We start from the raw sequence: 41229 nt of genomic DNA on the forward strand, positions 1-41229 counted from the left end.
GGGCTGTTTCAGGTAAAACGCGAGGAATATTCTCCCAAAAGCCGCCACCAGTAATGTGCGAAAGAGCATGAACATCAACTTTCTTAAGTAGTGCTAAAACAGACTTAACATAAATTTTAGTTGGTTCAAGTAAATGCTCGCTAATGGCTTTGCCATTGAGTAATTCGCTCGTATTGGTATTGTTAACTTCTAATACTTTACGAATTAATGAAAAACCATTTGAATGCGGGCCTGAAGCGCCTAGCGCAATTAATTGGTCGCCAGCAGCAACTTTAGTGCCGTCAATTAAGCGTGATTTTTCAGCTACACCAACACAAAAACCTGCAATATCGTAATCACCTTTGTGGTACATGCCAGGCATTTCAGCAGTTTCACCACCAACTAAAGCACAGCCTGCTTGAATACAGCCTTCAGCAATGCCTTCAACCACAGCGGAAGCTACGTTAACATCAAGCTTTGCTGTTGCATAATAATCAAGGAAAAACAGAGGCTCTGCACCTTGTACTATTAGGTCATTAACGCACATAGCAACAAGGTCAATACCCACAGTGTCATGCTTTGCTAGGTCAATCGCTAAACGTAATTTGGTTCCCACGCCATCTGTACCAGCAACTAATACCGGCTCTTTATAGCCCGTAGGTAATTGACAAACGCTACCAAAACCACCTAAACCACCCATAACTTCAGGGCGATTAGTACGTTTTACTGCACCTTTAATATTTTCAACAAGGGCATTACCAGCATCTATATCAACACCAGCATCTTTATAACTTAAAGACTGTTTTTGTTCGCTCACGGGAAACCTCAAAAATTAGCGATAATGTAATACCTTAATAAGCTTAATATTAGCTTAGTTAAGGTTTAAAAAGATGCACATTCTACCAGTGCAAACCCATATACTCAAAATCTTTATTTTAAATTAATAAAAATTTTTATTTGGCAGTAAAAATTACTTTGATTATGATAGAATCTCGCTTATAAAATCGCTTACATTTTCTCTTATGTTTAAAAAAAGTACCTTTTTACTGTTTGTTATGCTTCATCTTTTATTTTCTGCAGTGCTTGAAGCTGTTGAAGTAAAAGATCTATATCAAGCCAGCATTGCTATTAATTCCCAAAACAGTCGTGATAGAGCCGTTGCCTTAAAAGAAGCATTGGCTGCGGTTATGTTGAAAGTTGGCGGGGAAAAAAGCGTTTTAGACAATGAAATAATTAAAAAGTCGTTAAATAATTATGATTTATATTTAAACCAGTATCGATACCAGCAAAAGACTCTTACTATTACTGATAAGCAGAGCAGTAAAAAACAACTATTTATACGTGCCAGTTTTAATGAGCAAAAAGTTAATCAATTATTTCAACAAGCCAATTTGCCTTTATGGGGAAGCTTGCGCCCAAATGTTTTGGTTTGGTTAATTGAAGAGCAAGGATTAAATCGGACGGTAGTATCTAACTCGTCTTCATCTGCCTTAGCCACAACGATAAGTGACTTTTCAACCCAACGGGGGTTACCTATGATGCTACCCTTAATGGACTTGACAGATACTAATGAGATAAACGTTAGTGATATATGGGGCCGATTTCAACAACCAATAAAAGAAGCTTCTAGTCGTTATTTTGCAGAAGCGATCGCGGTAATGAGAATGTCTAACTCGAGTTTAGTTGTTGAGAATAACAATGCGTCTGCTACTGGTAGCTGCGGCTTATTGTGTGACGAGTCAACTATAATAACGCATAACTATGTTCTTGACTGGAGTTTACTTGATTGGAGCTTAGTGGCTGGACAACAACAATTCAGTCAGCAATATCAAGGGGATGATCCCCAGGTACTTTTACAACAAGGTTTGTCTGATATAACCGAATTAATTTACCAACGTTATGCCTTGTCAACGAATAAGCAGCATGATTTTAGTATTGATGTTGCAAATGTTGATAGCTTAGCCACTTATGTAGAGGTTTTTACTTTTTTAACTAATTTATCCTCAGTAAAATCAGTCGCGTTAATCAGCGCTAAAGGGAGTGTACGGCGCTTTAATCTGCAACTGTTAGGCTCTAAAGAAGCGTTACTTGCCTCATTAAAACTGAATAACCAACTCACTCAAGTCATAGATCCATTAGCTCAAGCCAATGACTTCATGCTTATCGACAGCAATGAGCCCGTGACACCTGTTTTCAATTGGGGCAAGTAATGAAGCATACAGCACAACTTGCTTTGTCGGTACAGTTACCCGACGATGAAGTCTTTGATAGTTACTTAAGTGAATCAAATAAATCAGTGGTAAGTCAGTTATCACTATTTGTTGAAAACATGCAACAACCTGACACCAAACAACCCAATAGTTTTTATTTATTTGGTTTAACAGGGGTAGGAAAATCACACTTATTACATGCCGCTAGTGCTTACGCGTCGCAATTAGGTAAAACCTCGGTCTGTTTATCTTGTGCTGAATTATTGCAATTGCCGGTAGCAGTACTAGAAGGGTTAGAGACAATAGACTTTATTTGTTTAGATGATATTCAATTAATTGCCGGTAATCAATTATGGCAGCAAGCCATTTTTGATCTGTATAATAGAGTGTTAGAGCAAAATAATAGCGTATTAATTAGTGGCGACCAAAGTGTTGTGCAGCTAGGTTTAACCTTACCTGACTTGGTTTCTCGGTTGAGTTGGGGGTTAACAGAACAGCTAAAACCTTTAAGTGATATTGAAAAAATAGCCGTTTTACAGTTCAGAGCATTAAAGCGTGGCTTAATACTGAGTGATGATTCAGCTAACTTTTTAGTTAACCGTTTATCCCGTGCTATGACCAACTTAATAGATTCACTTGACGTACTTGATAAGGCCTCAATAAGAGAGCAACGCAAAATTACTATTCCTTTTATTAAAGATGTTTTAAATGTTGCTTAATTGCTCACACTATCAACCCATGCCGCCAATAGGATTTAAATGAAAGTAATCAATTTTAATAAAACCCAAATAGCGCCTTCAAAAATTATTTGTATTGGCCGTAATTATGTTGACCACATTGCAGAATTGGGTAATGAGATTCCCGATGAAATGGTGGTTTTTTTAAAACCAAATTCCGCTATTTCATCTGAGTTAAAGGCTTTCCACCAAGAAACCTTACATTATGAAGCCGAATTATGTTTTTTATACCAAAAAGAGCAAAACCAACAACAAGGTAAGTTTACTGCTGTTGCTGTGGGGTTAGATTTAACGAAACGTGGTTTACAGTCGCAATTAAAAGCTAAAGGCTTACCTTGGGAACGGGCAAAAGCTTTTGATGGTGCTGCTATTTTTAGTGATTTTGTCGCCATTGACACTATAGATACAAACCTTTCTTTAGCACTAACAATTGATAACAAGCTCACACAGGCTGGTGGTGTTGAACTTATGATGTACAAGCCAGACTTAATTCTAGCGCAACTTAGCACTTTCATGACACTTGAAGATGGAGATATTGTCATGACTGGTACGCCAAAAGGCGTAGGGGAAGTTGTGGCTGGCAGCGAGTTTATCGGTGAAGTTAAACTGGGTAATACAACATTGGTTTGTGCAAAATGGTTAGCGCGTTAAAAGGTTAGCATGAACAGCCAGTAGCGCTGGCAGAAGTAAACCTGAAAGTAATAATAAAGGTATTATGACGGTAATCGAATATTAGGCTCATCATAACAAGAAATATCCCTTTATCAAGCCGTAGCGCGGCCAATTAACGGTTAGTGACAGGCGGAAAGTTTGCCAATAATTGCTCAACTGTTTTATCAATGGCAAGCGCTTTGTCTTGGAAAGGTATATTTTCTTTGCTCTCAAAGGTATTGGAACCATGCCAAATAGCAGTTGTATTATGGCTGATATCAATAGTGATCTTTGTCGTGACGGTTGCTACGCCCTCAATAGGGATATTGGTACTAACACCAACGCCAGCACCAAAGCCACGTCCCATGTTGGCGCTGCTTAGCCCAATACTTAATGTTGAATTGCTGGCTTGTTTCTCTTGCGTAAAATAAAAGCTGATCTGTAAATCAGCGGCGCTTGTTTTATGGGTAAAAAGCTGACGAGTTAAACTACTTTCAATTGCACTTTTAATGTGGTTTGTCATTACCGGGTTCGCATCAGCCGTGGTTTGATTTGTTTCAACGAATTGAAAGCTTTTAAATACTGAAAAGTTAGTTGCTTCATTATAATCAAATTTTGTCGAAGCGGTGCTGCTACATGCAGTTAACGTTAAGATAAAAAAAGCAGTGATAACACGTTTCATTAGGGTACTTACACCTTAAACTGTTCAACAATCTCGGCTAAACGCCGCTCTAATTGAATTAGCTCCCTTGCTGTGTGGGCAAGTTCTACTGAACTCTGAGAAGAGCTTTCGGCGATATCAGCAATTTGTTGCACGTTTCTGCTGATTTCATCGGCAACGGTCGTTTGCTCTTCTGCTGCAGTCGCTATTTGTGTGTTCATGTCGGTAATCGTGCTTACCGAGCAAGTAATTGTTTTTAAAGACTCACTAGCACTAGCGGCTTTAATTACAGTACCTTCTCCTTGTTTACGGCTATGTTCCATCACATTTACCGCTTTGCTAGCGCCTTGTTGCAAACGCTCTATCATTTGTTGAATCTCTTCAGTGCTTTGCTGGGTGCGGCTTGCTAATGCACGTACTTCATCGGCAACAACGGCAAAACCACGCCCTTGCTCACCTGCACGGGCGGCTTCTATGGCGGCATTCAGTGCCAGCAAGTTGGTTTGGTCGGCAATTGCTTTAATAACACTTAACACATTCCCTATTTCATCTGCATCGCTACTAAGTTGATTAATAACTTTTCCAGCCCCCGTAATGTTGTCAGAAAGCATAGATATAGCGGTAATCGTTTCCTCAACAATATGCTGACCCGTCATTGCTTCTTTATCTGCCTCTTGAGCCGAGGTTGCGGCATTAGCAGCATTGGTTGCTATTTCTTGTGTAGCAGCAGCCATTTCGTGAACAGCAGTTGCTGCTTGTGTTGTTTCTTGCCTTTGGCTATCAATATTTAAGTTGCTGTTGGTGACGACAGTGTCCATTTGTTTGGACGAGCGGCTAAGGTCAACGATACCACTTTTTATTTCTAAAACAGATTGTTGTATTTTTTCGACAAAAAGGTTGAACCCTTTTGATACCTGGCCAACTTCATCTTCGGCATAGATTGTTAGCCGACGGGTTAAGTCACCTTCACCTTGGTTTATGTTCTCCAAGGCAAGCGCTGTATCACGCAAAGGTCTTGTTATTTTTGCTGAAATATACAGACTAATAAACACCATCAAAGCAATTAAAAAACCGCCTACGCTTGCTATCAGCAGCATAGCTTTGTAAACCCCAGCATCAATCTTTGCTCTAATTTTTACTATTTCATCTTCAATATCATCAATATAAAAGCCTGTCCCTACCATCCATTGAAACTTATCAATAGCTTTAGCATAACCCAGTTTAGTTACTTCGAGCCCTTTAGAGGGTTTTTCCCACATATATTCAATATAACCACCTCCAGCTTTTGCTTGGTCTATTAATGACTTAATAACAAGTACGCCGTTAGAGTCTTTTAAGCCGTAGAGGTTTTGCCCTTCTAACCTTGGGTTTGCTTGATGAGCGACACTAGTGCCATCGTATTCATATACAAAAATATAGCCATCATTTGATTCTTCAAAGGTAATATTGCGTAAAAAGTTCGCTACTTCACTTTTTTTGGATTCATCATTAATGCTAGCAGCTTGTTCAACTAAGTGATGTACCGCGGATAAAGAAATATCAACATAGTTTTTAAGGGCAGCACGCTTCTCTAACATCATGGAACTACGCGTATGGCTAACTTGCTCATCACCTAGCGTTTGAAACTGGTTGTTGACCAAATACATAATTATCAACACAGTCAAAGTCAAAGGAGTTATTGAAAGTAACAATATCCTCTGTTTAATGCTTAATGTATTCATAGGAACCCGTTATGTTTTTTTTTGTTAGTTAAGACATTAAGTGTAGTTCAATTAATGCTTAGGTAAAGCCTTGTGATAATATTGATAGGGCATAATGTGTTGCACTTTTGGGCTCACTGAAGGTTTTGCTTTTACCTGCTTGTTTGCGGAAGTAGGGCTGATAGTTAGGTTTTCTATCCAATCATTACCCGGCGTCATTTGAATAGGTGCAGGCGTGTTGTTCAGCGCAGTGACACTGTCAAACTCAGGTAATATGCGGCTAGCGCTAAATAACACCCTCGGCTTTATCTTGGGTTCACCAATTCTCCCGCGCTGCCCCCAGGCTACTATATAGTCATTGGCGTAAATATTATTACCAGTAGGTTGGTTTGTTATGGCGACATCTCTGTAAATACCAAAACGTTGTTGCATCATTAGCTCTTCAAATAACATGGCGTAATCTTCACGAAAACTACTATAGGCGTAGAAATCACTAGCAACATCTGGGCTAAAAAAGGTTTCTATGTCTGAAGGTAAATAAGATTTTTGTATGTCATTCGCTGTGTTGCCACCAAAGCTAACCCTGGCTAAGCCCTGCATTTCTTGACTGGTTAGTGGGGAAGAGTTAGATAAGTTATCTGATTCGGTGCTAGCCACTAAAGCAGCCTCTAGAACACGTAGTGAAGATGAATACTGTCCCCAGCGACTACTAGGGAAAAAATCATTCGCGTGTGCTAGCTCATGATACATTAATGAGATTAACCGATATAAACCAACGCTTTCTGAGCGGTCAATACGAACAGAGGCGGGAGTCGTAAAAGAAGCATAATCATTGTCTTTTACATAACGCCACGGCATAACAAATTGTAAATCGTTGCCAAAATCAGCTCTATAGTCAGGGGCTTCATTGATGGTGTCACGCTCTTGCGCACTGAGCCAAAAGTTATTGGCGTCAAGGTAAATTGCACCGGTAGCAGCCCAGTAAAAAGAAGGGCGTACATCATAACTGATGACAATCGCGGTTGTTGCTCTGAGTAAGCGCTTTATATCATCATGAACATCATGGTTGAGTAAAAAATCTTTAAATCTGTCTCCCATCCATTGGTGTGAAACCACTACTCTGTCCATAATGGTGTTGAGGTCTGGTACTTGACTTGTGCTCGCTATCTCGCTGGCTATCAATGGCAACTGACTTAAACGGCATGAATTTATCAGTGCATTTGAATAAACACATTCAGTTAAACTGTCTTTATAAGGGCTATTAACGTTATAGGGGAATACTTTGGCAACACGGGTGTCAAAATAGGCGTCACGGCTGATGGTGTCTGCGGCTTCAATAAGTAGGGTTACTTTATCAGCATGATTAATACCATCAATAGTTATGCTTGCTGTAAAGCTAAGATAAGTATCTTGATTTACCTCTGGGGCATTGAAAAAAATTGCTGATTGGCCGCGAGGATCACTGTTGGTTAATGTGACTGTGGGTCCAGCAACTTGTTGCCAGTTAAGTAAACTAGGATCATGGTCTGCATTAAGGTGTGCTCTTAATGACACCTTGTTACCACTGCGCACTTCATGCGCGAGCCTTGTTGTTATTAAGCTGGTTTGCTCTAACACAGTGATAGATTTTGACAATGTTTGCCTAGCACCACCATTTTTAGTAAAGCTAACCGAAAAGCTATATTCACCTGCACTTGTTGGCGTAAAACCTAGCGCCTTGCTGGTTGAGGCAAGAAGAATGACACTTTCCCCTGAGGTTTGTTGCCACTGAATATTGGTTAATTGGTCATGAGGGAAGTATAAAATTAAATCCACTCCTTGGTTTATTAACAAAGACTCTTCTAGCTGTAAAATACTCCCTTGAACACTGTTATCGTTGTTATTGTTGTCAGCGATCGTTTTCTTTTCACCACAAGCTGATAAAAAAAATAGCGACGATAATACAAGCGTTAATACTGTTTTTGTTAATTTCATCTCTTATATCCATTAAGTTTTAGGTGCACCAAATCAAGCGAGACCCAGTCAAAGCTAAAGCAATAAAGCTAAGTTAACAAATTACCCCCATCTACAACATGATTCTATGTTTCTTTTTTAGGTTTTCGAATACTTAAGCCAAGCTCTTGTCCTTTATATTTTGCATAATAACTACAACCTAAAAACATAGTTGAGGCAAAGAGTAGTGCCAGCAAAGCCCAAGGTAAATCACTGGGTAATACCCATAAGGTTGTAAGAGAATGTAAAAAATAAATTAATACAATAAAATTAGCCCAAGCATAGGTAAAAGGGTTCCCTTTAAGTAACCCTTTTAAAGGGAACAGTAAGGGTAAAACAAAAAGTACTAGTGTTGTTGGGGTGCTTAAACTCTCACTAGGTGACAGAACAAGTAACCATAGCGGCATAAAAAAAAGCAAACCAAAATAGCCAAATAACGCTATTTTTTTTAAATTGGGAGTTGAAATTACTTGAGATCTCATTTGTTACCTGTACATGTTTATTGCTAGTGTGGCATGTTAATGCTATTCAATTTAATAAGAAAGAGTTTAAGCCAGCGTTTGTGTTTACATCAAAACTAGCAAAGTGCTAGGGCATTCTCGGGTGGTCTACCAATAACCGCTTTTTTACCGTCAGTAACAATAGGGCGCTCAATAAGTTTTGGTGTTGCCACCATGGCGGCAATCAGAGTTTGATCGTCACTTCCTTTAAGATTTTGTTCTTTAAATTCCGCTTCTTTTACTCGCATCATGTCAATGGGGGCACAGTCAAGTAAGGTTAAAAGCTTTTCAATTTCTCCGTGAGTAAGTGGCGCTTTGAGGTACTCAATAATGTTGATTTCCTCAGTTGAGTTTTCTTTAAGTAAGTCAAGTGTTTGTCGGCTTTTTGAACAACGAGGGTTATGATAAATAGTTAACATAGTGTTTTCTTCATAATTAGGTTAATAATAAGTAAAGGTTTATTATAAGCGCTTTAGCTTATCTTCTTGCTCTTGAAATTGTAATATTCTAGCTTTAATACGTTTTTGCAATAGCGGTTGGTCTTCAATAAAACTATAGCTTGTTTGCAGTTCATCTATTGCTTTTTTATAGGCACCGAGTAAAGCAAAAACTTCAGCTTGCGTGATATGCATTAAACCTTTGTTTTCTTGTTTTCTATAAACAGTGGTTAATATATCATAAGCAATAAAGTTTGTAGAATTCACAAGTAAAAAGTCTTGAAGTACTGTTTCTGCTTGCTTGTAATCCCCTGACCCTAGTAACGCGTTACCGTAATTCAAGCTAATCACTTGGTTGTTAGGCATCAGTAAACTCAATTCAGAGAGCATAGCAATTGCGGCGCTATACTGTTTTAAAGCTAAATATACATCAGTTAATGCATCAATATAAAACAGGTTGTTTTTATCTTTTTTGAGCAATGTTTTTAAAATAGCTTTAGCTTCGATGTAGTGCTTATCTTCAAAATATGACAAAGCTAAACCATATTGTGCACCCGCTTCTAAACTGTAGGTTTGGGTGTGTAATTGTCGTTTAAAATTAGCGATATTGTCTTTAGCGTTGCCCTGATAACGCGCTTGAATTCTTGCTTTAGCGAGCTCAAAGTTCAGGCTGGGTGCTAAGCGTTTAATTGGGTATTTATGGGCTCTTTGTCTAGCGTCTGCTATTCTCGATTCTGGTAAAGGGTGGGTGAGTAACATTGCAGGGGGCTTACTCGCGTAGCGATATTTTTCAGACATTTTACTAAAGAAACTAGGCGCGCCTTGGGGGTCAAAATTACTATTTGCTAATAAAGCTATACCTACTCTATCGGCTTCTTTTTCATTGCTACGTGTATAGTTTATACTGGCTTGTTGCGTTGCTGCCATTGAAGCACTCAAAGCGGCCATGCCCACAGTTGGGTTAACTAAAGCCAATAATATGCCTGAAACCATGCCCGCCATACTTAATGTTTGCGCATTACTTTGCGACTCTAAACGCCGTGCAAGGTGGCGTTGAGTTACATGTGATATTTCGTGGGCAATAACGGATGCAAGTTCACTTTCATTGTCTGCAGTGGTTAGTAAACCGCTGTGAATACCGACATGCCCCCCAAAAAAAGCGAAGGCATTGAGTTCATTGTTGTTAATTAAAAAAAACTTAAAAGGGTAGTTTACATCTTGCGCATTCTTAACTAATTGATTGCCTAAATGATTAATATATTCACTTAATACGGGGTCATGGATAACAGGTTGGCTAGCACGGAGGTGGCGCATCATAGCATTGCCAATTTGACGTTCTTTGTCTAAAGAAAGCACGCTAAAGCCCGAAATACCTATTTCAGGTAATTTATTTCTATTATTTTGGCCACGAGCCTGAGCATCAAAAACTAACGTACTGGCTATAACTGTTGTGATAGCAATACTTACCAACAAAGGTTTTATGTTAAACAATGTGTAATCCTGTAACTTGTATAATGAGAGTGTTGTGAATAGCGCTGCTGTGTAGTAATTGTAATTTCTAGACTAGCTTTTTCTTCATCACATTTAGACACTCGTTGTACAAAAAAATTCAGTTCAAACTTAAATAAATTAAATAAGTGATAGTGTCCCTTATTTAGCTATTTATATAACAAAAGTTAAGATAAGATAACAAGATGATTGTCTCAGATTACCCTATTAATAAAAAGTACTAATTGGTATAAACCATGATCTTTCAATATGATGCTAGCCAAGAAAAATGTCCTTTACCCTTGGTTAACCTACGCTTAATCTTGAAAAAAATGAGTCAACAAGATACTTGTATAATAAAAATAGCCGATGCAGGATCAAAAACGAACATTCCCAAACTGTTAACTAAATTAGGCTATTGTTATAACCTAACTATGATTGATAATAACCTAGTTGAAATTACCTTATCTAAAGAGAATTAACTCTTTTGAGACAAAGTTAAGCCTAATAGAATACACATGACATTAACATACATTTAAGGAAGTATATGTTTAAGCTTTTTAGTGACTGGTACACTCGTAAATTTTCAGATCCTCACGCGGTAACGCTTGCGGTTATTTTACTTTGTTTATTTTTAGTTTTATTTTTGTTTAGCCATTTATTAATGCCAGTATTAGTTGCCTTAGCAATTGCTTTTTTATTAGATCTACCTGTGAATAAAATGGTGGCGTTAAAACTCCCCAGAACCGGCTCTACTATTTTTGTTGTTAGTACATTTGTTGGCATAGCATTAATCGCTATTCTCGGGCTAATGCCCATTATATGGCAACAAAGTAGCAATTTATTGCAAGAAGTCCCACATATGGTAACAGAAGGGCAAGAATACTTATTAACCTTACCAGAAAAATACCCTGAGATTATTCAGGCCTCGCAAATTGAGTTGTTCATTAACACCATTAAAGAGAAATCTCTTGAATGGGGGCAAGTTGCCCTTAAAGCCTCACTAAACTCAATTTCTGATATTGTTGCGTTAATGGTTTATCTTATTCTTGTACCTTTAATGGTGTTCTTTTTTCTTAAAGATAAACACGAATTACTACTCTCTTTTAGCCAGTATTTACCTAAAGAGCGCCGAATGGCGTCACAAGTAGGTAAAGAAATGAACCAACAAATATTAAATTATATTCGTGGTAAAGTAATTGAAATTCTTATTGTGGGTGTTTCTACTACAATAGCGTTTGTTTTTCTTGATTTGCGCTACTCAGTATTATTGGGGGTTTTGGTCGGTTTGTCTGTGTTAGTCCCGTATGTTGGAGCAACAACAGTGACTATTCCTGTATTTTTAGTCGCCTTATTTCAATTTGGTTTCAGCCAAGAGTTAGGCTATGTAATGCTAGCTTACGGTATTATTCAGGCGATTGATGGCAATGTTATTGTGCCATTACTCTTTTCTGAAGCGGTAAACCTACACCCGGTCACTATTATTATCGCGGTAATTTTGTTTGGTGGTTTATGGGGTTTTTGGGGGATATTCTTTGCCATACCATTGGCCACTTTAGTAAAAGCAGTAATGAATGCTTGGACTTCAACACAGGAAGAGCTTGAAGCAAACACCTAAAAAAAATGGCAAGTACTATTATACTTGCCATGTAGCGTGTTTACTTAGGTTAATTGCACATTTCACTTTACCATTATCTAGGATAAATCCTTGTGTATCCTAGGTATTAGTGTCGGCTACTTTGCTAATTCACCAAGAGTGTCTAACACAACTTGGTGATGATCTTTAGTTTTAAATTTATTGAAAACGTGAGCTATTTTACCATCTAAACCGATTAAAAAACTTAAACGATGAATGCCATCGTACTCTTTACCCATAAACTTTTTTAAACCCCACACACCAAAGTCGTCTGCTACCTTGTGATCAACATCTGAAAGCAAGGTGAAGTTGAGTTCATCACGAGCACAAAACTTTGCTAAACGCTTCGGTTCATCGGGTGAAATACCAAAGACAACAGTGTTTAAATCGTTTAATTGGCGTTGACTATCGCGCAGACCTTGTGCTTGAACAGTGCAGCCGGGAGTCATGGCTTTTGGATAAAAATAAACCAGCACCTGTTTTTTGCCAATATAATCTGCAAGGGCAACGTCTTGGTCGTTTTCATCTTTTAAGGTAAATAATGGGGCGATATCGCCAACGGTTAAAGTGTTCATATAAATCCTTTGTGAGAAAGTTATTTGAGTGTAGTGTGACTATAATTTATATGTGTAAACGAGGTTGTAACATATATTTATTAAACAAGGCCATGTGTTGTTTCTTTAATACAACCTTGCACACCAAATTGCTCACAAAGCTGTAAAAAATCATTCTCAATGCCCTCTATACTTACTTTTTGCGTTAAAGCAATGGAAATACTCGCGCTAATAATATTGTTTGTTGGGTTAATTTCAGATTTTAAAGACGAAATATCTATTTTTCGTGTGGCAAAAAAAGCAGTCATCGCTTTAAGTAAGCCTGGTTGATCTGTCCCTGTGTAGTCGGCTTGATAATGCTCAACTAAATCATAAGATTTATGACCAGAAGTGCGTTTCATCATAGTGATCAGATCAAGGCTATGCGCAACCATAGGCAGACGAGTTTCAATTTTATTAATGGCGCTAGTGTCACCATTTAGTAACATAATAAAGGTGAACTCTTGTCCAAAAATGGCCATTCTACTATCTAAAATATTACAACCGCACTCACTAGCTAATTTAGTTAGCTCACTAACACAACCCGTTCTATCAGAGCCCATAGCAGTTAAAACTAAATATTGAGACATTCATTCACCCAGTTAATAAAAAAAATGATTATAGCGTATCTTTAGCAACAAAATAACCTTAATAGATCATAATATTGCACTTGTGTTTGTAAAAACAGGCAAGTACCATGGAGCGCTAATTATTTTATGCTGTTTTGGGATTGTTATTTTTTTAGTAATCTAATTGAACCAAAGAGTGTTTTTGTTATCAAATCAATACTATTTTATAGACTCATAAACAAGTGAGTTTTCTCCGGAGTGTTAATGAACCGACAATTGTTTTACTTCTCTATTATTAGCTTAACCTTATCAGCCTGCAGTAGCGTTGATAATAAACGCGCGCAGGGAAGTTTTGATTATGCAAACAAACAAGTTCCACCAGAATTTGTGGTCCCTGAGAACTTGGATAAACCGGCAGTAAAAGAAGCATACTTTGTGTCCGATAAAATCAACCATCAAGGTCCTGTTGGAAAAAATATGGATATCAGAGCGCCGTCGTTGGTATTACCTTTGGCTGCCTCTTCTCGTACAGTGGCTGAATCGAATGATGCGGTTGTTTGGTTTGACAAAGTACTTGAAGATAAAGACTTACTGACCTTTGTTAAGCAATCACTTATTAGCCAATTAACATCCGATGATGTCGGTTATCAATTAATCAATGACAGCGATCTAACAAACAGTAAGGTAGACGGTACCTCTGTCGTGCTTGAGTCTCAGTGGTACCACAACGAAGTTGAAACAGGTTGGTTGTTTACCGAAATAGCCCAATCGATAAGTATGCGTTTTCGGTACGAGTTTTACCTTAAGCCACATGGCCGTAGTTTATCGTTGCAAGTTTCTTTAATCGACTACATGAAAACAGACAATGATGGCGGTAGTAAAACTATTGACCCTATAGATAAACAGCGCGCTGAAATGGCAATGTTAAACGAAGTTATTGGGCAAGTTGATTTTGACTATCGTATACAACAGCGAGACAACCGCTTAAAACGTGCGAATCAAAAACTGGTTACACTAAGTGAAAACAAAGCAGCTGAAAACACTTATGCTGTTGAAATGAGATTAGACAATTTATGGGATAATATGCCTATGTTTTTTGAAAAACATGGCTTCACCATTAGCGATTTAAATGAAACAAATAAAATTTACTACGTTGATTTTGTAAAACCTAGCTTAAGCCTTTGGGCAAGTATGTGGGGTGACAAACAGCCGATAATTGAATTAGAAGATGGTAAATACCAGTTTGTGCTAGCACCATTAGATGATAAAAGCCTAAAAACATCTGTCACCATCTACAAGGAAAATGGTGAGCCATTACCGTTGGATGTATTAGAAAAAATATTCCCTGAAATTGAAGCAGGCTTATCATTTAGAAACCTGTATTAAAAATAAGGTTTATACAGTAAGGCGGCATTAATGTCGCCTTACTTCATTTCTTGCCCACATTTAATCTAGAACGATGTAAACCCTACTATTTAGTCGTCACTGTGCTCTTGTCCTCTTAAGAAGTATCGACATTATCATCTCACACCTAAAAGCTATTGTTCTATTGAATCGCAATTTTGTTAACTTTTTCCCCGGGCAATTCGTTAATACACCTGATGAAAGTGTTCTTTAATTCTCACTGAAACATTATTTTTATTGGCCAAATAATTGAATATTTAAACAGAAAACCTCCTCTATTAGTCCTTTTTATTTATCTAATGTGAATAAAGAAAAAATATTTGCAGAAAACGTTTGATTTTAATAGGAAAAATAAAAATAAAAATAAAAATAATGCTCGCTTTAGGGTAAGTTTCTTCATAGTATCTATACTATGCTTATGATCGATAATGACGGTTAACTCATTGTCGACAAGTAGCCAGAAAAATTATTTTATTTATTACAAGCGTTCGTTTTAACTTCTGAATAAACATAGGAAAGGAAAATAGCATGGCGTTAGTGAATGGTTCACCATCAGTGATACTAAAAAATGTAGCACAATTAATAAAGAAAAAAGTGCCAGCAGAATCAGCAGATTTAGTCGCCCAATTTGCAACTTTACTTTATAGCAATATCTCCTCGTTTGATCTATCACAAAGAAATGATAGCGATATGTACGGGGCAACGTTAAGTTTATGGAGTTCTCTTAATGAATACTCTGGTAAAGAGCCCGTTATTCATGTGTTTAATCCATCGGTCAATAAAAATGGTTGGAAATCAAGTTATACCATTATAGAAGTGATCGTTAAGGATATGCCATTTCTGGTCGATTCGATCCGAATTGCACTAAAACGTTTAGGTCTATCTTCACGCATGATGCTTAACTCTCCTTTAAAAGTTGTGCGAGATAAAAAGCAAACCATTCAAGAAATAGCGCCTAGTATTGATGAAACAATTAAAGCAACATCGCAAGAAACGATTTTCTTTATTGAAATAGACCGCCAGTCAGGCCAAGCAGCCTTAGACAATATAAAAAATGAATTACTAAGTGTAGTCGAAGATATTACCTTAACCGTTGAAGACTGGCAGCCCATGCTAAGTAAGTTAAAAGGTATTATCACCGAAGTATCTAAAAACAAACTCCCTGGTAGCAAACAAGATAAAGACGACACCATAGAGTTTTTAACCTGGGTTGCTAACAATAATTTTACATTAATGGGCTATCGCTCTTATGAAGTGAAAGCAGTAAAAGGTGATATTAAACTTGAAGGTGATTTTGACTCTAGCCTAGGTTTAATGAAAAACTCACTTATTACCAAAAACAGGTTGATCTCAAGCTTAAGTGCGTCAGGCCGTGAAATTGCATTAGGCAGTAACCACCTTATTTTAACCAAAACCAACTCCCGCTCTCGAGTTCATAGGCCAGTACAGCTTGACTATATTGGCATTAAACGTTTTGACGCCCAAGGTAATGTGATAGGGGAAGATCGCTTTATTGGCTTATTTGGTTCAACTTACTACACAAACAGTGCCTTAGATTTACCACTCATTAAATCAAAAGTGCAACAAGTGTGTGATTCTTCTGGCTTTGCTGAGGGTACGCATGCTTATAAAACGTTAATAAATATTTTAGAAACCTTCCCACGTGATGAAATATTACAAAGTAATAGTAGCGAGCTTTTAAGGCATGTTAAAGGCATTTTGCAAATGCAAGAGCGTGATTACTGTGGCTTATTTGTTAGACGCGATGCTTTTGACCGTTTTTATTCTTGTATGGTTTATGTGCCACGTGAACGTTACACCACTAAATTACGTATTGAAACACAAGCATTACTACAAGAAGCCTTTGGTAGTGAGGAAGAGGTTCAGTTTAATACTTATTTTTCAGAGTCAGTGCAAGCAAGAACCCACTATATTGTACGAGTGAAATCAACCAAAGCAGATATAAACGTGAAAGAGATCGAAATGAATTTAAATGAAGCCGCTAGAAATTGGGATGATAAATTGGTCTCTGCCTTAACAGAAAACAAAGGCGAAGTAGTGGCAAAAGCGTTATCGAGTAAATATACTCAGTTCCCGCAAGCATACAAAGACGAAGTACTGCCCGGCTCAGCCATTGTCGATATTGAAAAATTAGAAGGAGTAAACCTCGCTGATGACATAGAAATGCTATTTTATCAGCCATTAGAAGAGAAACTAGATAGCCGTTTTGTCAAACTTAAGTTATTTCACAAAGGTGATCCCATTCACCTTTCAGATGTATTGCCTATTTTAGAAAATTTTGGTTTACGTGTTATTGGCGAAAGCCCATATGCTATTAAAACCGCCACCGGAGAAACTTTCTGGATACTCGACTTTTCTATGATACTTAACGGTGATAGTCCATTTGACATTTACACCGTTAGCACACTTTTCCAAGAAGCTTTTGCCAAAGTATGGCAAGGAGACTTAGAAGACGATGGCTTTAACCGCTTAATATTAGGAGCTGGCCTAGAAGGGCGTAGTGTCTCTATTTTACGAGCTTTTGCTAAATATGAGTTCCAAATAGGCGGACGTTTTAGTCAAAGTTATATTGAAGACGCTTTTGCACGTTATCCCGACATAGCACAGTTGTTAATAAATTTATTTATTCAACGTTTTGATCCAAAAAATAACGCCAGTAGTAGCGCTAAAGAAAAAGCACAAACGAAATTACTAGCAGCGATAGAAGCCTCATTAGACAATGTTGCCAACTTAGATGATGATCGCATTATTAGACGTTTTGTTGAAATGATCCTTGCGACCATAAGAACAAACTATTTTCAAAAAAATGAGCTTGAGCTAGATAAACCTTATATATCATTTAAAATAACACCAGAAAAAATCACTGAAATGCCACAACCAGTGCCTAAATTTGAGATTTTTGTTTACTCCCCTCAGGTTGAAGGCGTACATTTACGTGGTGGTAAAGTAGCTCGCGGCGGTTTACGTTGGTCAGATAGACGTGAAGATTTCCGCACCGAAGTGTTAGGTTTAGTAAAAGCCCAGCAAGTCAAAAATAGTGTTATTGTGCCTGTTGGAGCTAAAGGGGGCTTTGTTTGTAAGCAACTCCCCAAAGGCTCTAGACAAGAAGTGTTAGCAGCAGGTAAAGCCTGTTATAGAACCTTTATTCGTGCCTTATTAGACATCACAGACAATATTGTTGAAGGGGCAATCGTTCCCCCCGTTGATGTCGTTCGACATGACGACGACGACGCCTATTTAGTAGTTGCTGCAGATAAAGGCACAGCTACTTTTTCAGATATTGCTAATGGTATTTCTGATGAATATAACTTCTGGTTAGGGGATGCATTTGCCTCTGGTGGCAGTGTTGGTTATGATCACAAAGCCATGGGCATTACCGCTAGGGGTGCTTGGGAGTCAGTTAAACGCCACTTTAGGGAAATAGATATTGACTGTCAAACTACAGACTTTACCTGTATTGGTATTGGCGACATGGCTGGTGATGTATTTGGTAATGGTATGCTGCGTTCTAAACACACGCGTTTACAAGCCGCATTTAACCACATCCATATCTTTGTTGACCCGAACCCAGACGCCGCGAAAACTTATCCTGAGCGTGAACGGTTATTTAATTTACCAGGTTGTACTTGGGAAGACTTTAACAAAGACTTAATTTCAGAAGGTGGTGGTGTCTTTAGCCGTAACGTTAAGTCAATTACCTTAACACCACAAATCAAAAAAATGCTAGGCACCCAAAAGCAAAGCATGTCGCCCACTGATTTAATCCAAGCTATCTTAACAATGGAGGTTGATTTACTTTGGAACGGTGGGATTGGCACATACGTTAAAGGTGAAAAAGAAACTCACCTCGCAGTAGGTGACAGAGCCAACGATGGTTTACGTGTCAACGGTGGTGAATTAAAAGCAAAAATTGTTGGTGAAGGTGGAAACCTAGGCTTTACACAACTCGGCCGAATAGACTTTGCTGCGCAAGGTGGTCGTATCAATACTGATGCGGTTGACAACGCAGGTGGTGTTGACTGTAGTGATAACGAAGTTAACATAAAAATATTATTAAACGGTTTGGTTAAATCGGGAGAGTTAACCACGAAACAACGTAACAAACTGCTGCACGACATGACAGACGATGTGGGCGATTTAGTGATTGAAGATTGTTATCGCCAAACCCACTCTTTGTCGGTTACTGCCATGAGAGGGACAAACCAATTAAAAGAGCAAATCCGCTTTATTCAGGAATTAGAGCGCACAGGTAAACTTGACCGAGCATTAGAGTTTATTCCTGATGATGAAGAAATAGCTGACAGATTAGCAAAAAACAAAGGCCTAACCCGTCCTGAATTAGCGGTATTACTTGCGTACAGTAAAATGGTCTTAAAAGATGATCTATTGCACCCTGATATTACGGACAACCCTTATCACAATCAGTTATTAATCAAGGCGTTTCCACAGCAGCTACAGGATAAGTATCAAGAACAAATGCAGTTACATCCGCTGCGTGCTGAAATTATTGCCACAAAATTGGCTAATAAAATTGGTAACTACATGGGCTTTAATTTTGTGCATCGTATGCGTGAAGAAACAGGAGCAACAGTTGCAGAAATCGCAAATAGCTACACTATTTCTTGTGCGATTTTTGAACTAGAAGACTTCTGGGAAAAAATTGAAGTGTTAAACAACAAAATACCCACGTCGATACAAACAGAAATGTTATTCCAGTACCGTCGTACTGTTAGACGTGCAACTCGTTGGTTTTTACGCCACCGCGATAAATTACTGTCTATTGAGCAATCTATTGCATTGTTTAAACCAACGTTTGAAGCTATGTCTAAAAAGCTACCTAGTTTCTTAATTGAAAGCGAAGCAGCAGAACTAAAACGCGTTGAAAATGATTTAGTGTCTGCAGGGGTACCTAAAGAAGTTGCGGCACGTATTTCGCAATTAAGTACTATTTTCTCAGCACTAGACATTGCGGAAATTTGCGAAGAAGATGGTAGAGATATTGCGCTAGTTGCTAACCTCTATTTTAAGTTGGGTGTTCGATTAGAGTTACACTGGTTCTTAGATCAAATAACACGTCAACCAGTAGGTAACCATTGGCAAGCATTAGCTAGAGCGTCATTTAGAGAAGAGCTAGACTGGCAACAACGATCATTAACTTCGGTTATATTACAATGCGATTGTGATGCACAAGCTAAAGATTTGGATCAAATGCTTGATGCCTGGATCGATACAAATGCTCAGCCTTTAGACAGATGGAAGCATATTTTAGCTGACTTTAAAGTAGGGCAGTCACATGAGTTTGCTAAGTTCTCAGTGGCTTTACGTGAGCTGATGTTATTAAGCTTAAATTGCCAGCGTTTACTTAAGTAATACTGGTTTAACTTTAGTTAAGCGCGATAAACAGAGTCGCTTTAGCCAAATTTAACGAAAGAAAGTTACTTTTACCGCTAAAAGCAATGTATAAAACTGCGTAAGCTGATAAAATCCCCGCCTAACTTATTTAAGTCAAGCGGGGATTTTTAATTCAGCTCCTGCGCGTAACTAATTAGAGGTTTTATGTTTTATCCTGCTCTTCGTAAAGTGTTATTCCAATTTGACGCTGAAACTATTCATGAAATGACAATTAAAGGCTTGAAAAATACCGGCTCAACGCCTTTGAATGTCTTTTACAAGCAACACGTCACTAAAAGCCCTGTTAAAATTATGGGGATAAAATTCCCGAACCCAGTAGGCTTAGCAGCTGGTTTAGACAAAAATGGTGAATGTATTGACGCGTTCGCCGCTATGGGATTTGGTTTTGTTGAAGTTGGCACAGTAACACCACGACCACAACCAGGAAATGACAAACCTCGCATTTTTAGGTTGCCTCAAGCAAACGCTATTATTAACCGTATGGGCTTCAATAATAAGGGAGTCGACTATTTAGTATCACAAGTACGTGCTGCCAAATTTAAGGGTGTATTGGGTATTAATATTGGTAAGAATAAAGATACCCCTGAAGAAAATGCCAAAGACGACTATATTCATTGCATGCGAAAAGTATATGACTTCGCCACTTATATTACGGTGAATATCTCTTCACCCAATACGCCGGGTTTACGGGCATTACAATATGGGGATGCATTAAATGCGCTTTTGTCGTCACTAAAAGCAGAGCAAGCAGTTTTAGCTGCGCAGTACGGAAAATATGTTCCTATTACCGTGAAAATAGCACCAGACTTAACCGAAGAAGAAGTTCATTCAATTGCAAAAAGCCTTATCGATAATAACATTGATGGCGTTATTGCAACCAATACTACCTTGTCGCGTGAAGGTGTTGAGCAACTAGAACACGGCAATGAGCAGGGCGGTTTAAGTGGAACACCAGTAAAAGATAAAAGTACTGCGCTTATACGCACTTTAGCAAAAGCACTCGGGAACAAACTTCCTATTATTGGGGTGGGGGGCATTGCGTCAAGTGAGGATGCCAATGAAAAGCTTGCCGCAGGCGCAAGTTTAGTACAGGTGTATACTGGCTTTATCTATCAAGGACCACCGCTGATCAAAAGCATTATCAATGGCCTGAAGTAAGCAGAAATAAATGGTACAGCTGTTTTATTCGCTAGCGAGGTTGATTATTTTGGCCGTTATGGGGGCGAAGAATGGTTATTTGTGTTTAATACAACGAGTGAGTCTGATATTAAAGACATATTCACTCGTTTACAAAATAATTTCTCTCACTACTGTATTGATATTAAACTAGACAACCCAGCTATCACTTGGGCTATAACTTTTAGTATGGGAGCATCAATAAGTCATTCAACTCATCATAATAAACTAGATTTACAGATAAGTAATGCAGACAAATTACTTTATCTTGCCAAAGAAAATGGTCGAAATCAGGTTGTGATTGGCTAAATTAGCTAATAAAAATCAGCGCTTAGCTGCAGAGAAAGAGATAAATAGTCAACCTGACTAAGTAGACTAACCAGATCGATAAATTTGATCAGTCTTACTCAGTTACGCTAAGCGATAGCTAAGCTAGGTTGAACTTGTTTTAGTAAGCGTTTATAACTTAAGTATTAATAACTTTCGTTATGAACACTTAACACTGCGCGGCCTGATGGATCAGCGTTACTGCTAAAACTTTCATCCCAAGCTAACGCTTCTTGTGTACTACAGGCAACAGATTTACCACCAATCACACAATCTGCTGCGCTAGTAAGTGGGAACTTCTCTTCAAAAATAGTACGGTAGTAATAACCTTCTTTGTTATCAGGAGTATTGACTGGAAATCTAATGTGAGCATTCTCAAGTTGTTGATCTGTTACTAGTGTTTCAACATGGGCTTTTAAGCCGTCAATCCACGAATAACCTACACCATCAGAAAACTGTTCTTTTTGACGCCAGAGAATTTCTTTTGGTAAATAGCCTTCAAAAGCTTCACGTAACACAGCTTTTTCCATTTTACCGTTACCACACATTTTATCTTCAGGATTAATGCGCATAGCAACATCCATAAAGTTTTTATCTAAAAACGGCACGCGTGCTTCAATACCCCAAGCAGACATTGATTTGTTAGCACGTAAACAGTCAAATTTATGTAATCTATCAAGCTTACGTAGTAACTCTTCATGGAACTCTTTCGCGTTTGGCGCCTTATGGAAGTATAAGTAACCACCAAAAATTTCATCAGCACCCTCACCAGAAAGTACCATTTTAATACCCATGGCTTTAATTTTACGCGCCATTAAGTACATCGGCGTTGAAGCTCTGATAGTGGTAACGTCATAGGTTTCTAGGTGATAAATAACTTCTTTAAGTGCGTCAATACCTTCTTGCTCAGTAAAAATAACACTGTGGTGTGTGGTGCCAATACTGTCAGCAACTGTTTGCGCAGCGACTAAATCAGGAGAGCCTTCTAAACCACAAGCAAAAGAATGAACCTTTGGCCACCAAGCTTCTGCTAAATCGTTATCTTCTATTCTTCGAGCAGCAAATTTTTGCGTAATGGCAGAAATTAATGAAGAGTCTAAACCGCCCGATAATAATACACCGTAGGGTACATCAGTCATTAGATGGCTTTTAACAGACTCTTCTAATGCTTCACGAATTTTAATGCGGCTTGTCGTGTTATCTTTAATTGCAGCGTAATCTTGCCAGTTACGTTTGTAGTAGCGCTGTAACTCACCAACACGGCTATCTAAAATATGCCCTGGAGGAAATTCTGCTACGGTTTTACAAATAGGCATTAATGCTTTCATTTCTGAAGCAACATAAAAATTGCCTTCAGCATCATACCCTGTATATAAAGGAATAATACCAATATGGTCACGTGCAATTAAATAGCTGTTGTCTTTTGAATTATATAAACAAAAAGCGAACATACCTTGTAATTTGTCAACAAAGTTAGTACCAAATTCTTCATATAAGGGTAAAATCACTTCACAGTCAGAGGCTGTTTGAAATTCGTAATTAACAGTTAAGTTATCAGCAAGCGCTTTATGGTTATATATTTCACCATTAACGGCTAAAACATTGGTTTTATCGTTGTTATACAAAGGTTGAGCGCCATGCTCAGTGTCTACAATGGATAAGCGTTCGTGTACTAATATTGCATGGTCATTACTGTAAATACCTGACCAATCTGGTCCGCGGTGACGTAATAGGCGAGAACATTCTAAAGCTTGAGGACGAAGTGCATCAGCACCTGTTTTTATATCTAATATACCAAAGATCGAACACATTGAAGCGCTACTCCTTTAATTATTGTTAAGTCGAATTGTGAGTAATTAGTGCAGTTACACTAATTAGCAGGTGACACTTTGCCAGTTTGACAGCAAAAAGCAACAAAAACAGGTAAAAAAACGCAATTTTAATTAATGTGCGTGTATTTATTGTCAGTACAAGTTGCTGCTGTTAAAGTTATGTTAATATTTAGCTGCAAATCCGTGGCAATAAATAGGATAAATAACCAAGAAAATAAAGTGAGGTTATGCTTTAATAAGTCTTTGATAAGTTGCTTTAAAGTAGGTGTTTTTTGAACATGCCATTACAATATAAAAAATTAGTCAAGCTTGCTGTTTTACTCCCTTGTCTATTATTGATTATTCAGTTTGCTGTAACAAAACATGCAGTGGCGCAAAGCGATACACAGGTGACAGCCACCAGCCAAGTTATGTTAGAGCAAGCGTTACTTGCCCATAAGGGGAAGGTTGTTTATCTCGATTTTTGGGCGTCATGGTGTGTCCCTTGTCGTAAGTCATTTCCTTGGATGAATGCGATACAAAGTAAATATCAAGCGCAAGGTTTTAGTGTTATTAGTATTAATTTAGATGCAAATAAAGCCTTAGCAGAAAAGTTTTTACTAGAAATACCAGCCACTTTTCCAGTTATTTATGATCCTAAAGGTAAAATTGCCAGGCATTTTAAAATTCAAGGCATGCCAAGTAGTATGCTAGTTGGTCGGGATGGTAAAATTAAATCACGCCATACCGGTTTTTTTATTAAAAAAATTCCAGAGTATGAACAAGAAATAGCGTTACTATTAACTGACAAAGAGCGTGAATAACGATGTTAAAGCGACCCATATTACCACTACTTATAGCTAAAACTAAAAACGTTAGCTTAGTTACTATATTACTAGGCACAATATCAGGCTGCGCAAATATAAGCTTAGGCGTAGAGCCATGGGAGCGTGATTTATTAGCAAAAAAAGAAATGTCGTTAAATGCTAACCCCATTGACGCTGCGCTTGATGATCATATTTATTTTAGTAAAGAGGCGTCAAGTGGTGGTAAAGGTTTTGGTGGTGGTGGCTGTGGTTGTAACTAACAACCATTTATACGCAGTACGGTGTAATTCCTTTTACTATAACAATGAAAAATGAAATGGTTAACAATATCGACAAAACAAATATCAAGGCAGCATTAACACTTGCCACAGCTGCTTTACTAGGGACAGGGCATAGCACTGATGCTGACGCCACCCTATTTGACTTTGAGCCGGATGAATGGCAGTTTGACAGTGCTATTTTGTTTTACAGTGAAGCCGATCGTGTTAGTGCTGGCGAAGCTATTATTAGTGCACAAAAAACCTTTGATACAGATGAGGTATTAAACCTTAAATTAACCATAGATTCGCTCACAGGGGCATCTGCTAATGGCGCAGTAGCACAGCCAACCGTGCAAACCTTTACCCGGCCCTCCGGTAACGGCCAATATGAAGTACCGATAGCAAAAACACCTCTTGATGATACGTTTAAAGACACGCGTGTTCAGGTGAATGCTCAGTGGACACAACCCATTTATCCCGACTATACCGCTAGTGGAGGTGTGCACCTCTCTAAAGAATATGATTACTTATCTTTAGGCATTAATGGCAACATTGCCCTAGATTTCGATCGAAAGAACACAACAATTTCGGCAGGTTTTAGTTACTTTAAAGATACATTAACTCCCGAAGGCGGGGTTCCCCATGCTTTTTCATCCATGCTAATGGGTGATAGCAGCAAGGCAAGCTGGCATGATGAATTTGCAAAAACACGAAGGGCTAAAAAAGAGTATAAAACAACGACCGACATTTTACTGGGGGTTACGCAAGTTATTAATCGTAGAATGTTAATGCAATTGAATTATTCTTATTCTACAGTTCACGGTTATTTAACGGATCCTTTTAAAATATTATCAGCAGTAAATAATACTGGGGAGACACAAGACTATCTTTATGAAGCGCGTCCCAATAAACGCGTAAAACAAAGTATTTATACACAATCGCTTTATCACTTTGAAAGCACCATTTTAGATATCTCTTATCGATACATGTGGGATGATTGGCACATTAACTCCCATACTATAGACTCACGCTTTAAGATCCCGCTTTCAGACAGCCTTGGTAAAGAAAGTTACTTACAACCGCACGTCAGAGTATATCAACAAAGCGCAGCTGACTTTTACCAACCTTATTTAATTGCGGGTAAATCAACCCCTCACTTTGCCAGTGCTGATTATCGTATTGGAGAAATGACTGCTGTCACCGTCGGCATTAAATACGGTAGGTTGGTCAATGGAGGAGATGAGTTATCAGTACGGTTAGAGTATTATCGTCAAACCCCCACTAACGCGGGATTTGAGTCGATAGGGGTATTGAGCCAAGTTGATCTTTACCCGAGTATAAACGCGATTATTGCGCAGTTAAATTATGCTTTTTAGCAATTTCAAGCGTTTTGTCAAAGTAATAAACGTAATAACTTATCCATGAACAATGGTGTGAAGTGTGAAAAATCATAGCGCAATTGAATTAGTCGCAAACCAAGACAGTTATAGCATTTATTTTAATGCGATGGCGAGTCCTTGTGAAATTATACTGCAGTCTACCAGTAAGGCATTAGCACTGAAACTCGCTACTATTGTTACCACAGAGGTCTGGCGTATTGAAGATAAATATAGTCGCTATAAGCAAAATAGCCTCTGCAGTGTAATTAATCGTAATGCTGGCAAAGCCGTTGCAATTGACGAAGAAAGTTATCAACTGTTGTTGTTTGCACAGCAGTGTTATCACTTAAGTGATGGTTTGTTTGATATCACCTCAGGCGTACTAAGGCAAGTTTGGACTTTCCCCGGTAATAGCAGTAAAAATTGCATATTTCCATCAACAGCTCATATCAATGTTGCCTTAGCAAAAGTCGGGTGGCCTAAGATTAAGTTTGATCACCAACAAATAACATTAGCCCAAGGCATGGAGATTGATTTTGGTGGTTTAGGTAAAGAATATGCCGTGGATCGCGCCATTATTTTAGCTAAACAATTAACCAATAAACCCGTATTGGTTAACTTAGGTGGCGATTTAGCCGTAACAGGGCCACGCCTGAATAATGCCCCATGGCAAGTAGCTATTGAGCACCCCAATATTGATAGTCACGATAATGACAGTACAAACAATTGTAACGTTAATAAGCGTGCAGATATGGTGATCTCCCTTAAAACAGGTGCACTGGCAACAAGTGGTGATGCAAAAAGGTTTTTTATTAAAAATGGTATCCGTTACGGTCATATTTTAAACGCCAAAACAGGTTGGCCCATAAGTAAAGCACCTCGGTCAATAACGGTTATTGCGCCACAATGTATTCAAGCTGGAATGCTAGCAACGTTAGCATTATTACAAGGCAGTAATGCGGAAGCCTTTTTAACCGCGCAAGATATTCACTACTGGGCAAGAAGATAAAGTACAAGTGCAATTTTGCATCTGTCTTTATGCTGTGGTATCAATCACATAATAATATAACAGATTGATACATTATTTAGTCTAATACTTCATTGACTTGGCTTACTTTTTCAAGCATCTTTGAGTTCAGCGTATCTTAAAGAATTGATCAAATGAAAAAATTAAAAAATGAAGCCGAGCTATTAAAAAAAGCTTTAGTGATTGGTGAGAAATATGCGGTGAATAGAGGTTATAAAAGCTTCGCCGCAACCAACTCAGCAAAAGATAAAGTAGAAAGTCTTTACCGTTTATTAGTGAATGATAAGTTAATACAGCCGCTCGCTGTTGATAACGAAGACCAACCCAACATGAAACATAAATTAGCTTTGTGGATTGCCAAACAATTACCAGAAGGCCATGCTTTACTTAAATAGCTTTTAAATCATTAGGTTATTATTGTATTTTCAGCTGTTCACTAATGTATTTTGGTTACGTGTTACTGTTGTGGTAGGGTTAGCGTGCAATAATTAGAGCGGGTGAGAAGTTTAGGTTAGTGGCACCAATGTTTTAAAATGGTGTCGGCATAATGCCTGGTAGCGCTCGTTGCCACCAACCTCTACTTGCTCGCCACCGGTTGCTGCTTTACCGTCACTGTTAAAGCGAATCACAAAGTTTGCTTTACGACCACAATGGCAAATGGTTTTTAACTCTATCAACTTGTCTGCCCAAGCAAGTAAAGCTGCACTACCAGTGAAAGTTTGTCCTAAAAAGTCAGTACGAATTCCATAGGCTAAAACAGGAATATTTAAGTTATCAACAATATCTGTAAGCTGTTTAACTTGTGCCTTAGAGAGAAACTGCGCTTCATCAATTAATAAACAGGCAATATTTGTATTAGCTTGCATTGCTTGAATTTCTTCTAACAAATTAGTCTCTTGTGTGAAGAGATAGGCATCAGCATTAATGCCTAAACGCGATGATATTTTGCCTTTTGCATACCGATCATCAATTTGTGCTGTATACAAAACGGTTTTTAACCCACGTTCATTGTAGTTATATGATGACTACAATAAATGCGTTGATTTACCGGCATTCATAGATGAATAGTAAAAGTAAAGTTGTGCCATTATTTAGCCCTCGCCATCAATAAAGTTGTGAAGGACCAGACAGAGAATTGTTTGCTTTACTGTCACTTGTTTTATTAACCCCAAGCGATAGTAACAAGTTACTTAGTAAACTACTTGCACCAAATCTAAAATGTTGTCTTGTCGGCCAGTTGTCACCTAAGATTTGTTTGGCGAGTGTTAAATAAACTTGGGCATCAACTACATCTCTAACACCTCCCGCGGCTTTAAAACCTGTATTTCTATTGGCATTATTTGTTGATTTAATGACTTCAAGCATCACTTTAGCGGCTTCTGGTGTGGCATTTGTTGCAACTTTACCGGTTGACGTTTTAATAAAGTCTGCACCGGCAGCAATGGCAATCTCACTGGCTAACCTAATAAGCTCGGGTGTTTTTAACTCACCCGTTTCAATAATAACTTTTAATAATACGTTGTGAGGGCAGGCTTTTTTACACGCGCTCACTAATGCCGCCCCAAGAGTAGTATTGCCACTAATTAAGGCTTTATAAGGAAAAACAACATCTATTTCATCTGCACCATAAGCAACAGCAGCTCTGGTTTCAGCCAAAGCAATATCAATATCGTCATCACCGTGCGGGAAATTGGTGACAGTGGCTATTTTTATGTCGGGCGAGCCTTGCGCTAACAAATATTTTTTAGCCAAAGGGATAAAACGCGGAAAAATACAAATAGCAGCAGTATTTCCTACCGGTGACATGGCCTGATGGCATAGCGCTTTAATATCAGTGGGTGTTTCTTGGTCAGTTAAACTAGTTAAGTCCATTAAACTGATAGCTTGTTTTGCCGTTGTTTGGTGCGTGTTTACTTGCTTGTTGTTTTTAATTGTGTTCATTAGTTTTTCAACGTTGGTTATGTAACATTAAGCGGAATAAATAAGTTAAAATAAGCATTACTATTATAAAGATAGAAATAAACCAGCAATTGCTGCGCTCATTAAGTTGGCTAATGTGGCAGCCAACATAGCTTTTAAGCCTAGTTTTGCGATGTCTGGTCTTCTATTGGGTGCCATAGAGCCTATACCACCTAGTAAAATCGCGATAGAAGATAAATTAGCAAAGCCACATAAAGCGAACGTGATAATTGCTTGCGTAGAAACACTTAAACTATTTTTAACCTCAACAAAATTAACATAGGCAAAAAACTCATTCACAACAATTTTTTGACCAATAAAACTGCCAGCTTGTAGCATCTCGCTACTAGGAACACCCACAATATAAGCAATAGGCGCAAATAAATACCCTAATATCCATTCTATGGTGATGCCTTCAAAGCCTAATAAATTAGCGGTGCCGCCCACAAGTAAGTTTAATAGGGCAATAATTGCAATAAAGGCAAGCAACATTGCGCCAACATTAACCGCCAATTTTAAACCAGATGCCGCGCCAGAAGCTGCAGCGTCTATTACATTGACGGGTTTATCAGCGTCATCTTCTATTATGAGTTTTTCTTGCGTTATTTTCTCATGTTCGGTTTCAGGGACCATAATTTTAGCCATTAACAACCCGCCCGGAGCTGCCATAAAAGAAGCGGCTATTAAGTATTTTAACTCAATACCTAAACCGGCATATCCAACTAAAACTGAGCCTGCAACCGAGGCTAAACCACCGACCATAATGGCAAATAGCTCTGACTGTGTCATGTTCGCAATGTATGGACGAATCACTAAAGGGGCCTCTGTTTGGCCAACAAAAATATTTGCTGTAGCCGATAAAGATTCCGGCTTACTCGTTTTTAATAGTTTTTGTAACGCACCACCAATGATTTTAACTACCCATTGCATTATGCCAAGGTAATATAAGACGGCAATTAACGAAGAAAAAAAGATAATGACGGGCAGCACACGAACAGCAAAAACAAAACCAACCCCATTAGCAAACATTGCATCGGTACCTAAACCCCCAAATAAAAATGCAATGCCTACATTAGCGCTATCTATTACTTGCTGAACCCCGCTAGATATTGAGGTTAGAACTTCTTTACCAAACGGTATGTATAACACTAATGCGCCTAAGCCAACTTGTAAAGCAAAAGCCCAGCCAACGGTACGTAAGTTAATAGATTTTCGTTGCGTAGAAAAAAATAGCGCGATTAGAAGTAATACCCCAATACCAAGTAAGCTGCGCAATACTGTTAAATCCATAATAACCCCAAGTTGTTTTATTAATTGTTTTGATAGTGATACTTTACAGTGATAATTGGCGAATGTTAGCTTTTAATACTTCAATCGCCATTCTATTTTTACCGCCGCGGGTAATAACAAGATCAGCCCATGCTTTCGATGGCTCAATAAATTGATAATACATAGGACGTACTGTGGTTATGTATTGGTTAGTGATTGACTCTAAGCTACGCTCGCGTTCTTGTGTGTCACGCTTTATACGTCTAATTAAACAGATATCAAGCGGTGTATCCATGTAAACCTTGATATCAAAACAATCACGAAGTTGGGGGTGGGAAAGCAATAAAATACCTTCAACCAAAATAATTTTAGTGGGTTTAATTTCAATGGTATCTTGAGTACGTGTATGGGTTTTATAACAGTAGACAGGACAGTTAATTGGTTGTTGATTGATTAATGAAGTTAAATGGGCGCTTAGCAATTCATGTTCAAAAGCATTAGGGTGGTCGTAATTGGTTTTGGTCCGCTCATCAAAGGTTAAATCAGACTGATCTCGATAATAAGCATCTTCTTTAATAATAGTGATGCCATCAGCACCAAGCTCAGGTAACAGTTCTTGAAAAATAGTTTTTGAAAACAGAGATTTTCCTGATGCCGAAGCGCCTGCAATCGCGATAACAGTGGTTTTATTTGATTTTATCATTGGTATGTCCGTAAAGATCTGGCTATTAGCACCATAAAAAATTAATTTAGTTTAATATAAGTTACTAATATCTAAGCAAAACGCACTAGGCACGTAATAGATAGAGCAGATAACACAATAAATAAACGAGAAAAACTTGGAAAGTTAACTTGGATAATTATATTAAAAGCTTTAAATTAACACAAGCTGACTAAGTGGTCATGTTTTAATAAAGGGTAGAAATACAATGGCAAGGGCAATAGTTTTAGTACTGGATAGTTTTGGTGTTGGTTATGCTGACGATGCAATAAACTTTGGTGATGTTGGGGCTAACACCTTCATTAATATTGCTAAAGCGTATTTTACAGAAAAAAATAGGGTGATACACTTACCAAACCTTGGAGCATTGGGGTTACACGCACTAAGTAAACAAGCCAGCAGTGAAGATATTTGGCTCGATTTTGAGCAAAGCTTAATAAATGAAAAACTGAGTTTACATGATTTTTACCATCAACCTAACAAAGGTGCCTATGGTTATATGTCTGAAATTAGTACTGGTAAAGATACCCCAAGTGGACACTGGGAAATGGCTGGGGTTCCCGTACTTTTTGACTGGACTTACTTCGCTGATGAGCAAGCGTCATTTTCGCCAACACTGCTAACGGCTATTAGTGAAAAAACAGGAATAGACGGAGTATTAGGCAATTGTCATGCTTCTGGTACAACAATCATTAATGCATTAGGTCAAGCGCATATTGAAACGGGGTTACCCATTTGTTACACCTCAGCTGACAGTGTTTTTCAAGTGGCCGCTCATGAAGAGCATTTTGGCTTAGCTAAGTTGTATCAATACTGTGAACAAGTGCGTGAGCTCTTATCCAACAGTGATTTAAATATTGGACGTGTTATCGCTAGGCCTTTTGTTGGTGAAACAAATAACTTTTCTCGCACAGGGAATAGACGTGATTATTCCGTGTTACCTCCTGCCACCACGGTGCTAGAGAAAATAGCAAATGCAGGTGGGGATGTGATCAGTGTTGGTAAAATTGCCGATATTTTTGCGCATCAAGGTATTACACAAGCGTCTAAAGCCAATGGTATTGACGCATTAATCGATACCACCATTGCACACCTTAAATCTGCAAAAGATAATAGCCTTATTTTTACGAATCTTGTCAATTTTGATCAGGACTTTGGTCATCGCCGTGATCCTATCGGTTATGCGCAAGCTTTAGAAAGCTTTGATCAACGTTTACCGCAAATTTATCAGCACATGAGGGATGATGATATTTTATTTTTAACCGCAGACCATGGCTGTGACCCTACTTGGCCTGGTAGTGATCATACCCGTGAGTATGTACCACTGCTTAGCTATCAACATTCAATGCCTTCAATAAACTTAGGTAAGCGCACCAGTTTCGCTGATTTAGGACAAACATTGGCAGCACTATTTAAAGTAGCGCCCATGGACTACGGTACAAGCTTTTTAACTGAATTACTTCAAGGACCAAGTCATAAATAATGACCAAGCAATAAACCACATAACCGCACCAATGAAACAATCAATGACACGCTTAACTTTTGGTCGACTTAATTGTACTGAAAGTTTTGCGGCGGTTAATGCTAATGTAGAAAACCAAACGATAGAGCCGGTAATAGCGCCAATAAGAAAATATACTTTCTCTTGCCCTGCATATTGTCCACCTACACTACCAATAACCATCACAGTATCAATGTAAGCATGTGGATTTAAAAAAGTAACAAGTAAACTTGTTAAAATAACAAGTTTTAATGATTTATTTACGCTAACACTGTTATTGCCTGACTTTACCCCTTCAAACGCTTGCTTAAACGACAGAGCCCCATAGCCTAGTAAAAATATAATTCCACCCCAGGTGAGTAGTGTAAATAACAATGCATTGGCCGATAAAATTAAACTCCCCCCTAAAACACCCAAGGTGATCATTAAAGCATCATAGAGTATAAATAACCCAGCTGTCATTATGTGGTGATTTCTATTAATGCCTTGAGAGATCAGCATAGAATTTTGACTTCCTATTGGGATTATCATGCTTAATGTCAGTGTAAATCCTTTGATTGCAGCCAAGATAAACATTTGGGTTCCTTAAGTTGTTTTCTTTATGTGGTTTAAAAAAATAAGAGTTTGAACTTATCTACTTAATTAATATAATTAATATAATTTATTTGTCATAAGAAAAGCTAATATGGATTATAAACTCTTGGCTGCACTCGCAGCTATTATAGAAACGCAAAGTTTTGACTTAGCAGCAGCACAACTATTTATTTCTCAGTCGGCTATTTCACAACGTATTAAATTACTTGAAGAGAATATTGGCCAGCCAGTACTGATACGCAGTCAGCCTATCGCATTAACTACAGTAGGAGAACAGCTGTTAAGCCACTTTAAAAAAGTGAAACAATTAGAACATGAACTTTTACCGGAATTAATGTCGAGTAAGGCCATTAAACCCATGAAAATTGCATTGGCGGTAAATGCTGACAGTATTGCCACTTGGTTTTTAAAAGCCTTAACGCCGGTGTTACAAGAAAACTTAATTGAATTGAATTTATTAATTGAATCAGAGGAGCGAACCCTAGATAAATTACGCTCGGGCGAGGCAATAGGCGCAGTGAGTATCATTAAAAAGCCACTAAAGGGCTATCGTTCATTTGAACTTGGAACAATGAATTATTGTCTTGTTTCTTCAAAGGGATTTAAAGAAAAGTATTTTAAACAGGGTGTGACTCAGTCGTCATTAAAAATGGCACCCGCCATTAGTTATGATCATAAAGATGCTATGCATGCATGTTATATCGCAGAAAATTTTAGTTTAGCAGCCAGTGAATATTATTGTCATACCGTTCGCTCAGCAGAGGCATTTGTCGCATTAGCAAAGCAAGGGGTCGCGTACTGCTTAGTACCCTATCTGCAAATTAAAAAGGAACTAGCCACTGGCGAATTAGTTAACTTATGTCCAGACAAGGAGCTGGTTAAAACCCTTTATTGGCATAGCTGGGTGCTTGTAAAAGGCGTGAATAAAAAGTTATCTCAACAAATAATAGACACGGCTAAAATACTGTTAAGTTAAAACCGCTTACGATAGAGCTGACCCTAAGCGGTTTTGCAATTTTACCAGAAAATACCTTATAAAATACTTTCTAGTGTTAATGCCATCATTTCTTTAAAAGTGCTTTCACGTTCGTCAGCAGTAGTTTGTTCACCCGTTTTAATGTGATCGGACACCGTTAATACCGTTAGGGCTTTTTTACCTAACTCAGCCGCAACACCATACAAACCAGCCGCTTCCATTTCTACAGCTAAAATTCCGTGCTTTTCCATTAAGGCAAACATGTCAGGTTGGGGTGTATAGAATAAATCAGCTGTAAATATATTGCCGACATGCACCTTGGTGTTTAACCGTTGAGCGGTATTCACCACTTGGTGTAAAAGTGAAAAGTCTGCGAGGGCAGCAAAATCATATTGATTAAAACGCTGGCGATTAACATTTGAGTCGGTACTTGCGCCCATGCCAATAACAATATCACGAATGTTAATATCATCACGTACTGCGCCACAAGAGCCAATGCGAATAATGTTTTCTACACCAAAATTTGAATATAACTCAGTAGCATAAATAGAAACAGAAGGGACACCCATGCCTGAACCCATCACAGAAATGGCTTTGCCTTTATACGTACCAGTGTAACCGAGCATATTACGTACGCTAGTCACACACTGGGCACCTTCTAAAAAGTTTTCTGCGATAAATTTAGCGCGTAGCGGGTCACCTGGCATTAGTACAGTTTTTGCGAAGTCGCCTAAGTTTGCAGCAATATGGGGAGTGCTCATACAATATTCCTTGATTGGTAATGGTTATTTACATTCTTTATTTAAAGAAGCCTGTGAAATAAAATAACCAGTAAGTTTCTAGCCTGCAAGATAAGTGTATACCTGAGTAGTTAATACCTTATAAAACAGCTATCAAGGGTGTTTTACTGATTTTATTGTTTAACACCATAATTTTATCAAGTTAGCCATAAAAATCAAACGTCACAGAGCATTATTGCATTAGGGTATTTGTACTGTTATTTTTTACTCAGCTATTTTTTATAATACAGTCTTAAGCTAACTTTTATCATTTTATTCATTGGAATATACTGGTATTAGTTACGCAAGGCTGTTAAATTAACATTTTATGAGCTGTTTAGATGTCTAGACGTAAATAACATTGAATTAACCTGTTAGAGTAATTGACAGAACAAAGTAAAGAGAAAAAAATCATGTATCAAACTGACGATGTGCGCATCAATAAAATTAAAGACTTATTACCTCCTGTTGCATTACTGGAACGATTTCCAGCGTCAGAGAAATCAATTAAGTCAGTTGTTTCTGGGCGAGTGGCTATTCACAATATATTAAATGGTAAAGACGAGCGCTTACTCGTTATTATTGGGCCTTGTTCAATTCATGATCCTAAAGCAGCATTTGAATACGCGCAACGTTTAGTAGCGTTACGAGAAAAATATAAAGACAGCTTAGAAATAGTAATGCGCGTTTATTTTGAAAAACCGCGTACCACCGTTGGTTGGAAAGGCTTAATTAATGACCCTTATATGGATAACAGCTTTAAACTCAATGACGGCCTACGCATTGGCAGAAAATTATTACTAGATATTAATGAATTAGGCTTACCTACTGCAGGTGAATTCTTAGACATGATCACCCCGCAATATATGGCAGACTTCATGTGTTGGGGCGCTATTGGTGCCCGTACCACTGAGTCACAAGTACACCGTGAATTATCATCTGGGCTTTCATGTCCCGTGGGCTTTAAAAATGGCACTGACGGCACAATTAGGATCGCGATAGATGCAATTGGCTCAGCAGCAGCTTCACATCATTTTTTATCTGTTACAAAATTTGGCCATGCCGCCATTGTTGAAACTACAGGTAATAGTGATTGTCATATTATTTTACGTGGCGGTAATAAAAGTACAAATTATGACGCACAAAGTGTTCAAGAAGTCACAGAACAATTAGCTGAGTCTGGTTTAAATACTAAAATAATGATTGATTTTAGTCACGCTAACTCTAACAAGAAATTTGAAAACCAAATGCTTGTGTCAACGGATGTGAGTGAGCAAATTAGCCAAGGCAATAAAAATATTTTTGGAGTGATGGTTGAGAGCCACTTAGTTGAAGGCAACCAGAAACTCATTAATGGTAAAGCAGAAGTTTACGGACAAAGCATTACCGACGCCTGTATTGGTTGGAGCGACACTGAAACCTTGTTGGCTCAATTAAGTGAAGCTGTAATTGCGAGACAATCCGTCTAGCTATATGCAGTTTTACCTTTAATCGATACAAGCAAGTAGCTAAATGAGCTTACGCTATTAAACAATATAAAAATATGCTACAAAGTCTACTGAAATTAATCATTTAAGTAGACTTTTTTATGTCAGACACCTTGTCACCAGCAAAACTAGCCTCATTACAACAAAATACTCAGACCATTTTAAAATCTATTGAAAAGGTTGTGTTAGGTAAACCCAATGAGTGCCGCTTAGCCTTGACTTGTTTACTGGCGCAAGGGCACTTATTAATAGAAGATTTACCTGGCATGGGTAAAACAACCCTCGCACAAACTTTAGCTAAAACAGTCAACTTAAGTTATCAACGCACGCAATTTACCAGCGATTTACTGCCGGCCGACATTGTTGGAATATCTATTTTTAATACTAAAAGCCAAGCGTTTGAGCTACACAAAGGGGCGGTGTTTAATCAAGTTGTGTTAGCCGATGAAATAAACCGTGCAAGCCCAAAGACACAAAGTGCTTTACTTGAAGCTATGGAAGAGAGCCAAGTTAGTATTGACGGGGTAACCTATCAATTACCCAAACCATTTTTTGTTATAGCAACCCAAAACCCTTTATTTCATTCTGGCACATATCCTTTACCTGAATCACAACTTGACCGCTTTATGATGCGAATATCATTGGGGTTTCCTCCTATAGAGGCAGAAAAAAATATCCTACTCGCAACCCAAAAAAATAATCCGATAGCGCAACTCACAACGCTTGACACATTAATGGCAATGCAGACAGCAGTGCAACAAGTACATGCATCTGAAAACATCATTGACTACATTATTGCGCTTTGCCATGTCAGTAGAGGCACCGCTGCTTTAGCCGGCAGCAATCGCTTACCAGCCGATATAGCTTGTAATCCTTTATCTCCTCGCGCAGGAAAAGCCATATTAGCAGCAGCTAAAGCATGGGCGTTTATTGATAACAGAGACTACTTACTACCTGACGACATTAAAGCAGTTTTCCCTTCTGTCTGTGAACACAGGTTAACGCAAAATACGCAAACTCAAGCGACAACCTTTAGCATAAGCAAACAAATACTGAGCTTAGTGAATATACTAAACCCATTAGAGCGCGCGTATTAATACTTAAACATAATGAGTAGTTGCCGGTTTAGCTGTACTAAGCCAACGAATTAACTGCTAATTTTGGAAAAACAATGAAAGCTTTTGTTAATAAACAATTCGATCGCTGGCTTAGTAAGCGTGTACCGAGTAGTTTTAGCCATCAATTATCAAACCGAAATATTTTTATTATGCCATCCAAATTCGGTTTTGCTTACCTGCTATTTATTATTGTATTATTTTTACTTGGGACTAATTATCAAAATAATACAATATTACTGGTATGTTATTTATTGGCGAGTTTGTTTATTACTGTAATGATGCATAGCTTTTATAACTTTTCAAAGCTAACATTTTCCTCCCCAGCAAAACAATGGGCTTTCGCTAACCAACAGGCCAGTTTCCCCTTAAGTATTGCAGCTAAAAAAGTACATTATGATCTGAATTTTCGCTTTACCCAGCCAGCATCTAACTCTACAACAGCAAGCTCTAGGCAAGTATCCTGTGTTAAGCAATGCACTGTGGGTAACACACAAACCACCATCCCTTATTGGGCGGTAAAACGAGGAGTTTATGAGCTCGGGCGCGTAACCGTTTTTAGTGAATACCCATTAGGTCTTTTTATTACCAAGGCAAAGTTAGACTTCTCTCATCAACTCATTGTTTACCCTGAAGCTAAAAAGCTGAGCTCACACCATAATTATTTATCTAGACTTGATTGTTTGAAAGACAGTGTAAATAGCAATACGGTTACCGCAGCAGGTGTAGAAGATTTTATAGCTTTAGAAAAACACGTTGATGGTGAGTCAATTAGCAAAATAGCCTGGAAACAATTGGCCCGTGGGCAAGGAAAACTCAGTAAACATTATCAGGGGCAACAAGGTAGCTTAACTTGGTTAAAATTAAGTGATATGCCAAGTAAAAGCCGAGAAACCAACTTAAGTTACCTATGCTATTTAGTTTTGGAATTGAGTAGCAGTGGCCATGATTTTGGTTTGCTGTTAGATTGTTCAACCACCAACAATGCGCTAGTAACATCCATAGCACCAAGCTCTGGTTTTCAACATCAACAAAAGTGTTTAACCGCCTTAGCTGAGTTTGCCTAAGATGACTTTACCCTATAACAGCACTAAGTCTCATCACTACCCAAGCTTTGCCTTAAGTTACCGCAGCACTTGGTTATTATGGTTTTGCCAGCTTATAAATATCGCAAGTTTAGCAGCAGAAATGAGTTTGTGGATGTTAGCTATACTCGCTTTGTGTTTATCTTGGCAGGCTTATATGTATTGTCAAAATAACAAACCAACACCCGCTACCGGTACATTAAAGCAAAACCTAACTGTAAAAACAATTAAAAACACAACACAGTTCTCTCCAGCTCTATTAACGCTTATTGCCGTCAGTGGTTGTATTGCTATCGCACTTACCGCAAGTGCCCATGGAATGTTAATCAGTATGGTGCACTTATTAAGTTTTGCTTATGTGCTTAAAACCTTTGAAATTAAACAACGAAAAGACTTCTACCAACTAGTGTTGCTTGGCTTATTTTTATTAGCGTCTGCCTTAGTTTTTAAACAAAACTTGGCTTTTTCACTTTTTATTGCATTGGCCTTGGTCTTAAATTTTATTGTTTTATTACAACTCTTTACTCCCCAAAAGTCACTGCTCAAGTTAAGTAAAACTGTATCAACACTGTTAATACAAAGCGCCTTACTTGCCATAGTCTTATTTGTGTTCTTCCCACGGTTATCACCTTTTTGGCAAGTGCCTCATGCTAAATCAGCTGAAACAGGCCTTGCTGATGAAGTGCGTCCTGGTGATATCGCCAACTTAGCATTATCTAATAAACTAGCCTTTAGAGTCGATTTTAACAGCGAGACAATACCGCCATATTCTTCACTTTATTGGCGTGCAATGACCTTAGAAAATTATGATGGCCGCAAGTGGCGTCGGGCGAAAAATAAAGATAAATCCATCACAACAGAAAACGCTTTTACACCATTTACCTCAGGTACTAGTCTTTCTTATAATGTGATTGTTGAGCCTAATTATCAGTTTTGGTTATTTGGTTTAACTGTAGCAAGCAGTGATGATCCTAAATTGCGTTTAATGGAAGATTATACAATACAAAGCCGAGCGGTACAGAGGAAAGCGGTTCAATACCAAGTAACAAGCTACTTACAAGCACCCCGCGACTTCACAATATCCCCAACAAGAAAGCAAGCGAACTTGGCCATTGTTCACGGTAGCAACCCAAAGTTAGAAGAACTGGGGTTATTTTTACAAAAAAAATATCCCAGCCCTATTGATAGATCGCAAGCTGTTTTATCTATGTTTCGAGAGCAAGCTTATGTTTATACCTTACAGGCTCCATTATTAACAAATAATAGTTTAGATCAATTCTTCTTTACCACCAAAGCGGGGTTTTGTGAGCATTATGCTAGCGCCTACACCTACTTAATGCGCGCTGCCGGTATTCCTGCGCGTTTGGTTACTGGGTACTTAGGGGGTGAATATAATGATATAAATAGCCAAACTAACAAGCAGGGCGGTCATTTAAGTGTATATCAATACGACGCACACGCCTGGTCTGAAATATGGTTAGCAGGTGTTGGCTGGCAAAGAGTAGATCCTACCGCCGCAGTTGACCCTCAGCGCGTTAATAGTGGTTGGTCAACCTCTTTATTAAACCAACAAGCTACGTTAAGTAATGATTTGTTAGGCTTATCTCAAATAAAAAGTATTGCTTGGCTTAACCAGTTAAGGTTGCAATTTGATGCGCTTGATTACCAATGGACACGCTGGGTATTAGGTTACTCTACTCAACAGCAGTATCATTTGTTAACACGGTGGTTTGGCCAAAACTTCCACTGGCAAGCAGCTTTAAGTATTGTGGTTTCCTTTATTAGCATCCTAGTAATGTTTTTCTTTATTCATCAGGTTGATTTAAATTTTTTAAACGCTCATAACACCCCTAAACAATTAACGCTATACCAACAAATGCTACAGCGACTTTCAAAAAAAGGATTAGTGAAAGCCTCGGATATGACCGCCACTGAGTTCGCGACAATTGTTGCACAGGAACGTCCTGAAATAGCAGAATATTTTATTGAATTTACTTGTCTTTTTGAGCAGTTAACCTATCAAGACTTTCATAAGACAGAGCAAGAGTTAAAAATTAGAACACTGAAAAACCTGATAATTAAAATCACTGCTTTACTCAATAAAAAGAATAAGCATTGATAAAGCATAAATAAAAAATAATTCCTTTGGCTTTTTAATTGATTAGCCTCAATATTCCTTATTGTTATAATGGAATCATTGTTAACTAGCGTAATTGTCGCTATATTGGGGTTGTTATCGTTGTGTTAGGGAGTAAAACACAAGGTAATGTATGTTTGCCTCGATGTGTGTTTTCATCAGGCATTGATAGTGATTTGTATATATATTAGCGAAGAAACAACCGATTAATATAATAATGACGGAGTGTCTATTTATGCAGTATCAATCAACGGAAGAATCTAAGCAACGCGTTAACTCTCATACAAACGATTACAGTACTTGCTCGCTCGATGAAGCGTCCACCACAGCTAAAAGCTACGCAATATTAGGTTATATCACTTTAGTAGGCTGGCTAGCTGCTATAGTTTTACATGGTAGTCATAAATCAAGTTTTACTACCTTTCATCTACGCCAATCGTTAGGATTAATTATTACTGGGGCTTTATTACTTTTAGTGCCACTTATTGGGTGGGTATTAAATATCATTGTCGCCCTTGTTTGGTTATATGCTTTCTACCATGTTGTACAGGGACAAACGATAAAAGTACCACTGCTAGGTGACTTCTATCAAAATCACTTAGATTTTATTAAGTAATTTTAATGTAATGTGCTAATTAATCCTTTACAAATAGGCCATTAGTACTTAGTATGCGCATCGTCTTCAAGCAAATGTAATTTTTGCTTGGATATCAGGTGAGATGGCTGAGTGGTCGAAAGCACCGGTCTTGAAAACCGGCAAGGGTTTGTAGCCCTTCTAGAGTTCAAATCTCTATCTCACCGCCACATTT

At 38.1% G+C, this 41229-nt stretch carries 36 protein-coding genes, 1 tRNA gene and 1 pseudogene (1 of these 38 running past the window's edge); 22 read left to right on the forward strand and 16 right to left on the reverse strand.

The window, feature by feature from the left end:
* Positions 1 to 796, reverse strand: the 5' portion of a protein-coding gene (purM, locus tag AC0UA9_RS00575; RefSeq protein ID WP_475655758.1) for a phosphoribosylformylglycinamidine cyclo-ligase. Its footprint begins 245 nt before the window's first position; the window shows 796 of its 1041 coding nt (coding positions 1-796); it begins with the start codon at positions 794 to 796; the stop codon falls past the left edge of the window.
* Between the two features lie 238 nt (positions 797 to 1034).
* Between purM and AC0UA9_RS00580 the strand changes: the two genes are divergently transcribed.
* The 3 genes from AC0UA9_RS00580 to AC0UA9_RS00590 are packed head-to-tail and all read left to right on the forward strand — an operon-like array spanning position 1035 to position 3577.
* On the forward strand, positions 1035 to 2189 hold the full coding sequence (locus AC0UA9_RS00580; RefSeq protein ID WP_475655759.1) for a DUF2066 domain-containing protein: 1155 nt from the start codon (positions 1035 to 1037) through the stop codon (positions 2187 to 2189).
* The gene (gene hda, locus AC0UA9_RS00585; RefSeq protein ID WP_475655760.1) at positions 2189 to 2908 is read left to right on the forward strand and encodes a DnaA regulatory inactivator Hda; all 720 of its coding nucleotides are present in this window, start codon (positions 2189 to 2191) and stop codon (positions 2906 to 2908) included. Before AC0UA9_RS00580 ends, hda begins: the two co-directional genes overlap by 1 nt.
* A 39-nt stretch (positions 2909 to 2947) precedes the next feature.
* A complete protein-coding gene (locus tag AC0UA9_RS00590) occupies positions 2948 to 3577 on the forward strand; it encodes a fumarylacetoacetate hydrolase family protein (protein ID WP_475655761.1) in 630 nt (209 codons plus the stop codon).
* A 133-nt stretch (positions 3578 to 3710) separates the two neighbouring features.
* On the opposite strand, the gene AC0UA9_RS00595 is transcribed toward AC0UA9_RS00590, so the two are convergent.
* The 6 genes from AC0UA9_RS00595 to bepA all read right to left on the reverse strand — a co-directional run bounded on the left by AC0UA9_RS00595 (position 3711) and on the right by bepA (position 10358).
* A complete protein-coding gene (locus tag AC0UA9_RS00595; RefSeq protein WP_475655762.1) occupies positions 3711 to 4259 on the reverse strand; it encodes a DUF4136 domain-containing protein in 549 nt (182 codons plus the stop codon).
* An 8-nt stretch (positions 4260 to 4267) separates the two neighbouring features.
* Entirely contained in the window at positions 4268 to 5884 is a 1617-nt protein-coding gene (locus AC0UA9_RS00600) for a methyl-accepting chemotaxis protein (protein WP_475655763.1), read from the reverse strand.
* Positions 5885 to 6010: 126 nt separating this feature from the next.
* The gene (locus AC0UA9_RS00605; protein ID WP_475655764.1) at positions 6011 to 7912 is read right to left on the reverse strand and encodes a hypothetical protein; all 1902 of its coding nucleotides are present in this window, start codon (positions 7910 to 7912) and stop codon (positions 6011 to 6013) included.
* A 104-nt stretch (positions 7913 to 8016) separates the two neighbouring features.
* On the reverse strand, positions 8017 to 8412 hold the full coding sequence (locus AC0UA9_RS00610) for a DUF2069 domain-containing protein (protein WP_475655765.1): 396 nt from the start codon (positions 8410 to 8412) through the stop codon (positions 8017 to 8019).
* 95 nt (positions 8413 to 8507) lie between these two features.
* On the reverse strand, positions 8508 to 8849 hold the full coding sequence (gene arsC, locus AC0UA9_RS00615) for an arsenate reductase (glutaredoxin) (RefSeq protein WP_475655766.1): 342 nt from the start codon (positions 8847 to 8849) through the stop codon (positions 8508 to 8510).
* 42 nt (positions 8850 to 8891) lie between these two features.
* On the reverse strand, positions 8892 to 10358 hold the full coding sequence (bepA, locus tag AC0UA9_RS00620) for a beta-barrel assembly-enhancing protease (protein WP_475655767.1): 1467 nt from the start codon (positions 10356 to 10358) through the stop codon (positions 8892 to 8894).
* A gap of 254 nt (positions 10359 to 10612) precedes the next feature.
* Between bepA and AC0UA9_RS00625 the strand changes: the two genes are divergently transcribed.
* Together AC0UA9_RS00625 and AC0UA9_RS00630 are read left to right on the forward strand one after the other, a co-directional pair.
* Positions 10613 to 10837: a sulfurtransferase TusA family protein gene (locus AC0UA9_RS00625; protein WP_475655768.1), complete on the forward strand. Its 225-nt coding sequence runs from the start codon at positions 10613 to 10615 to the stop codon at positions 10835 to 10837.
* A 65-nt stretch (positions 10838 to 10902) separates the two neighbouring features.
* A complete protein-coding gene (locus tag AC0UA9_RS00630; RefSeq protein ID WP_475655769.1) occupies positions 10903 to 11973 on the forward strand; it encodes an AI-2E family transporter in 1071 nt (356 codons plus the stop codon).
* A gap of 116 nt (positions 11974 to 12089) precedes the next feature.
* Here the strand turns inward: AC0UA9_RS00630 and bcp are convergent, their stop codons facing one another.
* Positions 12090 to 12566 (reverse strand): thioredoxin-dependent thiol peroxidase, encoded by a 477-nt coding sequence (gene bcp, locus AC0UA9_RS00635; RefSeq protein WP_475655770.1) that lies wholly within the window; start codon positions 12564 to 12566, stop codon positions 12090 to 12092.
* A gap of 80 nt (positions 12567 to 12646) precedes the next feature.
* Positions 12647 to 13174, reverse strand: a complete 528-nt coding sequence (locus AC0UA9_RS00640) for a glycine cleavage system transcriptional repressor (protein ID WP_475655771.1) — start codon at positions 13172 to 13174, stop codon at positions 12647 to 12649.
* Positions 13175 to 13417: 243 nt separating this feature from the next.
* Between AC0UA9_RS00640 and bamC the strand changes: the two genes are divergently transcribed.
* The 4 genes from bamC to AC0UA9_RS00660 all read left to right on the forward strand — a co-directional run bounded on the left by bamC (position 13418) and on the right by AC0UA9_RS00660 (position 21475).
* Positions 13418 to 14539, forward strand: a complete 1122-nt coding sequence (gene bamC / locus AC0UA9_RS00645; RefSeq protein WP_475655772.1) for an outer membrane protein assembly factor BamC — start codon at positions 13418 to 13420, stop codon at positions 14537 to 14539.
* Between the two features lie 546 nt (positions 14540 to 15085).
* A complete protein-coding gene (locus AC0UA9_RS00650; RefSeq protein ID WP_475655773.1) occupies positions 15086 to 19948 on the forward strand; it encodes an NAD-glutamate dehydrogenase in 4863 nt (1620 codons plus the stop codon).
* A 186-nt stretch (positions 19949 to 20134) separates the two neighbouring features.
* Positions 20135 to 21148, forward strand: coding sequence for a quinone-dependent dihydroorotate dehydrogenase (gene pyrD, locus AC0UA9_RS00655; protein ID WP_475655774.1), 1014 nt, complete (start codon positions 20135 to 20137; stop codon positions 21146 to 21148).
* Between the two features lie 6 nt (positions 21149 to 21154).
* The gene (locus AC0UA9_RS00660) at positions 21155 to 21475 is read left to right on the forward strand and encodes a diguanylate cyclase (RefSeq protein WP_475656154.1); all 321 of its coding nucleotides are present in this window, start codon (positions 21155 to 21157) and stop codon (positions 21473 to 21475) included.
* Positions 21476 to 21639: 164 nt separating this feature from the next.
* Here the strand turns inward: AC0UA9_RS00660 and asnB are convergent, their stop codons facing one another.
* Positions 21640 to 23304 carry an asparagine synthase B gene (asnB, locus tag AC0UA9_RS00665; RefSeq protein WP_475655775.1) on the reverse strand — a complete coding sequence of 555 codons (1665 nt, stop codon included), beginning with the start codon at positions 23302 to 23304 and terminating at the stop codon, positions 21640 to 21642.
* A 299-nt stretch (positions 23305 to 23603) separates the two neighbouring features.
* Here asnB and AC0UA9_RS00670 point away from each other — a divergent pair, with 299 nt between their 5' ends.
* The 5 genes from AC0UA9_RS00670 (at position 23604) to AC0UA9_RS00690 (ending at position 27192) form a co-directional block, all read left to right on the forward strand.
* Entirely contained in the window at positions 23604 to 24128 is a 525-nt protein-coding gene (locus AC0UA9_RS00670; protein ID WP_475655776.1) for a TlpA disulfide reductase family protein, read from the forward strand.
* Between the two features lie 2 nt (positions 24129 to 24130).
* Positions 24131 to 24391: a DUF4266 domain-containing protein gene (locus AC0UA9_RS00675; protein ID WP_475655777.1), complete on the forward strand. Its 261-nt coding sequence runs from the start codon at positions 24131 to 24133 to the stop codon at positions 24389 to 24391.
* Between the two features lie 56 nt (positions 24392 to 24447).
* Positions 24448 to 25767, forward strand: coding sequence for a DUF3570 domain-containing protein (locus tag AC0UA9_RS00680; RefSeq protein WP_475655778.1), 1320 nt, complete (start codon positions 24448 to 24450; stop codon positions 25765 to 25767).
* Positions 25768 to 25831: 64 nt separating this feature from the next.
* On the forward strand, positions 25832 to 26779 hold the full coding sequence (locus AC0UA9_RS00685; RefSeq protein WP_475655779.1) for an FAD:protein FMN transferase: 948 nt from the start codon (positions 25832 to 25834) through the stop codon (positions 26777 to 26779).
* A 152-nt stretch (positions 26780 to 26931) separates the two neighbouring features.
* Positions 26932 to 27192 carry a DUF5062 family protein gene (locus AC0UA9_RS00690; protein ID WP_475655780.1) on the forward strand — a complete coding sequence of 87 codons (261 nt, stop codon included), beginning with the start codon at positions 26932 to 26934 and terminating at the stop codon, positions 27190 to 27192.
* Positions 27193 to 27303: 111 nt separating this feature from the next.
* Here AC0UA9_RS00690 and AC0UA9_RS00695 read toward each other — a convergent pair.
* From AC0UA9_RS00695 to udk, 4 genes and pseudogenes are all read right to left on the reverse strand, one after another.
* Positions 27304 to 27885, reverse strand: a pseudogene (locus AC0UA9_RS00695) (thymidine kinase).
* Between the two features lie 16 nt (positions 27886 to 27901).
* Positions 27902 to 28738, reverse strand: coding sequence for a deoxyribose-phosphate aldolase (gene deoC, locus AC0UA9_RS00700; protein ID WP_475655781.1), 837 nt, complete (start codon positions 28736 to 28738; stop codon positions 27902 to 27904).
* Positions 28739 to 28801: 63 nt separating this feature from the next.
* Positions 28802 to 30046: a NupC/NupG family nucleoside CNT transporter gene (locus AC0UA9_RS00705; RefSeq protein ID WP_475655782.1), complete on the reverse strand. Its 1245-nt coding sequence runs from the start codon at positions 30044 to 30046 to the stop codon at positions 28802 to 28804.
* Between the two features lie 43 nt (positions 30047 to 30089).
* Complete coding sequence (gene udk / locus AC0UA9_RS00710) at positions 30090 to 30728, reverse strand: uridine kinase (protein ID WP_475655783.1); 639 nt, start codon at positions 30726 to 30728, stop codon at positions 30090 to 30092.
* Positions 30729 to 30954: 226 nt separating this feature from the next.
* Between udk and AC0UA9_RS00715 the strand changes: the two genes are divergently transcribed.
* Positions 30955 to 32229, forward strand: coding sequence for a phosphopentomutase (locus tag AC0UA9_RS00715; protein WP_475655784.1), 1275 nt, complete (start codon positions 30955 to 30957; stop codon positions 32227 to 32229).
* Here the strand turns inward: AC0UA9_RS00715 and AC0UA9_RS00720 are convergent.
* Complete coding sequence (locus AC0UA9_RS00720) at positions 32203 to 32748, reverse strand: LysE/ArgO family amino acid transporter (RefSeq protein ID WP_475655785.1); 546 nt, start codon at positions 32746 to 32748, stop codon at positions 32203 to 32205. The genes AC0UA9_RS00715 and AC0UA9_RS00720 overlap by 27 nt on opposite strands.
* 184 nt (positions 32749 to 32932) lie before the next feature.
* On the opposite strand from AC0UA9_RS00720, the gene AC0UA9_RS00725 reads away from it, so the two are divergent.
* Positions 32933 to 33817: a LysR family transcriptional regulator ArgP gene (locus AC0UA9_RS00725; protein WP_475655786.1), complete on the forward strand. Its 885-nt coding sequence runs from the start codon at positions 32933 to 32935 to the stop codon at positions 33815 to 33817.
* Positions 33818 to 33873: 56 nt separating this feature from the next.
* On the opposite strand, the gene deoD is transcribed toward AC0UA9_RS00725, so the two are convergent.
* Positions 33874 to 34578: a purine-nucleoside phosphorylase gene (gene deoD, locus AC0UA9_RS00730; protein WP_475655787.1), complete on the reverse strand. Its 705-nt coding sequence runs from the start codon at positions 34576 to 34578 to the stop codon at positions 33874 to 33876.
* Between the two features lie 428 nt (positions 34579 to 35006).
* Between deoD and aroG the strand changes: the two genes are divergently transcribed.
* The 6 genes from aroG (at position 35007) to AC0UA9_RS00760 (ending at position 41224) form a co-directional block, all read left to right on the forward strand.
* The gene (gene aroG, locus AC0UA9_RS00735; RefSeq protein WP_475656157.1) at positions 35007 to 36065 is read left to right on the forward strand and encodes a 3-deoxy-7-phosphoheptulonate synthase AroG; all 1059 of its coding nucleotides are present in this window, start codon (positions 35007 to 35009) and stop codon (positions 36063 to 36065) included.
* Positions 36066 to 36184: 119 nt separating this feature from the next.
* Positions 36185 to 37180 (forward strand): AAA family ATPase, encoded by a 996-nt coding sequence (locus tag AC0UA9_RS00740; RefSeq protein ID WP_475655788.1) that lies wholly within the window; start codon positions 36185 to 36187, stop codon positions 37178 to 37180.
* A gap of 74 nt (positions 37181 to 37254) precedes the next feature.
* Positions 37255 to 38265, forward strand: coding sequence for a DUF58 domain-containing protein (locus AC0UA9_RS00745; protein WP_475655789.1), 1011 nt, complete (start codon positions 37255 to 37257; stop codon positions 38263 to 38265).
* 1 nt (position 38266) lies between these two features.
* On the forward strand, positions 38267 to 40402 hold the full coding sequence (locus AC0UA9_RS00750) for a transglutaminase TgpA family protein (RefSeq protein WP_475655790.1): 2136 nt from the start codon (positions 38267 to 38269) through the stop codon (positions 40400 to 40402).
* A gap of 253 nt (positions 40403 to 40655) precedes the next feature.
* Positions 40656 to 41036, forward strand: coding sequence for a DUF4870 domain-containing protein (locus tag AC0UA9_RS00755; protein ID WP_475655791.1), 381 nt, complete (start codon positions 40656 to 40658; stop codon positions 41034 to 41036).
* Positions 41037 to 41133: 97 nt separating this feature from the next.
* A tRNA-Ser gene (locus AC0UA9_RS00760) sits at positions 41134 to 41224 on the forward strand.
* Positions 41225 to 41229 lie beyond the last annotated feature (5 nt).

It is taken from the genome of Colwellia sp. F1, assembly GCF_056238625.1.

Excerpts from the sequence above, each read along its gene's own strand:
- AC0UA9_RS00745 (WP_475655789.1), top strand. The coding sequence starts at position 37,255 with ATGAAAGCTTTTGTTAATAAACAATTCGATCGCTGGCTTAGTAAGCGT.
- udk (WP_475655783.1), bottom strand. The coding sequence starts at position 30,728 with ATGATAAAATCAAATAAAACCACTGTTATCGCGATTGCAGGCGCTTCG.
- asnB (WP_475655775.1), bottom strand. The coding sequence starts at position 23,304 with ATGTGTTCGATCTTTGGTATATTAGATATAAAAACAGGTGCTGATGCA.
- AC0UA9_RS00625 (WP_475655768.1), top strand. The coding sequence starts at position 10,613 with ATGATCTTTCAATATGATGCTAGCCAAGAAAAATGTCCTTTACCCTTG.
- deoD (WP_475655787.1), bottom strand. The coding sequence starts at position 34,578 with ATGAGCACTCCCCATATTGCTGCAAACTTAGGCGACTTCGCAAAAACT.
- AC0UA9_RS00640 (WP_475655771.1), bottom strand. The coding sequence starts at position 13,174 with ATGTCTCAATATTTAGTTTTAACTGCTATGGGCTCTGATAGAACGGGT.
- AC0UA9_RS00705 (WP_475655782.1), bottom strand. The coding sequence starts at position 30,046 with ATGGATTTAACAGTATTGCGCAGCTTACTTGGTATTGGGGTATTACTT.
- AC0UA9_RS00680 (WP_475655778.1), top strand. The coding sequence starts at position 24,448 with ATGGTTAACAATATCGACAAAACAAATATCAAGGCAGCATTAACACTT.
- AC0UA9_RS00580 (WP_475655759.1), top strand. The coding sequence starts at position 1,035 with ATGCTTCATCTTTTATTTTCTGCAGTGCTTGAAGCTGTTGAAGTAAAA.
- AC0UA9_RS00725 (WP_475655786.1), top strand. The coding sequence starts at position 32,933 with ATGGATTATAAACTCTTGGCTGCACTCGCAGCTATTATAGAAACGCAA.
- AC0UA9_RS00755 (WP_475655791.1), top strand. The coding sequence starts at position 40,656 with ATGCAGTATCAATCAACGGAAGAATCTAAGCAACGCGTTAACTCTCAT.
- AC0UA9_RS00715 (WP_475655784.1), top strand. The coding sequence starts at position 30,955 with ATGGCAAGGGCAATAGTTTTAGTACTGGATAGTTTTGGTGTTGGTTAT.
- AC0UA9_RS00590 (WP_475655761.1), top strand. The coding sequence starts at position 2,948 with ATGAAAGTAATCAATTTTAATAAAACCCAAATAGCGCCTTCAAAAATT.
- AC0UA9_RS00630 (WP_475655769.1), top strand. The coding sequence starts at position 10,903 with ATGTTTAAGCTTTTTAGTGACTGGTACACTCGTAAATTTTCAGATCCT.
- AC0UA9_RS00740 (WP_475655788.1), top strand. The coding sequence starts at position 36,185 with ATGTCAGACACCTTGTCACCAGCAAAACTAGCCTCATTACAACAAAAT.
- hda (WP_475655760.1), top strand. The coding sequence starts at position 2,189 with ATGAAGCATACAGCACAACTTGCTTTGTCGGTACAGTTACCCGACGAT.
- AC0UA9_RS00675 (WP_475655777.1), top strand. The coding sequence starts at position 24,131 with ATGTTAAAGCGACCCATATTACCACTACTTATAGCTAAAACTAAAAAC.
- AC0UA9_RS00690 (WP_475655780.1), top strand. The coding sequence starts at position 26,932 with ATGAAAAAATTAAAAAATGAAGCCGAGCTATTAAAAAAAGCTTTAGTG.
- deoC (WP_475655781.1), bottom strand. The coding sequence starts at position 28,738 with ATGAACACAATTAAAAACAACAAGCAAGTAAACACGCACCAAACAACG.
- AC0UA9_RS00750 (WP_475655790.1), top strand. The coding sequence starts at position 38,267 with ATGACTTTACCCTATAACAGCACTAAGTCTCATCACTACCCAAGCTTT.
- pyrD (WP_475655774.1), top strand. The coding sequence starts at position 20,135 with ATGTTTTATCCTGCTCTTCGTAAAGTGTTATTCCAATTTGACGCTGAA.
- AC0UA9_RS00600 (WP_475655763.1), bottom strand. The coding sequence starts at position 5,884 with ATGTATTTGGTCAACAACCAGTTTCAAACGCTAGGTGATGAGCAAGTT.
- AC0UA9_RS00720 (WP_475655785.1), bottom strand. The coding sequence starts at position 32,748 with ATGCTGATCTCTCAAGGCATTAATAGAAATCACCACATAATGACAGCT.
- AC0UA9_RS00670 (WP_475655776.1), top strand. The coding sequence starts at position 23,604 with ATGCCATTACAATATAAAAAATTAGTCAAGCTTGCTGTTTTACTCCCT.
- AC0UA9_RS00610 (WP_475655765.1), bottom strand. The coding sequence starts at position 8,412 with ATGAGATCTCAAGTAATTTCAACTCCCAATTTAAAAAAAATAGCGTTA.
- bcp (WP_475655770.1), bottom strand. The coding sequence starts at position 12,566 with ATGAACACTTTAACCGTTGGCGATATCGCCCCATTATTTACCTTAAAA.
- arsC (WP_475655766.1), bottom strand. The coding sequence starts at position 8,849 with ATGTTAACTATTTATCATAACCCTCGTTGTTCAAAAAGCCGACAAACA.
- AC0UA9_RS00595 (WP_475655762.1), bottom strand. The coding sequence starts at position 4,259 with ATGAAACGTGTTATCACTGCTTTTTTTATCTTAACGTTAACTGCATGT.
- AC0UA9_RS00605 (WP_475655764.1), bottom strand. The coding sequence starts at position 7,912 with ATGAAATTAACAAAAACAGTATTAACGCTTGTATTATCGTCGCTATTT.
- bamC (WP_475655772.1), top strand. The coding sequence starts at position 13,418 with ATGAACCGACAATTGTTTTACTTCTCTATTATTAGCTTAACCTTATCA.
- AC0UA9_RS00650 (WP_475655773.1), top strand. The coding sequence starts at position 15,086 with ATGGCGTTAGTGAATGGTTCACCATCAGTGATACTAAAAAATGTAGCA.